Annotated in this window: 53 protein-coding genes (1 of these 53 only partly in view); 19 read left to right on the forward strand and 34 right to left on the reverse strand. The window is 71.6% G+C overall.

Annotation, left to right across the window (positions count from 1 at the left end):
* On the reverse strand, window positions 1–1,231 hold a 1,231-nt coding region (gene eccD, locus ACI6PP_RS05620), incomplete at its 3' end, for a type VII secretion integral membrane protein EccD (RefSeq protein ID WP_421109844.1).
* A gap of 123 nt (window positions 1,232–1,354) precedes the next feature.
* Here eccD and eccCa point away from each other — a divergent pair.
* Complete coding sequence (gene eccCa / locus ACI6PP_RS05625) at window positions 1,355–5,302, forward strand: type VII secretion protein EccCa (protein WP_421109845.1); 3,948 nt, start codon at window positions 1,355–1,357, stop codon at window positions 5,300–5,302.
* Window positions 5,303–5,383: 81 nt separating this feature from the next.
* Here eccCa and ACI6PP_RS05630 read toward each other — a convergent pair whose 3' ends face one another.
* Genes ACI6PP_RS05630 through ACI6PP_RS05640 form a run of 3 tightly spaced genes read right to left on the reverse strand, consistent with a single transcriptional unit; the run spans window position 5,384 to window position 6,474 of the window.
* Window positions 5,384–5,749 carry a hypothetical protein gene (locus tag ACI6PP_RS05630; RefSeq protein WP_421109846.1) on the reverse strand — a complete coding sequence of 122 codons (366 nt, stop codon included), beginning with the start codon at window positions 5,747–5,749 and terminating at the stop codon, window positions 5,384–5,386.
* Window positions 5,750–5,782: 33 nt separating this feature from the next.
* Window positions 5,783–6,088, reverse strand: coding sequence for a hypothetical protein (locus tag ACI6PP_RS05635; protein WP_421109847.1), 306 nt, complete (start codon window positions 6,086–6,088; stop codon window positions 5,783–5,785).
* Between the two features lie 35 nt (window positions 6,089–6,123).
* Window positions 6,124–6,474, reverse strand: coding sequence for a hypothetical protein (locus ACI6PP_RS05640; RefSeq protein ID WP_421109848.1), 351 nt, complete (start codon window positions 6,472–6,474; stop codon window positions 6,124–6,126).
* Between the two features lie 145 nt (window positions 6,475–6,619).
* On the opposite strand from ACI6PP_RS05640, the gene ACI6PP_RS05645 reads away from it, so the two are divergent.
* The 5 genes from ACI6PP_RS05645 to ACI6PP_RS05665 all read left to right on the forward strand — a co-directional run bounded on the left by ACI6PP_RS05645 (window position 6,620) and on the right by ACI6PP_RS05665 (window position 10,599).
* The gene (locus ACI6PP_RS05645; protein WP_421109849.1) at window positions 6,620–7,393 is read left to right on the forward strand and encodes a hypothetical protein; all 774 of its coding nucleotides are present in this window, start codon (window positions 6,620–6,622) and stop codon (window positions 7,391–7,393) included.
* A 1-nt stretch (window position 7,394) separates the two neighbouring features.
* Window positions 7,395–8,192: a hypothetical protein gene (locus tag ACI6PP_RS05650; protein WP_421109850.1), complete on the forward strand. Its 798-nt coding sequence runs from the start codon at window positions 7,395–7,397 to the stop codon at window positions 8,190–8,192.
* An 18-nt stretch (window positions 8,193–8,210) separates the two neighbouring features.
* The gene (locus tag ACI6PP_RS05655) at window positions 8,211–9,515 is read left to right on the forward strand and encodes a hypothetical protein (RefSeq protein ID WP_421109851.1); all 1,305 of its coding nucleotides are present in this window, start codon (window positions 8,211–8,213) and stop codon (window positions 9,513–9,515) included.
* A 141-nt stretch (window positions 9,516–9,656) separates the two neighbouring features.
* Complete coding sequence (locus ACI6PP_RS05660) at window positions 9,657–10,172, forward strand: hypothetical protein (RefSeq protein ID WP_421109852.1); 516 nt, start codon at window positions 9,657–9,659, stop codon at window positions 10,170–10,172.
* 19 nt (window positions 10,173–10,191) lie between these two features.
* Window positions 10,192–10,599, forward strand: a complete 408-nt coding sequence (locus ACI6PP_RS05665; protein WP_421109853.1) for a hypothetical protein — start codon at window positions 10,192–10,194, stop codon at window positions 10,597–10,599.
* A gap of 7 nt (window positions 10,600–10,606) precedes the next feature.
* Here the strand turns inward: ACI6PP_RS05665 and ACI6PP_RS05670 are convergent, their stop codons facing one another.
* The 13 genes from ACI6PP_RS05670 to ACI6PP_RS05730 form a co-directional block, all read right to left on the reverse strand.
* Window positions 10,607–11,179, reverse strand: a complete 573-nt coding sequence (locus ACI6PP_RS05670; protein WP_421109854.1) for an acVLRF1 family peptidyl-tRNA hydrolase — start codon at window positions 11,177–11,179, stop codon at window positions 10,607–10,609.
* A 22-nt stretch (window positions 11,180–11,201) separates the two neighbouring features.
* A complete protein-coding gene (locus ACI6PP_RS05675; RefSeq protein ID WP_421109855.1) occupies window positions 11,202–11,579 on the reverse strand; it encodes a metal-sulfur cluster assembly factor in 378 nt (125 codons plus the stop codon).
* On the reverse strand, window positions 11,576–12,025 hold the full coding sequence (sufU, locus tag ACI6PP_RS05680; protein ID WP_421109856.1) for a Fe-S cluster assembly sulfur transfer protein SufU: 450 nt from the start codon (window positions 12,023–12,025) through the stop codon (window positions 11,576–11,578). Before sufU ends, ACI6PP_RS05675 begins: the two co-directional genes overlap by 4 nt.
* Before the next feature lie 5 nt (window positions 12,026–12,030).
* Window positions 12,031–13,299, reverse strand: a complete 1,269-nt coding sequence (locus ACI6PP_RS05685; protein WP_421109857.1) for a cysteine desulfurase — start codon at window positions 13,297–13,299, stop codon at window positions 12,031–12,033.
* A complete protein-coding gene (gene sufC / locus ACI6PP_RS05690) occupies window positions 13,299–14,060 on the reverse strand; it encodes a Fe-S cluster assembly ATPase SufC (RefSeq protein ID WP_421109858.1) in 762 nt (253 codons plus the stop codon). The genes ACI6PP_RS05685 and sufC overlap by 1 nt, the downstream gene beginning before the upstream one ends.
* Window positions 14,061–14,090: 30 nt before the next feature.
* Window positions 14,091–14,411, reverse strand: coding sequence for a non-heme iron oxygenase ferredoxin subunit (locus ACI6PP_RS05695; protein WP_421109859.1), 321 nt, complete (start codon window positions 14,409–14,411; stop codon window positions 14,091–14,093).
* Complete coding sequence (sufD, locus tag ACI6PP_RS05700) at window positions 14,411–15,628, reverse strand: Fe-S cluster assembly protein SufD (protein WP_421109860.1); 1,218 nt, start codon at window positions 15,626–15,628, stop codon at window positions 14,411–14,413. The genes ACI6PP_RS05695 and sufD overlap by 1 nt, the downstream gene beginning before the upstream one ends.
* A complete protein-coding gene (gene sufB, locus ACI6PP_RS05705) occupies window positions 15,625–17,064 on the reverse strand; it encodes a Fe-S cluster assembly protein SufB (protein ID WP_421109861.1) in 1,440 nt (479 codons plus the stop codon). The genes sufD and sufB overlap by 4 nt, the downstream gene beginning before the upstream one ends.
* A complete protein-coding gene (locus ACI6PP_RS05710; RefSeq protein ID WP_421109971.1) occupies window positions 17,061–17,744 on the reverse strand; it encodes a helix-turn-helix transcriptional regulator in 684 nt (227 codons plus the stop codon). Before ACI6PP_RS05710 ends, sufB begins: the two co-directional genes overlap by 4 nt.
* Window positions 17,745–17,826: 82 nt before the next feature.
* Entirely contained in the window at window positions 17,827–18,201 is a 375-nt protein-coding gene (locus ACI6PP_RS05715) for a hypothetical protein (protein ID WP_421109862.1), read from the reverse strand.
* Window positions 18,198–18,470 carry a DUF6406 domain-containing protein gene (locus ACI6PP_RS05720; RefSeq protein WP_421109863.1) on the reverse strand — a complete coding sequence of 91 codons (273 nt, stop codon included), beginning with the start codon at window positions 18,468–18,470 and terminating at the stop codon, window positions 18,198–18,200. The genes ACI6PP_RS05715 and ACI6PP_RS05720 overlap by 4 nt, the downstream gene beginning before the upstream one ends.
* A 9-nt stretch (window positions 18,471–18,479) precedes the next feature.
* A complete protein-coding gene (locus tag ACI6PP_RS05725; protein ID WP_421109864.1) occupies window positions 18,480–20,192 on the reverse strand; it encodes a C2 family cysteine protease in 1,713 nt (570 codons plus the stop codon).
* A 25-nt stretch (window positions 20,193–20,217) separates the two neighbouring features.
* The gene (locus ACI6PP_RS05730; RefSeq protein ID WP_421109865.1) at window positions 20,218–21,045 is read right to left on the reverse strand and encodes a spermidine synthase; all 828 of its coding nucleotides are present in this window, start codon (window positions 21,043–21,045) and stop codon (window positions 20,218–20,220) included.
* Window positions 21,046–21,108: 63 nt separating this feature from the next.
* Here ACI6PP_RS05730 and ACI6PP_RS05735 point away from each other — a divergent pair, with 63 nt between their 5' ends.
* Window positions 21,109–22,179, forward strand: a complete 1,071-nt coding sequence (locus ACI6PP_RS05735) for a DNA polymerase domain-containing protein (RefSeq protein WP_421109866.1) — start codon at window positions 21,109–21,111, stop codon at window positions 22,177–22,179.
* 61 nt (window positions 22,180–22,240) lie between these two features.
* Here the strand turns inward: ACI6PP_RS05735 and ACI6PP_RS05740 are convergent, their stop codons facing one another.
* Window positions 22,241–23,326, reverse strand: a complete 1,086-nt coding sequence (locus ACI6PP_RS05740; RefSeq protein WP_421109868.1) for an ATP-dependent DNA ligase — start codon at window positions 23,324–23,326, stop codon at window positions 22,241–22,243.
* A gap of 42 nt (window positions 23,327–23,368) precedes the next feature.
* Between ACI6PP_RS05740 and ACI6PP_RS05745 the strand changes: the two genes are divergently transcribed.
* The 4 genes from ACI6PP_RS05745 to ACI6PP_RS05760 all read left to right on the forward strand — a co-directional run bounded on the left by ACI6PP_RS05745 (window position 23,369) and on the right by ACI6PP_RS05760 (window position 26,672).
* Window positions 23,369–24,292 carry an ABC transporter ATP-binding protein gene (locus ACI6PP_RS05745; RefSeq protein WP_421109869.1) on the forward strand — a complete coding sequence of 308 codons (924 nt, stop codon included), beginning with the start codon at window positions 23,369–23,371 and terminating at the stop codon, window positions 24,290–24,292.
* Complete coding sequence (locus ACI6PP_RS05750; protein ID WP_421109870.1) at window positions 24,289–25,071, forward strand: ABC transporter permease; 783 nt, start codon at window positions 24,289–24,291, stop codon at window positions 25,069–25,071. Before ACI6PP_RS05745 ends, ACI6PP_RS05750 begins: the two co-directional genes overlap by 4 nt.
* A complete protein-coding gene (locus tag ACI6PP_RS05755) occupies window positions 25,071–26,006 on the forward strand; it encodes a COX15/CtaA family protein (protein ID WP_421109871.1) in 936 nt (311 codons plus the stop codon). The genes ACI6PP_RS05750 and ACI6PP_RS05755 overlap by 1 nt, the downstream gene beginning before the upstream one ends.
* 135 nt (window positions 26,007–26,141) lie before the next feature.
* Window positions 26,142–26,672, forward strand: a complete 531-nt coding sequence (locus tag ACI6PP_RS05760; protein WP_421109873.1) for a hypothetical protein — start codon at window positions 26,142–26,144, stop codon at window positions 26,670–26,672.
* 105 nt (window positions 26,673–26,777) lie between these two features.
* On the opposite strand, the gene ACI6PP_RS05765 is transcribed toward ACI6PP_RS05760, so the two are convergent.
* Entirely contained in the window at window positions 26,778–27,719 is a 942-nt protein-coding gene (locus tag ACI6PP_RS05765) for a heme o synthase (protein WP_421109973.1), read from the reverse strand.
* A gap of 178 nt (window positions 27,720–27,897) precedes the next feature.
* Here ACI6PP_RS05765 and tkt point away from each other — a divergent pair, with 178 nt between their 5' ends.
* From tkt to pgl, 6 genes are read left to right on the forward strand one after another with little or no spacing between them, the layout of a single operon-like run.
* Complete coding sequence (tkt, locus tag ACI6PP_RS05770; protein ID WP_421109974.1) at window positions 27,898–30,099, forward strand: transketolase; 2,202 nt, start codon at window positions 27,898–27,900, stop codon at window positions 30,097–30,099.
* A gap of 28 nt (window positions 30,100–30,127) precedes the next feature.
* Complete coding sequence (gene tal, locus ACI6PP_RS05775; RefSeq protein ID WP_421109875.1) at window positions 30,128–31,234, forward strand: transaldolase; 1,107 nt, start codon at window positions 30,128–30,130, stop codon at window positions 31,232–31,234.
* Complete coding sequence (locus ACI6PP_RS05780) at window positions 31,231–32,871, forward strand: glucose-6-phosphate isomerase (RefSeq protein WP_421109877.1); 1,641 nt, start codon at window positions 31,231–31,233, stop codon at window positions 32,869–32,871. Before tal ends, ACI6PP_RS05780 begins: the two co-directional genes overlap by 4 nt.
* Window positions 32,868–34,397 (forward strand): glucose-6-phosphate dehydrogenase, encoded by a 1,530-nt coding sequence (gene zwf / locus ACI6PP_RS05785; RefSeq protein ID WP_421109879.1) that lies wholly within the window; start codon window positions 32,868–32,870, stop codon window positions 34,395–34,397. Before ACI6PP_RS05780 ends, zwf begins: the two co-directional genes overlap by 4 nt.
* A 34-nt stretch (window positions 34,398–34,431) precedes the next feature.
* Window positions 34,432–35,448, forward strand: a complete 1,017-nt coding sequence (locus tag ACI6PP_RS05790) for a glucose-6-phosphate dehydrogenase assembly protein OpcA (RefSeq protein WP_421109880.1) — start codon at window positions 34,432–34,434, stop codon at window positions 35,446–35,448.
* Window positions 35,445–36,179 carry a 6-phosphogluconolactonase gene (gene pgl / locus ACI6PP_RS05795; protein ID WP_421109882.1) on the forward strand — a complete coding sequence of 245 codons (735 nt, stop codon included), beginning with the start codon at window positions 35,445–35,447 and terminating at the stop codon, window positions 36,177–36,179. Before ACI6PP_RS05790 ends, pgl begins: the two co-directional genes overlap by 4 nt.
* Window positions 36,180–36,315: 136 nt before the next feature.
* Here the strand turns inward: pgl and ACI6PP_RS05800 are convergent, their stop codons facing one another.
* From ACI6PP_RS05800 to uvrA, 11 genes are all read right to left on the reverse strand, one after another.
* Window positions 36,316–36,666, reverse strand: a complete 351-nt coding sequence (locus ACI6PP_RS05800; RefSeq protein ID WP_421109884.1) for an RNA polymerase-binding protein RbpA — start codon at window positions 36,664–36,666, stop codon at window positions 36,316–36,318.
* A 131-nt stretch (window positions 36,667–36,797) separates the two neighbouring features.
* Window positions 36,798–37,034, reverse strand: coding sequence for a preprotein translocase subunit SecG (gene secG, locus ACI6PP_RS05805; protein ID WP_421109976.1), 237 nt, complete (start codon window positions 37,032–37,034; stop codon window positions 36,798–36,800).
* Between the two features lie 35 nt (window positions 37,035–37,069).
* A complete protein-coding gene (tpiA, locus tag ACI6PP_RS05810) occupies window positions 37,070–37,879 on the reverse strand; it encodes a triose-phosphate isomerase (protein WP_421109885.1) in 810 nt (269 codons plus the stop codon).
* Complete coding sequence (locus ACI6PP_RS05815) at window positions 37,876–39,066, reverse strand: phosphoglycerate kinase (protein WP_421109887.1); 1,191 nt, start codon at window positions 39,064–39,066, stop codon at window positions 37,876–37,878. Before ACI6PP_RS05815 ends, tpiA begins: the two co-directional genes overlap by 4 nt.
* 4 nt (window positions 39,067–39,070) lie before the next feature.
* The gene (gene gap, locus ACI6PP_RS05820) at window positions 39,071–40,075 is read right to left on the reverse strand and encodes a type I glyceraldehyde-3-phosphate dehydrogenase (RefSeq protein ID WP_421109888.1); all 1,005 of its coding nucleotides are present in this window, start codon (window positions 40,073–40,075) and stop codon (window positions 39,071–39,073) included.
* Window positions 40,076–40,192: 117 nt separating this feature from the next.
* Window positions 40,193–41,176 carry a DNA-binding protein WhiA gene (whiA, locus tag ACI6PP_RS05825; protein WP_421109889.1) on the reverse strand — a complete coding sequence of 328 codons (984 nt, stop codon included), beginning with the start codon at window positions 41,174–41,176 and terminating at the stop codon, window positions 40,193–40,195.
* Window positions 41,177–41,238: 62 nt separating this feature from the next.
* Window positions 41,239–42,213 (reverse strand): gluconeogenesis factor YvcK family protein, encoded by a 975-nt coding sequence (locus ACI6PP_RS05830; protein WP_421109890.1) that lies wholly within the window; start codon window positions 42,211–42,213, stop codon window positions 41,239–41,241.
* The gene (gene rapZ, locus ACI6PP_RS05835; protein ID WP_421109891.1) at window positions 42,213–43,076 is read right to left on the reverse strand and encodes an RNase adapter RapZ; all 864 of its coding nucleotides are present in this window, start codon (window positions 43,074–43,076) and stop codon (window positions 42,213–42,215) included. Before rapZ ends, ACI6PP_RS05830 begins: the two co-directional genes overlap by 1 nt.
* A complete protein-coding gene (uvrC, locus tag ACI6PP_RS05840) occupies window positions 43,073–45,094 on the reverse strand; it encodes an excinuclease ABC subunit UvrC (RefSeq protein WP_421109893.1) in 2,022 nt (673 codons plus the stop codon). The genes rapZ and uvrC overlap by 4 nt, the downstream gene beginning before the upstream one ends.
* Window positions 45,095–45,195: 101 nt before the next feature.
* A complete protein-coding gene (locus ACI6PP_RS05845) occupies window positions 45,196–45,708 on the reverse strand; it encodes a Rieske (2Fe-2S) protein (protein WP_421109895.1) in 513 nt (170 codons plus the stop codon).
* 104 nt (window positions 45,709–45,812) lie between these two features.
* Window positions 45,813–48,818: an excinuclease ABC subunit UvrA gene (uvrA, locus tag ACI6PP_RS05850; RefSeq protein ID WP_421109897.1), complete on the reverse strand. Its 3,006-nt coding sequence runs from the start codon at window positions 48,816–48,818 to the stop codon at window positions 45,813–45,815.
* Window positions 48,819–49,034: 216 nt separating this feature from the next.
* Here uvrA and ACI6PP_RS05855 point away from each other — a divergent pair, with 216 nt between their 5' ends.
* Window positions 49,035–49,688, forward strand: a complete 654-nt coding sequence (locus ACI6PP_RS05855; RefSeq protein ID WP_421109899.1) for an MBL fold metallo-hydrolase — start codon at window positions 49,035–49,037, stop codon at window positions 49,686–49,688.
* A 92-nt stretch (window positions 49,689–49,780) separates the two neighbouring features.
* Here the strand turns inward: ACI6PP_RS05855 and ACI6PP_RS05860 are convergent, their stop codons facing one another.
* From ACI6PP_RS05860 to ACI6PP_RS05875, 4 genes are all read right to left on the reverse strand, one after another.
* The gene (locus tag ACI6PP_RS05860) at window positions 49,781–51,727 is read right to left on the reverse strand and encodes a hypothetical protein (protein ID WP_421109901.1); all 1,947 of its coding nucleotides are present in this window, start codon (window positions 51,725–51,727) and stop codon (window positions 49,781–49,783) included.
* A 201-nt stretch (window positions 51,728–51,928) separates the two neighbouring features.
* The gene (locus ACI6PP_RS05865; RefSeq protein WP_421109903.1) at window positions 51,929–54,037 is read right to left on the reverse strand and encodes a hypothetical protein; all 2,109 of its coding nucleotides are present in this window, start codon (window positions 54,035–54,037) and stop codon (window positions 51,929–51,931) included.
* On the reverse strand, window positions 54,034–54,750 hold the full coding sequence (locus tag ACI6PP_RS05870) for a hypothetical protein (protein WP_421109904.1): 717 nt from the start codon (window positions 54,748–54,750) through the stop codon (window positions 54,034–54,036). The genes ACI6PP_RS05865 and ACI6PP_RS05870 overlap by 4 nt, the downstream gene beginning before the upstream one ends.
* 169 nt (window positions 54,751–54,919) lie before the next feature.
* Complete coding sequence (locus ACI6PP_RS05875; RefSeq protein ID WP_421109906.1) at window positions 54,920–56,269, reverse strand: hypothetical protein; 1,350 nt, start codon at window positions 56,267–56,269, stop codon at window positions 54,920–54,922.
* 210 nt (window positions 56,270–56,479) lie between these two features.
* Between ACI6PP_RS05875 and ACI6PP_RS05880 the strand changes: the two genes are divergently transcribed.
* Window positions 56,480–56,988: the 5' portion of an IclR family transcriptional regulator gene (locus ACI6PP_RS05880; RefSeq protein WP_421109907.1), read on the forward strand. The gene runs 304 nt beyond the window's last position; the window shows 509 of its 813 coding nt (coding positions 1–509); it begins with the start codon at window positions 56,480–56,482; the stop codon falls past the right edge of the window.

The raw sequence follows: 56,988 nt of genomic DNA on the forward strand, positions 1-56,988 counted from the left end.
TGTCGGACATGCCCAGGGTGCTGGTGCCCACGGCGAGCGCCAGGACGCCCACCGCGGCGGGCACGAGCCAGGGACGCAGCTCGGGCAGGTCCGCCGCCACGCGCACGACCTGCAGGCCGAGCACGGCCAGCGCGGCGACGCGCAGCGGGAGCATGTGCTGGACGCGCGAGTACACGCGCGAGCGCAGCAGCAGCGCGACGCCCACGCTGAGCGCGAGGTAGCGGTCCCAGGGGTTCTGCGTCGAGAAGGTGAGCGGGACGCAGGCCGCGGCGGTCACGAGGCTGATGCCGACGAGGGTGCCGACCAGCACCGCGTTGCTGTCGCGGTAGCGCCGCGACAGCGCCGCGTGCGTCATCTGGCCCGAGTGCCGCACCCGGTAGTCCGCGCTCGCCAGGCCGCCGACCGACAACGACAGCCGCGGCACCACGCCCGTGGCCAGCAGCGCCGCGACGGGGACCACCCGGTAGACCTGCTCGACGTCGACGCTGGACAGCTCGATGACGCCCACCGCCACGGCCGTGACGAGCAGCACGACGCCGGCGGCCAGGTGGCCCATCGCCGCGGGCGTGAGGAGGCGGGCGGCTCCGGCGGTGAGCACGACCGCGACCCCGGCGACGAGGATCGTGACGCGTGGGTCGAGGCCCAGCACGTCCCCCACGGCGTCGCCCGCGAGGTAGGCCCAGCCCATCGCGACGGCGGCGGCCAGCTGCGAGGTCCAGGGCCGGGCGAACGCGGCGCCCCACGCGGTCAGGCCGAGCAGGCCCGCGAGGCCGACGACCACCGTGACGACCAGCGACGCGTCGTCGAGGTCGAGCAACGAGCGGTCGAGGAGCACGGCCAGGCCGAGGACCAGCAGGGTCAGCGCCGACGACGCGACGGCGAACGTGACCGTGGAGGCGGAGGTCCACCCGCCCCCGGCGGCGTCGGCGTCGTCCTCGACGACGTCGCGGACGTCCTCGACCAGCGCCGGCCGCACGTCGGCCGAACGGCCCCGCAGCTCGAGCACGTCGCCGTCGACGACGCCGGCGTCGGCGAGCGTCTGGCCCAGCCCGAGGCTCTGCCCGCCCAGGCGTGCGAGCGTCCAGCTCTGGCGGTCGCCACCGGTCTCGTCGACCGCGCAGAAACGGAGCACCTGCGCCATGACGTCGGCCACCGGCAGGGCGCTCGGGAGCGCGAGGTCGACCTTGCGCTCGGACGCGACGACGGTGACGCGGCTGTAGGTCGTGAGCACGGATCCCCCTCGCTCAGCACGGCGGACGCCCCGAGTCGGGGCGTCCGGATGACCACAGGTCGCGCCGAGCATATCGTTGGCCGCGCGCACGGGTGCGCCGACGACGAACACGGGGGTCCTTCGATGACGACGACGCTGGTCCGACGACCTCCGCGCACGCAGCCGCCGCCGCTCGAGGTCACCGACCTGTCCATCGTCGACCCGCCGGCGCGCTCGGAGAAGAGCGGCGGCATCGCCGGGCTCGGCATGATCATGATGCCGGTGATGGCCGGCGTCGGGTCGCTGACCGTCGCGATCACCAACCGCCGCAGCCCCATCCTGGTGATCGCCGCCGTGATGTTCATGGTGGGCGCGCTGGCCGTCGGCATCCTCATGGTGGTGAGCCAGCGCTCGGGCGCCAAGCGCGCCGAGCGCGAGGGCCGCGAGCGCTACCTCGACTACGTCGAGCAGCTGCGGCACGCGGTCCGCGCCCAGATCGCGGCGCAGCGGGCCGAGCAGGCGTGGCGCCACCCGCACCCGCGCGAGCTGATCGACCTCGCCCGCGACCCCGCACGACGCTGGGAGCGGCGGGCCCAGCACGGCGACTTCCTGGCGCTGCGCCTCGGCACCGGCACGGTGCCACTGGTCTCGGGGCTGCGCCTGGACGCCGACACCGGTCCGCTCAACACCTTCGACCCCGTCTGCCTGGAGTCGGCCAAGGAGCTGCAGTCGCGGTACGCCAGCCTCAGCGACCAGCCCATCACCCTCGACCTCAAGCCCGTCAGCCACCTGAGCCTGGCCGGCGACCCGCGTCTGGGACGCGCGGTCGCCTCGTCGCTCGTGGCCCAGCTGGCGACGCTCCACAGCCCGCTGGACCTCAAGATCGCGCTCGTGCGCCCCGACGCCGCCGCCGCGGACTGGGACTGGGTCAAGTGGCTGCCGCACGTGCAGCACACGAGCGCGCTCGACGGCGACCTCACCGCACGTCTGGTCGCCGGGTCCGTCGCCGGCATGCAGGAGCTGCTCGCCGAGGAGCTCGAGGCGCGCCTGGACCGCCGGCAGCGCTCCCGCGGCTCCGACCCCGCCCCGCAGCAGCACCTCGTGGTGGTGGTCGACGCCGACGGCCTCGTCGGACCCCACCAGCTGGAGGCGCCCGACGCGTCCACGTCGCTGGCCTCGCTCGGCATCCACGTCGTCACCATCGCGCCGACGCCCCGCGAGGAGCCCGAGTCCCTCGACGACCGCCTGATGCTGCGGCCCGACGGCTCGGCCGTGCTGGCCTCGCGGCCCGATCCGTTCACCCTCGACCAGGTCGACCCCGGCGTCGCGGTCGTCGTCTCCCGCCAGCTGGCGCCCCTGCGGCTCACCGCCGAGGACGACGACGGCGAGGGTCTCGAGCAGACCGTCGGCCTGCCCGAGGTCCTCGGCGTCCCCGACGCCGCCCGCCTGCCGCTCGGCACCACCTGGCGCGCCCGTCCGCTGCGCGAGCTGCTCCGCGTCCCGATCGGCGTGGGCACCGACGGCCGCGTCGTCTCGCTCGACCTCAAGGAGTCCGCGCACGGCGGCATGGGCCCGCACGGCCTCGTCGTCGGGGCCACCGGCTCGGGCAAGTCCGAGATGCTGCGCACCCTCGTCAGCTCGCTGCTCATCGGTCACGGTCCCGACCGGCTGGCGCTCATGCTGGTGGACTTCAAGGGCGGTGCGACGTTCGCGGCGATGGAGGGCATCCCGCACATGGCCGGGATGATCACCAACCTCCAGGACGACCTCACCCTCGTCGACCGCATGCGCGACGCGCTGTACGGCGAGATGCAGCGTCGCCAGGAGGTGCTGAAGAAGGCGGGCAACCTGCCCAACGTCACCACCTACCAGGACCGCATCGACGCCGGCGAGGACCTCGAGCCGCTCCCCCACCTGCTCGTCATCGTCGACGAGTTCTCCGAGCTGCTCACCGCCAAGCCCGACTTCGCCGAGCTGTTCGTGGCCATCGGCCGGATCGGCCGCTCCATCGGCGTGCACCTGCTGCTGGCCAGCCAGAAGCTCGAGACCGGCAAGATCCGCGGCCTGGAGTCGCACCTGTCGTACCGGATCGGCCTGCGCACGTTCTCCGAGGGCGAGAGCCGTGACGCCATCGGCGTGCCCGACGCCTACCACCTGCCGCCCGAGCCGGGCGCGGGCTACCTGAAGGTCGACACCACCGTCTTCGAGCGGTTCAAGGCCGCACTCGTCTCGGCGCCGTACACCGCGCCGAGCGACGGCCCCCGCACCACCGTGCCGGTCGTCCCCTACGTGGCCGGCAACGGCCTCGGCCGGTGGATCGCCCAGCAGAGCGCCGCCGCCGGCACCGACGCCGAGCCCAGCGGCGACGCGGGCGGGACGTCGGTGCTCGACCTGATCTGCGACCAGCTGCGCTCCACGGGAGCCGCGGCGGTGCGTCCGGTCTGGCTGGAGCCGCTGCCGCGCTCGCTGCCCCTCGGCGAGCTCCTCGAGCTGCTGCCCGAGCCCACCCCGACCGCGGTGCACGCGCCGCTCGGCCTGGTCGACGACGCCGGCAAGCAGGCGCAGTTCCCGCTGTCGTGGGACTTCACCGGCGGCGGGTCGAACCTGGTGGTCGCCGGCTCGCCCGCCAGCGGAAAGAGCGTGCTGCTGGCCACGATGATGGGCGGGCTGTCGCTGCGGCACGCACCGGGCGACGTCGTCTTCTACTGCATCGACTACGGCGGCGGGCTGCTGCAGGGCCTGGCCGACCTCCCCCACGTCGCGTCTGTCGTCACGCGCGTCGACCCCGAGCGCATCCAGCGCACCATCAACGACGTCGTCGGGATCCTCAACGGCCGCGAGGACCTCTTCCGCGAGCACGGCCTGACCTCGATGCGTCAGCTCCGCCAGGCCCGCGCGGACGGCACGGTGCCGCGCGACGTCCCGGCCGACGTGTTCCTCGTGGTCGACGGCTGGGGCACCTTCCGCGACGAGCACGACCACCTCGAGAACACCATCTCCGACGTCGCCGCGCGCGGGCAGAACTACGGCGTGCACGTCGTGCTGTCGGTGACGCAGGGCATGCAGATCCGGATGCGGATGCAGGCCGCGTTCGGCGGACGGGTGGAGCTGCGGCTCACCGACGCCTTCGACTCCGAGTTCGACCGCAAGCTGATGGAGCAGGTGCCCAAGGACGTCCCGGGTCGCGGCCTGACCGACGTCGCGGGAGACCACCTGTTCCAGACCGCGCTGCCCTCGCTCGAGGCGCAGCCCGAGGGCGCGGACGCCTCGGCCGGCGTCCCGGCCCTGGTCGCGGCCGTCACCGAGCGCTGGGGCGACCAGCGCGTCGCGCGCGTGCGCACCCTGCCCGAGCTGGTGCGGGTCGGCGACCTGCCGGTGCCCGAGCCCGGTGACGACCTCGTCGCGGTGGGCCTGTCCGAGCTCAACCTCGGGCCGGCGGCGGTCAACCTGTTCGGTTCCTCCCCGCACCTACTGGTGCTGGGCGACGGCGAGACCGGCAAGACCAACCTGCTCAAGCTGCTCGCCCGCGGCCTGATGAAGTCCCGGACCCCCCAGGAGATCGGGTTCCTCCTCGTCGACACCCGACGCAGCCTGCTCGACGTGGTGCCCGAGGAGTACCTGCTCGGCTACGCCACCACCGCCGAGGAGGCGGCCCAGGGTGCCGGCGAGATCGCCGCCGCGGTCCGCGAGCGCATCCCCGGCCGCGACGTCACGGCCGAGCAGCTGCGCAACCGCTCGTGGTGGAAGGGCCTGGACGTCGTGGTCCTCGTCGACGACCTGGACCTCGTCGTCACCAGCGCCGGCAACCCGCTGGCACCGTTCACCGACCTGGTCCCCCAGGGACGCGACCTCGGCTTCCACCTGGTGATGTCGCGGCGCGTCGGCGGCATGTCGCGTGCGCTCTACGAGCCGCTGGTCCAGCGGCTGGCCGACGTCGGCACACCGGGCTTCATGTTCTCCGGCGACCGCTCCGAGGGCCGCATCCTCAACAACGTCGCGCCCACGCGGCTGTCCCACGGGCGGGCGTTCTACGTGCCGCGGGGCGGCGGGGCCAGCCAGGTCCAGGTGGCCCTGGACGACCGCGACGCCTGACGCCCGCCACCTGGACGCACGACGAGCCGGGGCCGCCCACCTGCTGGTGGGCGGCCCCGGCTCGTCGTGCGTCGTCGGCCGCTACTGCGCGGTGATCGGCCGGGTGAGCATCGGGGGCGGCGTCATCTCCGTGCGGGCGTAGGGCCCGGCGGTGACGTCGACCTCGGCCTGACCGTCGGACTCGACGCCGGTGACCGCCGTCTGCTGCACCTGGGTGCCGGCGTTGCGCACCGAGGTGGGCAGGTTGTTCGCCGACGTCTGCCAGGTGCTGGTGTAGGTCTCGATCGCCGTGGTCAGCCCGGCGTGGTGCACCGCGCCGCCACCGCTCTCGAGGGCGTTCAGGAAGGCGGTCTTGGCCGAGGTGGCCTGGGACTCCAGGTCACCCAACGATCCGCCGGCCTGGTGGAGCGCGTCGGGGTTCATGCCCCAGTCGTCCTGCCCTGCCATGGTCTACACCTCCTCCTCGCGTCGTCGGGTCGCTCAGGCGTTGTTGCCCAGGTGGGCGGCCATCTTGCGGCCACCGGCGCGCATGGTCTCGGTGGCGTTGCCGAGGCCGACGCGCTGGCTGTCGGTGGAGGCGATGTGCTCGTCGAGGTACTCCTCGAACTTCGCGCGGATCGCGGCGACCTGCTCGGTGCCGACGCCGTCGCCGAGGTTGGCCACCATCGTGTTGAACTGCGCGCGGGCCTCCTCCTTGAAGCCCTCGGCCTGACCGCGGTAGGTCTGGATGTCGGCGCCGCCCTGGTCCATCGCGCCGCCGTTGGCGCGGAGGTTTGCCTGTGCCATGGTCGTTCTCCTTCTGTCCGGTGCGTCTGGGTCTGTCAGGCGTGGATGGTCTTGGTGACGAGCGAGTTGGTGGTCTCGTTCGTGCTGACCGCCGTGTTCTGGTCGGCGTCGGCCTGCTCGTCGGCCTGGAAGGCCGCCTTCTCACCGAGGACGGCCTGCAGGGCCAGCTCACCGAGTCGCTTGCCGACCTCGGTGGCGCCCATCGCGTTGGAGGTGGCGGCCCGGGTGAAGGCGGCGCCGCCGCGTCCGGTGAACTGCGAGCGCATCGAGTCCATCCGGCCGGCGTGGTTCTTGGTGGCCTGGAAGTGCTGGTCGCTGGCGTCGCCCTGGCCCTTGGCAGCCTTGGACTGGACGCCGACCTGGTCCAGGTTCACGATGTCGTTCATCGGTGTCTCCGTTTCGTCGGGAGCTCCGGGGCCCCTCGGGTGGGTACGACACGACTGTAGGACTCGAGGGGGTCACGGTGTCGGCGGACGGCGGTCGGCGCGTTCTGCCACCGCTCCCGGCCCGGCAACTGGCACCATCGGGCCCATGACGTCCCACGACCCGTCCGCCACGGCCGAGCCCTCCGACACCCCCCGGTACCGCGAGCTGCTGGTGCTCGACGACGCCGAGGTCGAGGTGCTCGACGGACCCGGGGCGCGACGGATCGCCCCGCTGCCCAGCCGCGGGGAGGACCCCGAGGTCTGGCAGGCCCGCACCCAGGTCGCCGCCCAGCGCGTCGTCGACCAGGGATGGGCCGAGAGGACCGACGACGCCCTCGCCCCGGTCGGGCACGCGGCCGCCGTCCTCGCCGCCCGGTTCTCCTGGACGACCGTCCTGGTCGTCGAGCAGCACACCGGCGGGTACCGCGACTACCTGGTGGCCTACCTGCGCGCCGACCGCAAGGCGCTGCTGGAGTCGGTGTCGCAGGCCGGAGCGCACCGGTTCCTCGCCACGACCGCCGAGGTCGCGCTGGAGGAGGTGGCCCGGTTCCTGATGCCCGTCGACGGCGGGCAGGACGGCACCGGCACCGACGTCGACTCGCCTCGCGAGACGTGGACGCCGCAGGAGTGGGAGCGCCAGGGGGCCGCGCCCACGGTCGGCGCCGTCATGGTCTCGGCCCTGGTCGCGACGAGGAACCACCTCGCCACCGGCGACGACTCCACCGTCGACCAGCGGCGGACGTCGGTCTTCGTGCTGCCCGACCGCACGGTCGTCGCCACGGGGACGCCTGACGGCGACCTGTCCGTCGGCACCACCACCCGGGCCTCGCTCGTGGCGGAGATCGCGTCGATGACCCACCTCGCGGACGAGGAGGCCTGACGTGGCACCGATGCTGGACGCCCGGCTGGTCGAGCTGCTCGCCGAGGGTGCCGACCGCGTCGTCTTCGGGCTGCTCACCGACGAGGAGGCGCACACCGTCGACCACGGCCTGCCGCTGGACTTCGTCGTCTCGCCGTTCCTGGACGCGCACCCCGGTGTCGACCCGGGGTTCGTCCGCGAGGTGGGAGGGCGCAGCCTGCTCGCGCGCGGCCTGGTGAACCCCCGCGAGGGCGCCGACGGCCAGGTCGAGTCCGAGCTGACGCCCGAGCTGGAGATCCTCGTCCGCAGCAGGCGCGAGGGCGTCGGCCTGCTGCGTGCCCGCGAGCCCGAACCGCCGTACGGCGCCGCACGCACGTTCGTCCTGCGCGCCGCCCACGGCGGCTTCGAGGAGGACGTCAACACCCTCGGGCTGCACTACGTCTCGGCGTGCACCTACGCGACCGGCGCGCGCCGGCTCGCCGAGTGGTGCGTCGACGGGTCGGCCACGACCGTCGCCCGCGGGGCTCGCGACCGCGTCGCCCCCGACCGCTGGGCGGCATGGGTGCACGACGAGCTCGGGCCCTCGGCCCGCACCACCTGCATCGACGTGCTGGCGCCTCCCGAGCCGGGGCTCCCGCCGTCCCACGAGGTCGTCCTCGTCGCGCAGGCGGGGGCCCTCGCGGTCGCCGCCCGCGACGCCGACGGCTCCGCGCTCCACGTGGCCCAGGTCGACCAGGCCGCCCTGGGGTCGCTGCTGCTGGAGCGCGTGGGGGCGGCGCTCGGACCCGCGGTCGTGACCCCCGCGGCGCCTAGTCTCTGACGCAGGAGGCCCACCCGCATGTCGCTTTTCGCCAAGTACGAAGCCGATCCCGCCACCGTCCGCGCCGCGGGCGACGAGGCGGTCGCCCAGGACGCCTCGTTCCGGTCGGCCGGCGACCTCGCCGTCCAGCGCGCCCAGCGGGCCGCGAGCGAGACGTCCGGCCTGCTGCCCGCCGAGACGTCGGAGGTGGCGAACCCCGTGCAGGCCGAGGCCTACTCGCTCGGTGCCGCCGCGCTCCTCGTCGGCGGGTGCCTGCGCACGTTCGCCGACTCGATCGACACCTACAACCAGGGCGTGGCCGGCCTCAACACCCGCTGGGACGAGGCCGTCGCGTCCGACTTCGGGGTGGCCTCCGACGCCGGCGCCGAGCCCGACATGACCGACGCCGAGCGCCAGACCGCGCACTCGGGCGCGGTCAGCGCGGCCCGCGAGGCGCTCCGTACCGAGCTGACCGGCCTGGAGAAGGACCTCAAGACCGAGCTCGACGAGTCCGGCGACGACGCCGCGTCCAACCTCGGCAAGGGCCCGAACGCGGAGACCCTGTCGTACTACGGCATGGCCGGCGCCCTGCCCGTCAGCGCGCTGGGCGCCCACCTGAGCCTCAGCACCGCCGAGCTGCAGAAGCTCGTCGACTTCGGCAAGCAGGCCATCAAGATGGGGACGGTGGGCAAGCGGGCCCGCGAGATCTTCCACATGATCGCCCAGACCGACCTCAAGGAGGCGGCCAAGCTGATCGACGAGGACTGGAACCGGCTCCTCCAGCGGTCCACCTGGACCGGGGCGAACCCGTTGAAGACCTGGATCCAGGACCACTCCGACTTCATGACCCGCTCGGCCGCCGCGATGGACGACGCGGCCGACGCGCGACTCATGCGGCTGTCGAACATGATCTACGACGGCTCCAAGCTGTCGAAGATCAGCGGCCCGCTGGCGATCGTGGGCGGTGGGCTGCAGATCTACGACACCATCGCCAACTGGGACGAGATGAGCGTCAAGGACCGCACCCTCAACCTCGCGGGCGGCGGCACGAGCGTCGTCGCCGGTCTCGGCACCGCCGCGATGATGGCCGGCTTCGCCATCCCGGTCGCGGGCCAGGTGGCGCTCGTCGGCGTCGGGCTGGTGAGCGCGGGCATCGCGATCTACCAGAACTGGGACACCATCACCGACGTCGCCGGCGACCTCGCCAACGGCGTCAAGGACTTCGTCACCGACCCGGGCCAGGCGCTCAGCGACGCCGGCGACGCCATCGAGGACGGCCTGGACAAGGTCGGGGACGGCCTCAAGGGCGCTGCCGAGGGCGTCGGCGACTTCTTCGGCTTCTGAGCCGCCGGTAGCATCGACGCACCCGACCCCGGAGGTCCGACCATCAGGCGCCGACTCCCCGCCGAGCTGGGCCGACGGCTCGCGACGCACCGTCCCGTCCCCTGGTGGGTCCAGGTCGGGCTGCCCCTGGTCCCGGCGCTGGTGGTCGCGCTCCCGGTCGCCGCGCTCGGGGCCGAGTGGTGGTACGTCCCGCTGCTGGTGCTCCTCGGAACCTGGCTCCTGGCGGCGGCCGTCCTCAGCGAGATCCTGCTGCTGCGCCACCACGTGCACGAGCACGGCATCGTGAGCCAGTCGGTCTGGCCCTACCCGCGGCGGGTCGTCCCCTTCTACTCCGTCGACCCCGCGTCGCTGCGCATGGCGGGCTACCACCGCGCGGACGGCACCTGGAAGGACAGCCGCAACCCGCGGTTCCGCGAGGTACCGGGCGTGCCCACGCTGCGGATGGTCGGGCTGCGGCCGGACCGTGCCACCGCCCTCGCGCGTGGCACGGCCACCTGGAACAGCGCGCCGTACGTCGAGCGGATCCTCGGCACGACGCGTCACGGGCAGCAGGAGGTCGAGCCCGTCGAGTGGGTGCTGGCCTGGCGCGACGGCGGCGACGACGTCGGGTGGCTGCGCGGTCTGGTGGTCGAGAGCAAGCGGGTCGGCCACATGTGAGGTCGGCTACCGTGCACCCATGAGCTCTCGGCCCACGGCCCACGCCCGCCGCAGCGTGCTGGTGACGTCGCTCCTGGTGACCCTCGGCGCGGTGGTCCTCTTCGGCGCGCTCGTCGCCGCCTCGCTCGGCGGGGTCAGCGGTCCGGCCATCGACGTGACCTCGCTCGTCGGCGTCGTCGTCCTCCTCGTCGCGCACCTGTGGGCCTCGCGCTCACGCTGGCTCGCCTCGATCGCCCTCGTCGTGCTGCCGGCGCTCGCCCTGTTCGCCGCCCCGGCCGTCGCCTCGCGCGACGGCGAGACGCCCGTCGCGGTCGGCGCGCTCGTCGTCGGGGCCGTCCTCACGCTGGCCTCGACCTCGGTCGCGGTGTGGGTCGGCAACCGGTGGGGGCCGTCGGGCCCGATGGGGGACATCAACCTCGGGGTCTGAGCGAGCCTCAGGCGAGGTCGTTGAGGGTGATCTCGACCGACCGCGCCGACGCCACGGCGTCGACCAGCACCCGGTGGCGGGGGTCGGGGACGTCGAGGTGGCGGGGCAGCACGTCGACGGACGTGCGCATCTCGTCGACCACCTGACGCACCAGGGCGCGGTCTCCCCCGCCGACGACGGCGAGGCCGTCGGCGCCGGCGAACAGCCGGTCGGCGTGACCGGCACAGGCCTGCACCAGCTCGTCGGCCTGGTTGGCCCGGCGACGGGCGTACCGCTGCTGGCTCCAGCCGCCGGCCTTGGTCTGCCCCTGGACGTAGCGGGTGCCGGACTTGTGGGCCGTCAGCGCGCCGTCGTCGACGAGCCCGACCGCGTAGCCGCCTCGGCGCACGAGCAGGAGGCCGAACCGGCTGGGGACCGGCGCCTCGTCGAGGCGGGCCTCGGCGCCGTCGGCGGCGGTCAGCGTCACCGACGTGCCGCGCTCCGTGCGCGCCACCTCGCCGTGGCGGGCCGCGAACCGCTCGACCCAGCCGGGCAGACGCACGACGGGCACCAGCACGGTGCGCGTGCCGGTGCCCGTCATGGGTGTCGTGGAGGCCGGGACCTCAGACGTTGAAGCCGAGGGCGCGGAGCATCTCGCGACCGTCGTCGGTGATCTTGTCCGGGCCCCACGGCGGCATCCAGACCCAGTTGATCCGGAAGTCGTTCACGACGCCCTCGAGGCTCTGGCGCGTCTGGTCCTCGATGACGTCGGTCAGCGGGCAGGCCGCGGACGTGAGCGTCATGTCGATGACGGCGTTGTTGTCGGCGTCGACGTGCGCGCCGTAGACCAGGCCGAGGTCGACGACGTTGATGCCGAGCTCGGGGTCGACGACGTCCTTCATCGCCTCGGTGACGTCCTCGACCGTCGGCGCACCCGGCTTGGGGGTGAGGTCGACGTCGGGCAGGTCGGTCGCGGTGGCGGTGGTCGTCTCGTCACTCATGCGTTCTCCTTGGTCTCGGCGGCCTGTGCGGTCGCGTCCTTCCAGGCCATCCACGGCAGCAGCGCGCACTTCACGCGTGCCGGGAACTTGGCGACGCCCGCGAAGGCGATGCCGTCCTCGAGCGTCTCCTCGTCGGGCTCCACGGTGCCACGGCCCTGCATCAGCCGCTGGAACTCCGCCTGCGTGGCGAGGGCGTCCTCGACGGGCCGCCCGACCACGAGGTCGTTCAGCACCGACGCGGACGCCTGGCTGATCGAGCAGCCCAGCGCGTCGTACGACACGTCGGACACGGTGCCGCCGTCGAGGTGCACGCGGAGCGTGATCTCGTCGCCGCAGGTGGGGTTGACGTGGTGGACCTCGGCCTCGAAGGGCTCGCGCAGGCCTGCCCCGTGGGGGCTCTTGTAGTGGTCCAGGATGATCTCCTGGTACAGCGCTTCCAGATCCATCGTGCTCACACCTTGAAGAAACGTCGGGTGCGCTCGATCCCATCCACCAGGGCGTCGATCTCCGCCTCGGTGGTGTACAGGTAGAACGACGCGCGGGTGGTGGACTGGACGCCGAACCGCAGGTGGGCCGGCTTGGCGCAGTGGTGGCCGGCGCGCACGGCGATGCCGAGCGAGTCGAGCACCTGGCTGACGTCGTGCGGGTGCACGCCGTCGACGGTGAAGCTGATCGCTCCCCCGCGCTCGACGGCCTCGGACGGCCCGACGACCCTGAGGCCCTCGACCGTCTGCAGGCCCTTCAGCGCGTAGGCGGTGATCGCCTGCTCGTGCGCGGCGACGTTCTCCATGCCGAGCGCGGTGAGGTAGTCCGCGGCCGCGCCCAGGCCGACGGCCTGCGCGATCGGCGGCGTGCCGGCCTCGAACCGCGACGGCGGCGCGGCGAACGTCGAGCGGTCCATCGTGACGGTCTCGATCATCTCGCCGCCACCGAGGAACGGCGGCAGCTGCGCCAGCAGGTCGTAGCGGCCCCAGAGCACGCCGATGCCGGTGGGCCCGACCATCTTGTGGCCGGTGAAGGCGACGAGGTCGGCGCCCAGCGCGGCGACGTCGACGGGGATCTGCGGCACGGCCTGCGACCCGTCGACGACGACGAGCGCGCCGACGGCGTGCGCGCGCTCGATGATCGGCGCCAGCGGGTTGATGGTGCCGAGCATGTTGGACACCCAGGTCACCGAGACGACCTTGGTGCGCTCGTTGACCAGCTCGTCGAGGTTGCTCAGGTCGAGCCGGCCCTCGTCGGTGACGCCGAACCAGCGCAGCGTCGCGCCGTTGCGGTCGCGCAGCAGCTGCCACGGCACGATGTTGGAGTGGTGCTCCATCTCGGTGATGACGATCTCGTCGCCGGCACCGATCGCGTGCTCACCCGTGGCGTCGCCGAGCACGCGGGCCACCAGGTTGAGCGCCTCGGAGGCGTTCTTGGTGAAGACCACCTCGTCGCGCGACGGGGCGCCGATGAAGGCCGCCACCTTGTCGCGGCCGGTCTCGAACGCCTCGGACGCCTCGGCGCCCAGCTGGTGCATCGCGCGGGCCACGTTGGCGTTGTGCAGCAGGTAGTGGTCGGCGATCGCGTCGACCACCTGCTGCGGCTTGTGCGACGTGTTGGCGCTGTCGAGGTACACCAGCGCCTTGTCGTCGGCCATGCGGCGGGCCAGGACCGGGAAGTCCTCCCGGACCTTGGCCACGTCGTAGCCGGTCTCCTGCCCCGCCACCAGCGTCATCAGACAGCCGCCGCCTTGGTGTACTTGTCGTAGCCGTTGGCCTCGAGCTCCTCGGCCAGCTCGGCGCCGCCCTGGTCGGCGACGCGGCCCGCGACGAAGACGTGGACGAAGTCGGGCTTGATGTAGCGCAGGATGCGCGTGTAGTGCGTGATCAGCAGGACGCCGCGGTCACCCTGCGCCGAGAAGCGGTTGACGCCCTCGGACACGATGCGCAGCGCGTCGATGTCGAGGCCGGAGTCGGTCTCGTCGAGCACCGCGAACTTGGGGTTGAGCAGCTCGAGCTGGACGATCTCGTGGCGCTTCTTCTCGCCGCCGGAGAACCCGTCGTTGACGCTGCGCTGCGCGAACTCCTTGTCCAGGTCCAGGCCCTCGAGCGCGACGTTGACGTCCTTGACCCAGGTGCGGAGCTTGGGGGCCTCGCCGTCGACGGCCGTCTTGGCCGCGCGCAGGAAGTTGGCCACCGAGACGCCCGGGATCTCGACCGGGTACTGCATCGCCAGGAACATGCCGGCGCGGGCGCGCTCGTCGACGCTCATGTCGAGCACGTCGACGCCGTCGAGGTGCACCGAGCCACCGGTCACGTTGTACTTCGGGTGGCCGGCGATGGAGTACGCCAGCGTCGACTTGCCCGAGCCGTTGGGGCCCATGATCGCGTGGGTCTCACCGGACTTCACGGTGAGGTCGACGCCCTTGAGGATCTCCTTGGGGCCGTCGTCGGTCCGGACCTCGACGTGCAGGTCCTTGATCTCCAGCGTGGACATGTAGCTCCTTCTTCTTCTTCGTCTCGTGAGTCAGAGCGAGGCGCCGGCGGGGTCCACCAGGACCGCGTCGCCGTCGACCTTGCAGGGATAGGTGGCGACCGGGGCGGTCGCGGGCAGGTTGAGCGCCTCGCCGGTGCGGACGTCGAAGCGCGAGCCGTGCAGGTAGCACTCGATCTCGCAGCCCTCGACGTCACCGTCGGACAGCGGCACCTCCGCGTGCGAGCACTCGTCGGCGACGGCGTAGACGTCGTCACCCGAGCGCACCAGCGCGATGTCGATGCCGTCGACCTCGATGCCGAGGGCCTTGCCCTCGGTCACCTCGGCCAGCGTGGCGGCCTGGACGAACGCCATCAGGGCGTCGTCCCTGCGTCGACCGGCGGCAGCGCGAGGTTGATGTTCTTGGCCAGCTCGGCCTCGACGGCCTGCAGCAGGCGCTCCTCGAGCTCGTGGACGCCGATCTTGCGGATCACGTCGTTGAAGAAGCCGTTGACGACGAGGCGACGCGCCTCGTCCTCGGGGATGCCGCGGCTCTGCAGGTAGAACAGGTGCTGGTCGTCGAAGCGGCCGGTGGTGCTGGCGTGGCCGGCACCGGCGATCTCGCCGGTCTCGATCTCCAGGTTCGGCACCGAGTCGGCGCGGGCGCCGTCGGTGAGCACGAGGTTGTCGTTGCTCTCGTACGTCTCGATGCCCTCGGCCGCCTTGCGGATGAGGACGTCGCCGATCCAGACCGTGCGGGCGTCCTGGCCCTGCAGCGCACCCTTGTACTCGACGTTGCTGACCGACTTGGGCCGGTTGTGGTCGACGAACAGGCGGTGCTCGAGGTGCTGGCCCGCGTCGGCGAAGTACAGCCCGAGCATCTGGGCGTCGCCGCCGCTGCTCTCGTACTCGACCGACACGTTGAGGCGCACCAGGTCGCCGCCGAACGAGACGGCGCCGTGCTTGTAGGTGGCGTCGCGACCGACCAGCGCGTGGTGGTGCGCGACGTGCACCGCGTCGTCGTCCCAGTCCTGGATCGACAGCAGCGTGAGGTTGGCGCCGTCGCCGACCTTGACCTCGACGTTGGCGGCCAGCGTGGCGCTGCCGACGTGGTCGAGCAGGATGGTGGCCTTCGCGAACGGCTTCACGTCGATGAACACGTGGCCGAAGCTCGCGCCCTCGACGCCCTCGCCGCGGACGTTGACCACCACGGGCTCGGCGACCTCGGCCTCGGCGGGCACCGTGATGACGGTGGCCTCGCCGAAGGAGGTCCAGGCCTGGGCGCTGATCCGGTCGCCGGGGGCGTAGACCGAGCCCAGGCGGGCGTCGTCGCGCCCGACCTGCTCGACCTGCACCGGGTCGGCCGCCTGGACGGACGCGACGATCTTGCCGTCGGCCGCGAACGAGCCGTCGTGCAGGCCGCGGAGGCGCTTGAGCGGGGTGAACCGCCAGACCTCCTCCAGGCCCTTGGGCACGTCGTGGTCGGCGAGGTCGAACGAGCCGACCGGGTGGAGGTGGGACGAGATCTGCCCGCCCACCTCCAGCGCGGCCTCGACGTTGTCGACGTGCACTTCCTCGGGGGTCGTCGTCACCCGACGGCTCCTTCCATCTGCAGCTCGATGAGGCGGTTGAGCTCGAGGGCGTACTCCATCGGCAGCTCGCGCGCGATGGGCTCGACGAAGCCGCGGACGATCATGGCCATGGCCTCGTCCTCGTCCATGCCTCGGCTCATCAGGTAGAACAGCTGGTCGTCGCTGACCTTGGAGACCGTGGCCTCGTGGCCCAGCGACACGTCGTCCTCGCGGACGTCGACGTACGGGTAGGTGTCCGAGCGGCTGATCGTGTCGACCAGCAGCGCGTCGCACTTGACCGTGGAGGCCGAGTGCTCGGCGCCCTCGAGCACCTGCAGCAGGCCGCGGTAGGAGGTGCGGCCACCGCCGCGCGCGACCGACTTGGAGATGATCGAGCTCGACGTGTGCGGCGCGCAGTGCACCATCTTGGCGCCGGAGTCCTGGTGCTGGCCCTCGCCGGCGAACGCCAGCGACAGGGTCTCGCCGCGCGAGTGCTCGCCCATCAGGTAGATGGCCGGGTACTTCATCGTGACCTTGGAGCCGATGTTGCCGTCGACCCACTCCATCACGGCGCCCTCCTCGCAGGTGGCGCGCTTGGTGACGAGGTTGTAGACGTTGTTCGACCAGTTCTGGATCGTCGTGTAGCGGCAGCGGCCGCCCTTCTTCACGATGATCTCGACGACGGCCGAGTGCAGCGAGTCGGTCTTGTAGATCGGCGCGGTGCAGCCCTCGACGTAGTGGACCGACGCGTCCTCGTCGACGATGATCAGCGTCCGCTCGAACTGGCCCATGTTCTCGGTGTTGATCCGGAAGTAGGCCTGCAGCGGGATGTCGACGTGGACGCCCTTGGGCACGTAGATGAACGAGCCGCCGGACCAGACCGCCGTGTTGAGCGCGGAGAACTTGTTGTCGCCGATCGGGATGACGGTGGCGAAGTACTCGCGGAAGAGCTCGGGGTGCTCCTTGAGCGCCGTGTCGGTGTCGAGGAAGATGACGCCCTGCTCCTCGAGGTCCTCACGGATCTGGTGGTAGACGACCTCGGACTCGTACTGGGCCGCGACGCCGGAGACGAGGCGCTGCTTCTCGGCCTCGGGGATGCCCAGGCGGTCGTAGGTGTTCTTGATCTCCTCGGGGAGCTCCTCCCACGAGGTGGCCTGCTTCTCGGTGGAGCGCACGAAGTACTTGATGTTGTCGAAGTCGATCGTGTCGAGCTCGGCGCCCCAGGTGGGCATCGGCTTGCGACCGAAGAGCTTGTGGCCCTTCATGCGCATGTCGAGCATCCACTGCGGCTCGCTCTTGCGACCCGAGATGTCGGCGACGACCTCCTCGGAGAGACCGCGCTTGGCGCTGGCGCCGGCGACGTCGGTGTCGGACCAGCCGAAGTCGTATCGGTCCAGGCCCTCCAGCTCGGGGTTGGCCTGCTCGATCGCGTTGGGCTCGTTCGAGGTGGTGGTCATGAGGTCCTCTCCGGTGCAGTGGTGCTGAGGTTCGCAGGGACGTTCGTGGTGCAGACCCCGTCGCCGTGGGCGAGCGTGGCCAGTCGTTGGACGTGGCTGCCCAGCAGGCGCGAGAAGACCTCGGTCTCGGCCTCGCACAGCTGGGGGAACTCCGCGGCGACGTGCGCCACGGGGCAGTGGTGCTGGCACACCTGCTCGCCGCTGGGGGCGGTGCGGGTGGACGCGGCGTAGCCGTCGGCGGTGAGCGCCTGCGCCAGCACGGCGGTGCGCTCGGCCTCCGGGACGGCCTCGACCAGCGGGCGGTAGCGCGTCTCGAGGTCCGCGACACGGCGGCGGGCGAACGCCATGACGGCATCCTCGCCGGCGGTCTCGGACAGGAAGCGCAGCGCGTCGACGGCGAGGTCGTCGTAGGCCTGGTCGAACTGCTCGCGACCGGTGTCGGTGAGCAGGAAGACCTTGGCCGGACGGCCGCGCCCACGGGTGCCGGTGACGCGCTGGTCGCGGCTGGTGAGCACGCCCTCGTCGCTCATCTGGTCGAGGTGACGACGGACGGCCGCGGCCGTCAGCGTGAGTCGCTCGGCGAGCTGCGCCGCGGTGGACGGACCGTGCTCCAGGATGCTGGCCGCCACGCGCTCGCGCGTGGGTGCGTCGTCCAGGGACGACACCTCCGGCACGCGCATGTTTTTCACAACGCCAGTGTGCCGTTATTGATTCCGACGGACAACGAAGGTGAGGCTTACCGTCCCGGCCCCGCCGGGACGCTCACCCGTCGGCGGCGGTGACCCACGCAGCGTCGTCGCAGACGCCCGTCAGCTCGTACGACGTGCCACCCAGGGTGAACGAGTCGCCGAGGCCGACGCGGACCGGGTCGGGGCTCGGGTCACCGCCGGCTCCGGGCGCCCATCGGACGTACGCACCGTCCTCGCCGCCGTCGGTGGTCAGGTAGCTCACCCGGAGCTTGGTGCCGTCGTCGAGGCTGCCGTCGACGCCCTGCTGCACCCGCTGCCCGGAGGCGTCGCCCACGCAGCCGTCGGCACCTCCCCCGCCGGAGTCGCCGCCGGGCTGGTCGCCGCCCCCGCAGCCGGCCAGCAGCACCGTGGCGAGGACGGCGGCCGTGGCGGCCGTCGCACGCCTCATGCGTCCACCGGGTCGAGACGGACGCGCGTGCGGCCGGGCGTCGACATGTCGAGGTCGCCGACGGTCCAGCGGGCGTCGAGAGCGCGGACGCCGTCGCCCACCCCCACCCGGAAGCGCTCGTCGACGCCGTCGACCAGCACGCTGATGGTGACGAGGCCCTCGTCGCGGGCGGTGGTGGCGATGCCCAGGCGGCAGCGGTGGCCGTCGAGCTCGACGCGGGTGGGCACGCCCTGCCGCAGGTGCAGGCTCGCGGACGGATCGGAGGTCATGGCACCTTCCTACCGGTTGAGGGCGGCCGCGCCGCTGAAGTGGTCCTCGAACTCCTCGGGGCTCACGACGAGCTCGGGCTCCTCCTCGCCCCACGGGTTCACCAGGATCAGGTTGCCGTCGGAGTCGTACCCGCGCAGGTGGTAGGCGTGCAGGCCGTGGAAGCCCTCGCGGTCCCAGTCGTCGTCCTCGGTGGTGACGACGACGGGCCGGCCCTCCTCGTGGGCCTCCTGGACGTCCGAGGCGTCTGCCCCGAGGTCGTCGGCGTCGTGGCCCGTCATCAGCTGGGCGTCGGAGTCGGCCCAGCCGCCCTCGATGCCGCCGTACCCGTCCTCGCCGTCGCTGCCGTGCTGCGACGCCAGCGCGAACGCCTTCTCGTAGTAGCCGTTCCACAACGGGGTGTCGGAGTTCTCGCTGCCGTACTTGGGCTGGCCGTCCTCGTCGAGGGGCAGGTCGCGCGTGACGGTGACGCGGTGCGGGTTGCCGTCGTCGTCGTACATGGTGACCGCGATGGTGCCGTTGTCGTTCTCCTGGACGTGGTCGGTGACCCAGCTGTCGTCGCCCTCGGCGAGCGCACCGGTCTTGGCGAGCATCCAGCAGTCGCCGAGCGCGCCCTGGTCGACGCCGTCCGCGTCGGTCTGCGGGTTGCCGTCGGAGTCCTCGAACAGGTGCCGGTCCGCGGGCGGCGGACCCCACTCGGGGCTCTCGGCCGAGGGGTTCTCGTCCGACGCCTGGTCACCGTCGACGCCGCTGACGTCGGGGTTGATGCCCGGCCACAGACGGCTGAGGCGGTCGAGCAGCGCCTGGTCGGCTCCCGTCAGCACGACGGTGTTCAGGTCGATGTTGTCCCAGTGCTCGAGGCCGTGGTGGTTCCACAGGAACCCGCCCTCGTCGGTGTTCATCTCGTGCCAGCGCCGCAGCTCGTCGTCGGAGAACTGGGCCAGGACGAACTCGATGCCCGCGCCGTCGGGCCCCAGGCCCCGCATCGCCTCCAGCACGCGCTGCAGGTCGTCGCGGTTGCCGTTGACGCCGTAGTCGTCCTCGTCCAGGAGCCGGCGGAGCGCCTCCGACGCGTCCTCGACGGCGGCGGGGTCGACGTCCTCGGGGACGACGCCGTTGCGCTGCATCGCGGCGATCATGGCCGCGATGTCGACGTCCCCGGCGTCGAGGCCGGCCAGACCGAGCTCGGGCAGCATCAGGGCGCCCGCCTCGGCGAGCTCGCGCATCGTGGCCTCGTCGGGGCCGGCGTCGAGCATCGCGGCCTGGTCGTCGCCCTCGTCGTCGAGCGTGTCGGCCAGCACGGCCTCCTCGCGCTGCAGCTGGGCCACCAGCGCGGCCCGGGCCCCGGCCACGTCGTGCGTGTCGTCCACGCCCTCGGCCGGCTCCTCGACGCCGAAGCGCGAGCCCGCGGCGGCCTCGTAGCGGGCGTTGAGGTCGTCGACCCCGGTGTTGTAGCGGGTCACCGAGGACGCCCACAGGCGCATGACGCCGCCGGCGAGGACGCTGGCGTGCTGCAGCTCGGTGCAGGAGCCGACGGCGGCGGGCGGTGGGGCCAGCAGCGTGGCCAGCAGGCCGTCGGTCTGCAGCGCGGCGGCGCGACCGCCGGCGCGCACGTCGACGCCGAGGCCCTGGAACGTCGTGCTCGTGCTGACCAGCCCGGCGGCGTCCAGCTCCAGCATCATCGGGACGGCGGGGTGGTGCGCGAACAGGCCTGCGGTGCTCATCGTCAGACGGTAGGACGGCAGGGGGTCACCGGAAGAAGGTCGCGCCCCCGGGCGGCTCGGGCGAGCGGGAGGAGTCGGCGTCGGTGAACGGACGGCCGCCGCCGAGCGCGTCGGCCACCTCGGTCCCGGCGAGCACCCGGTAGGGGAACGCCGACGACGCCGCGACGCGCCGCAGCGCCGCCTCGGGCAGCGGGCCGTCGCTCGCCGCGACGAGCAGGTTGCCGAACCTGCGGCCCTTCATCGTCGCCGGCTCGGCGCTGACGAGCACGTGCGGCAGGTGCTCGGACACCCCCGCCACGACGCGTCGGACGTACGGGAAGGGCAGCCGGTCGGTGACGTTGAGGAGCAGCACCCCGCCCGGCGCGAGCACCTCGGCGGCCTGCGTGAGCGCCTCGCGGGTGGTGAGGTCGGCCGGGACGCGGGCGCCGTCGAACGCGTCGACGACCACCGCGTCGGCGTATTCGGAGCGCATCTGCGCCAGCCCGGTGCGGCCGTCCTGCGGGCGCACCTTGATGCCCGAGCGTGCGGGCAGCGGCAGGTGCTCGCGGACGTGCTGCGTCAGCGCCTCGTAGGGCTCCAGCACCACCTGCGGCGAGCGCGGACGAGTGGCGGCGACGTAGCGGGCGAGCGTCAGGCCCGCTCCCCCGACGTGCACCACCCGCATCGTCTGCGTCGGCGGCGCGGACGCGTCCAGGACGTCACCCATCCGTCGGACGTAGTCGAACTCCAGCCGCGTCGGGTCGCCGAGGTCGACGTGCGACTGCTCGGCACCGTCGACCAGCAGCGTCCACGCGTCGGCCCGTCCCGGCTCCGGAACGAGCTCGATCCGCGGGTCGCTCCCCTGGTCCGGCACGGCCCGACGGTACCGCCGCGCCGCCTCCTGCCCTGCGGGGCCTCACGGGCCTAGGCTGCCGCCATGGCATCCCCCGCGGTGGAGATCGAGGCAGGGCACCAGAGCCTGCGCGTGTCGAACCCCGACCGGGTGATCTTCCCGGCCACCGAGACCGTCGCCGAGGTCACCAAGCTGATGGTGGTCGAGTACTACCTCGCCGTCGGCGACGGCATCATGCGGGCGCTGCGCGAGCGACCCACCACGCTCGAGCGCTGGCCCAAGGGCGTGCTGCCCGACATCGTCATGTCCACGCGGATGGACCACGGCGGCGACGCGTTCTACCAGAAGCGCATCCCGCGCGGCGCCCCTCCGTACGTCGAGACGGCTCGCATCGCGTTCCCGTCCGGACGCCACGCCGACGAGGTGTGCCCCACCGAGGTCGCCGTGCCCGCGTGGGCCGCGCAGATGGGCACCGTGACGTTCCACCCGTGGCCGGTGCGCCGGGCCGACGTCGACCACCCCGACGAGCTGCGCATCGACCTCGACCCCCAGCCCGGCACCGACTTCTCCGACGCCGTGCGCGTGGCCGGCGTCGCCCGCGAGCTGCTGTCCGACCTCGGCATGGTCGGGTTCCCCAAGACGAGCGGCAACCGCGGCGTCCACATGTACGTCCGCATCGAGCCGCGCTGGACGTTCACCGACGTGCGCCACGCCGCCATCGCGTTCGGACGCGAGCTGGAGCGCCGCACGCACGGCGTCACCACCAAGTGGTGGAAGGAGGAGCGCGGCGAGACGATCTTCGTCGACTACAACCAGAACGCCCGCGACCGCACCATCGCGTCGGCCTACAGCCTGCGCGCCAAGCCCGGTGCCCCCGTCTCCACGCCCGTCACCTGGGAGGAGCTCGAGACGATCACCGACCCCCGCGACTTCAACCTGCACACCGTGCCCGCCCGCTTCGCCGAGCTCGGCGACCTGCACGCCGCCATCGACGACGAGCACTACTCCCTCGAGCCGCTGCTCGAGATGTACGAGCGCGACGAGGCCGCCGGCGAGTCCGACATGCCCTACCCGCCGGACTACCCCAAGATGCCCGGCGAGCCGATGCGCGTCCAGCCGTCCAAGGCGCGCGCCAACAAGCCCGACCCCGACTGATCCCCGCGCTTGTCGGTGCCTGGTGATGTCGGGGCATCACCACGCACCGACAACTCCACGGTCAGGCGCCGAGGACCTCGTCCAGGTCGTAGCCGACGACCTCCTCGAGCTGGGTGTAGTCGCACGACTCGGGGTCGCGGTCGGGGCGCCAGCACTTGAACTGCGCGGTGTGGCGGAACCGGGTGCCCTCCATGTGCTCGTAGCCCACCTCGGCGACGCGGACGGGCGCGAGCGGCGTGAACGACAGGTCCTTGCCGGCGCTCCAGCGGCTCTGCGCGCCGGGCATCCGGTTGCCGCCGGTGTCCTCCTGGGCCCACTGCGCCCACGGGTGCTCCTCCACGGGCACCTCCAGGGGGCTGAGCTCGTCGAGCAGCTCGGCGCGGCGCGTGGCGGTGAACGACGCCGCGACGCCCACGTGCTGCAGCTGCCCGGACGCGTCGTGCAGGCCGAGCAGCATCGAGCCGAGCAGCGGACGCTCCGGCGTCGACGTCTTGTGCAGGCGGTACCCGGCGACGACGACGTCGGCGGTGCGGGCGTGCTTGATCTTGCTCATCGTGCGAGCGTTCGGCGCGTAGGGCGCCGCGAGCGGCTTGGCCACCACGCCGTCGAGCCCGGCACCCTCGAACTGCTCGAACCATCGGCGCGCGACGTCGGCGTCGTGGCTCAGCGGCGTGAGGTGCACCGGCGGGTGGGCCGACGACAGCGCCTGCTCCAGCCGGGCCCGGCGCTCCGCGAACGGCACGTCGAGCAGCGACACGTCCCCCTCGGCCAGCAGGTCGAACGCGACGAACGACGCCGGCGTCTGCTCGCTCAGCATCGTCACGCGCGAGACCGCCGGGTGGATGCGCTCCTGCAGCCGCTCGAACTCCAGCCGTCCGTCCATCGCGACGACGATCTCGCCGTCGAGCACGCACCGCTCGGGCACGTTGGCGACGATCGCCTCGACCACCTCGGGGAAGTACCGGGTGAGCGGACGGGTGTTGCGGCTGGCGAGCTCGACCTCGTCGCCGTCGCGGAACACGATGCAGCGGAACCCGTCCCACTTGGGCTCGTAGGCCAGGCCGCCGTCGACGGAGTCGGCCGCGGGCACGCCCTTCACCGAGCGCGCGAGCATGGGCTTGACGGGCGGCATCACCGGCAGCTGCATGCGCCGACGGTACCTTCGCCGCACCCCATCTACGATGGACCGGTGGTCACCCCCGCCGTCGAGATCTCCGGCCTCGTCATGCGCTACGGCGGCACGGCCGCCGTCGACGGGTTGTCCCTGGAGGTCCGCCCCGGCACGGTGACCGCGGTGCTCGGCCCCAACGGCGCCGGCAAGACCACCACGGTCGAGACCTGCGAGGGCTACCGCCGCCCGCACGACGGCGTCGTCCGCGTCCTCGGCCTCGACCCGTTCCGCGACGGGCGGCAGCTGCGTCCGCGGGTCGGCGTGATGCTGCAGGACGGCGGGTCCTGGTCCGGCGCCCACGCGCACGAGATGCTGCGGCACGTCGCGTCGCTGCACGCCCACCCGGTCGACCCCGGTGCCCTGATCGAGCGCCTCGGACTCGGGTCGTGCGGCAGGACGCCGTACCGACGCCTCTCCGGCGGACAGCGCCAGCGGCTCGGCCTCGCGATGGCGATCGTCGGACGCCCCGAGCTGGTCTTCCTCGACGAGCCCACCGCCGGCCTGGACCCGCAGGCCCGCCGCGCCACGTGGGACCTCGTCGACGAGCTGCGCGAGTCCGGCGTCACCGTCGTGCTCACCACGCACTACATGGACGAGGCCGAGCGCCTCGCCGACCACGTGCACGTCCTCGACCACGGACGCCTGATCGCGTCCGGCTCCCCCGCGCAGCTCACCAGCGAGGGCGCCGAGAACACCATCCGATTCTCCGCCCGCTCCGGCCTCGACGTCGGCAGCCTGATGTCGGCGCTGCCCGTCGGCACCAAGGTGGTCGAGTCGGTGCCCGGCGCGTACGTCGTCACCGGCGACGTCGACCCCGGCCTGCTCGCCACCCTGACGGCCTGGTGCGCGTCGCACGGCGTCATGGCCGACCACCTCGCGGTCGAGCGCCGCACCCTCGAGGACGTCTTCCTCGAGCTCACCGGACGGGAGCTGCGCGGATGACCACCCCGCTCGACCTGCGGCCCGCCCCCGGCGCCGCGCCGCTCGGCACGATGATCCTGCGCCAGGCGGTGATGGAGACCCGGCTGCTGCTCCGCAACGGCGAGCAGGTGCTGCTGGCGCTCGTCATCCCGCTGCTGGTGCTCGTCGCGGGCACCGAGTCCGACCGCGTCGTGGACCTCGGCTCGGGCCGTCCGATCGACGTCATCACGCCCGGGGTGCTCGCTCTCGCAGTCATGTCGACGTCGTTCACCTCGCTCGCGATCGCGACGGGGTTCGAGCGCCGCTCCAACGTGCTCAAGCGCCTCGGCGCGTCGCCGCTCCCCCGCGTCGGGCTCCTCGCGGGCAAGATCGGCGCGGTCGTCGCGGTGCAGGTCGTCCAGCTGACGGTGCTCTGCGTGGCCGCGCTGCTGCTCGGCTGGGACCCGCAGGGCGGCGCCGGCGCGTTCGGCGGGGCGCTGCTGCTCGTCGTGCTCGGCACCGCCGCCTTCGGCGCGCTCGGCCTGCTGATGGCCGGCACCCTGCGCGCCGAGGCCACGCTCGCCCTGGCCAACCTCGTGTACGTGCTCCTGCTCGTCGGCGGCGCGGTGCTCGTGCCCGTCGACCGCTACCCGTCCTTCGTCCAGCCCCTCACCACGCTGCTGCCCTCGGGCGCGCTCGGCGAGGGCCTGCGCGCCTGCTTCGACGGACGCGGCCCCGGTGCCGCGGCCGTCGTCGTCCTCCTCGTCTGGGCCGGCGTCGCGTCGGCCGGCGTCGCCCGCACCTTCCGTTGGGACTCCTGATGTCCGCGCTCGCCGACGCCGTCGCGTCGCCCACCCGCCGCACCGTCGTCCGCTGGGCGTGGGCGTCGGTGATCGCCAACACCGTGATCATCCTGACCGGCGGCGCCGTGCGCCTCACCGCGTCGGGCCTCGGCTGCCCCACCTGGCCGCGCTGCACCGACGAGGCCTTCACGCCCCACGCGGCGCTCGGGATGCACGGCGTCATCGAGTTCGGCAACCGGATGCTCACCTACGTGCTGGTCGCCATCGCCATCGGGACCTGGGTGGCGGTGCTGCGCAGCACGTCCAAGGGCGACCGGTCGCGGCTGGTCGCGACGCTCCTGCTGCTCGGCATCCCGGCCCAGGGCCTGCTCGGCGGCGTCACCGTGCTCACCGACCTGAACCCGTGGATCGTCGCGCTGCACCTGATGCTGTCGATGGCGCTCGTCATGGGCTCCACGCTGCTGCTGTCGCGCGTGGCCGGCTGGCGCGCCGACGCCGTCCCCGTCGGGGCCCGCCGCCTCGTCGCCGTCACCTGGGCGATGCTCTGGGTGGTGCTCTACCTCGGCACCGTCGTCACCGGCAGCGGACCGCACGCCGGCGACGTCGACGCGCCGCGCAACGGCCTCGACCCCGCCACCTGGAGCCACGTGCACGCGTTCAGCGTCTACGTCCTGGTGGGCCTGACGGTGCTCGCGGCGTGGTCCCTGCGCCGGGCCGGTGCGGCCGCCGCGTCCCGTGCCGCCGTCGTGCTGCTGGGCGTCGAGCTGGCCCAGGGGCTGATCGGGTTCGTGCAGTACTTCACCGACCTGCCGATCGTGCTCGTGTGGTTCCACCTGCTCGGCGCCTCGCTGCTCGCGGCCTTCGCCACGCGCCTGCTACTCCTCACCGGCACCCCGCACCCCGATGCCCCCGCCGTCCCCCGGCTCGACGCCGCCACCACCTCCACCCGCTGACCGTTCCGCCCGAGTTGTCGGTGGCTCAGGGGCCTGTAGGCCTCTCAGGCACCGACAACTTCGGGGGTTCGGGCCCGCGCACGCCCTTCGAGCCGCGACGATGACGTCGGCACACCGGCGACCTCGGAGGACGACGTGCACCCCAGCTCGGAGCAGGACGGGTCGACGGACGCGCCGACGTCGGACGCCTTCTCGTCTGACGCCTGGTCGTCCGACCCGTTCGGGTCGAGCACCTCGCCGACGTCCTCCACGACCTTCGACCACCACAGCGTCATCCGGCCGATGGGGTGGCACCGGCCGCGCCGCAGCGCGCCTCTGCCGCGCACCCCGGCGGGCTGGGTGGCGTGGGCCGTCGGCGTCGGTGTCTCGCTCCTCGTGGCCGGAGCGATCTACGCGTCGAACGGCGGCACCGACGGCGGAGCGCCCGACGTCGGACCCGTCGCCCCCGGCCTGGTCCGGACGGAGGCGGCTGCGGCGTGCGGTGTCGCGACGTCCGCCGTCTCCGACCCGTCCAGCTGGGAGCACGGCGACGCCGAGTCGTTCATGGGCGACAGCGAGATGGTCTTCTACGACGTCCCCGTGGACGACGGGTCGGCCACCGCGACGGTCATGCTCGAGAACTACGGCGACGGCTGGCAGAGCGCCGGCGGCGACTGCGCCCGCTGAGCCCGTCGACGTCCGCCTTCTTCAACGCATCAGCGTCTGATGCGTTGGACGACTCGGACCTCGACCCCCACTCGGTGCCTCCGACCGGGCCGGAGGCAGGCCGCGTCAGCGCAGGAGGGCGTCGACAGCGGCGGCGACGAAGAGCAGCGACAGGTACGCGTTGGACCAGTGGAACAGGCGCATGGGCTTGAGCACCGACAGCTCGCTGCTGACGGCGGCGCGGCGCTTGAGCAGGTGCGCCTCGACGAGGAACACGGCACCGAGGACGACGGCCGCGACCGGGTAGACGTAGCCGGTGGGGGCCAGCGGCCACAGCAGCAGCGACGTCGCGACCATCACCCAGGAGTAGGCGATGATCTTGCTCGCCACGACGGTGGCCGGCGCGATCGACGGCAGCATCGGCACGTCGGCGGCGGCGTAGTCCTCGCGGTAGCGGATCGCCAGCGACCAGAAGTGCGGCGGCGTCCAGAAGAAGACCACCATGAAGAGCACGACGGGCGCCCAGGCGAGCGAGTCGGTGACGGCCGTCCAGCCGATCAGGGCCGGGAAGCAGCCGGCCGCGCCGCCCCAGACGATGTTCTGCGACGTGCGCCGCTTGAGCAGCATCGTGTAGCCGACGACGTAGAAGACGTTGGCCGCGAGCGCGAGACCGGCGGAGAGCCAGTTGACCAGGAAGCCGAGCCACAGGGTAGAGACGACGCCCAGCACCAGGCCGAAGACCAGCGCCGAGCGGCCGGTGACCGCGTGCCGCGGCAGCGGACGACGTCGGGTGCGGCGCATCTGCTGGTCGATGTCGGCGTCGAACACGCAGTTCAGCGCGTTGGCCGAGCCGGCCGACAGGGTCCCGCCGACGATCGTCGCGACGACGAGCCACAGCGGCGGCACGCCCTGGGCGGCGATGAACATAACCGGCACCGTCGTGAGCAGCAGCAGCTCGATGATGCGGGGCTTGGTCAGCATCACGTAGGCGGACACGACGTCGGCGACCCGAGGACGGGAGGTCCCGCCGGTGGTCCCCCGACCGGAACGGGCGGTGCTGCGGTCCAACGAGGTCACTCCACGAGTCTAGGTGGTGCCGGACGGGCTCCGCACGCGGCCCTGAGGCCGCCGGGTCCTTTCACGAGTAGGGTCGAGACGCGTGGGTCGACTGGCGTCGGGACGTCGGCCGAGGCAGACTGGTACCGAGATATTGTCAATACGACCAATAGGAGACGCCGAAGTGACCATCGATGCGAACCAGGAGCGCCCCGCGCTCGAGTGGACCGACCTCGACCGGCGTGCGGTCGACACCGTCCGCACCCTCGCGATGGACGCCGTGGAGAAGGTCGGCAACGGCCACCCCGGCACCGCGGTGAGCCTCGCTCCCGTGGCGTACCTGATCTACAACAAGCTGATGAAGCACGACCCGGCCGACTCGCACTGGCTGGCGCGCGACCGCTTCGTCCTCTCCTGCGGTCACTCGAGCCTCACGCAGTACATCCAGCTCTACCTGACCGGGTACGGCCTCGAGCTCGACGACCTCAAGTCGCTGCGCACCTGGGGCAGCCTGACGCCGGGTCACCCCGAGTACGCCCACACCGACGGCGTCGAGGTCACCACCGGCCCGCTCGGCCAGGGCGTCGGCAACGCGGTCGGCATGGCCATGGCCGCGCGCCGCCTGCACGGCCTGCTGGACGCCGACAAGCCGCTCGGCTCGAGCATCTTCGACCACCACGTCTACGCGATCGCGTCCGACGGCGACCTCGAGGAGGGCGTCTCGGCCGAGGCGTCCTCGCTCGCGGGCACCCAGCAGCTCGGCAACCTCACGCTGCTCTACGACGACAACAAGATCTCGATCGAGGACGACACCTCGGTGGCGTTCAACGAGGACGTCGCCGCGCGCTACGCCGCCTACGGCTGGCACGTCCAGACGATCGACTGGACCAACGACGGCACGGGCTACGAGGAGGACGTGCAGGCGCTGTACGACGCCTACGTCGCCGCCGAGAAGGTCACCGACAAGCCCAGCTTCATCCAGCTGCGCACGATCATCGCGTGGCCCACCCCCGACGCCCAGGGCACCGGCGGCTCGCACGGCTCGGCGCTCGGCGCCGACGAGATTGCCTCCACCAAGAAGATCCTCGGCGTCGACCCCGACAAGACGTTCGACGTCGCCGACGACGTCATCGCCCACACCCGCAAGGCCCTCGAGCGCGGCGCCGAGGCGCACAGCGCCTGGACCGCCGAGAAGGACGCCTGGGCCTCGTCGAACCCCGAGGGCGCGGCCCTGATGGACCGCCTGCTCGCCCGCAAGCTGCCCGACGGCTGGGCCGACGCGCTGCCGACGTTCGACGCCGACCCCAAGGGCGTCGCCACCCGCGCCGCCTCGGGCGAGGTGCTCAGCGCGATCGCACCGCTGCTGCCCGAGCTGTGGGGCGGCTCGGCCGACCTCGCTGGCTCGAACAACACCACCCCCAAGGGCCAGCCGTCGTTCCTGCCGCCGGAGCACTCGTCCAAGAAGTTCGAGGGCGACTGGTTCGGCCGCGTGCTGCACTTCGGCATCCGCGAGCACGCGATGGGCGCCGTGATGAACGGCATCGCACTGCACAGCCCCACCCGCGTCTACGGCGGCACCTTCCTGGTGTTCTCCGACTACATGCGCCCCTCGGTCCGCCTCGCGGCCCTGATGGAGATCCCGGTCACCTACGTGTGGACGCACGACTCCATCGGCCTCGGTGAGGACGGCCCCACGCACCAGCCGATCGAGCACCTCGCCGCGCTGCGCGCGATCCCCGGCCTCGACGTCGTGCGCCCCGCCGACGGCAACGAGACCGTCGCGGCCTGGAAGACCATCCTCGAGACGACGAACCGCCCGGCCGGCCTGGCGCTCAGCCGCCAGAACCTGCCCACGTTCCCCCGGGGCGAGCAGGGTTTCGCGTCCGCCGACGGCGTGGGCCGCGGCGGCTACGTCCTGATCGACGCCGACGGCGAGCCCGACGTCGTCCTCGTGGGCACCGGCTCGGAGGTCCAGCTCGCCGTCCAGGCGCGCGAGACCCTCGCCGCCGAGGGCATCAAGGCGCGCGTCGTCTCGATGCCGTGTCGCGAGTGGTTCGACGCCCAGGACGCCGAGTACCGCGACTCGGTGATCCCGCCGAGCCTGCGCGCCCGCGTCTCGGTCGAGGCGGGCATCGCCCAGGGCTGGCGCGAGGTGGTCGGCGACGCCGGCCGCATCGTCGCGATCGAGCACTTCGGTGCCTCGGCCGACTACGCCAAGCTCTACGACGCCTTCGGCATCACGTCGGACGCCGTGGCCCAGGCCGCGCGCGACTCGATCGCCGAGGCCGCCCGCATCGGCGGCACCGGCGTCTCGGTCCACGCACGTCCGTCCGGCCCCGTCGGCCCCGGTGACAACCCGGACTCCGCCGGCAGCGGCACGCCCGGACACTGACCACTCCCACCTCCCAGGAGGAACAGCTATGAACGACCGTCTCCGCGCCCTGTCCAACCAGGGTGTCTCCATCTGGCTCGACGACCTCTCCCGCGAGCGGATCGCCTCGGGCAACCTCGACGACCTCGTGCAGCGCCACGAGGTCGTGGGGGTCACCACGAACCCGACGATCTTCGCCTCGGCGCTCTCCAACGGCGAGCGCTACAACGAGCAGGTCGCCCAGCTCGCCGCCGCCGGTGCCGACGTCGACACCGCGATCTTCGAGATCACCACCACCGACGTCCGCGACGCCGCGCACGTGCTGCGCCCGGTCTTCGACCGCACCGACGGCGCCGACGGCCGCGTCTCGATCGAGGTCGAGCCGGGCATGGCCCGCAAGACCGACGAGACCATCGCCGAGGCCCAGCGCCTGTGGGACAAGGTCGGCGAGCAGAACGTGCTGATCAAGATCCCCGCCACCGAGGAGGGCCTGCCGGCCATCGCCGCGACGATCGCCCGCGGCATCAGCGTCAACGTCACGCTGATCTTCTCGCTCGACCGCTACAAGGGCGTCATGGACGCCTACCTGTACGGGCTCGAGCAGGCCGACGCCGAGGGCCGCGACCTGTCCAAGATCCACTCGGTCGCGTCGTTCTTCGTCAGCCGCGTGGACGGCGAGATCGACAAGCGGCTCGACGCCCTCGGCACCGACGAGGCGACCGCGCTCAAGGGTCGCGCCGCCGTCGCCAACGCCCGCCTGGCCTACGAGCTGTACGAGAAGACCTTCGCCTCCGAGCGCTTCGCGGCGCTCGAGGCCAAGGGCGCCAACCGCCAGCGCCCGCTGTGGGCGTCGACGGGCGTCAAGAACCCCGACTACAAGGACACGATGTACGTGTCCGACCTCGTCGTGGCCAACACCGTCAACACGATGCCCGAGAAGACGCTCGAGGCCGTCGCCGACCACGGCGAGGTCACCGGCGACACCGTCACCGGCACCTACGACGAGGCCCGCGCCACGCTCGACGCGATCGAGCACCTCGGCATCAAGTACGACGACGTCGTCGCCGTGCTCGAGGACGAGGGCCTGGACAAGTTCGACGTCTCCTGGGGCGAGCTGCAGGAGACGGTGAAGGCCGAGCTGGAGAAGGCCAAGTGACCGACCGCACGAGCACCGAGGGCGAGGCCTTCGGGTTGCGCGTCGAGGTCCACGACGAGTCCGCGTTCGCGGCGGCGCTCGACGAGCTGGTCGGCGAGCGCTTCGCCAGCCGGCTCGTCGCGCGCGACGCCACCCTGTGGGGACCGGACGCCGAGGACGAGGCGTCCAAGCGCCTGTCGTGGGTCGATCTGCACGAGTCGTCGCGCCCGCTGGTCTCCGAGGTCGAGGACCTCCGCCGCGACCTCACCGGCCGCGGCATCGACCACGTCGTCCTGTGCGGCATGGGCGGCTCCTCGCTCGCACCCGAGGTGATCTGCAAGGCCGCCGGCGTCGAGCTCACGGTGCTCGACTCCTCCGACCCCGACTACGTCCGCGCGGCGATCGCCGACCGGCTCGAGAGCACCGTCGTGGTGGTCTCCAGCAAGTCCGGCGGCACCGTCGAGACCGACAGCCAGCGCCGCGCGTACGAGCAGGCGTTCACCGACGCCGGCCTCGACCCGGTCGACCACGTCGTGGTCGTGACCGACCCGGGCTCGCCGCTGGAGGAGACCGCCGAGAAGGCCGGCTACCGCGTCTTCAGCGCCGACCCCGAGGTGGGTGGACGCTACTCGGCGCTCACCGCGTTCGGCCTCGTGCCGAGCGGGCTGGCCGGTGCCGACATCGGGGCCCTGCTCGACCAGGCCGCCTCGATCGCGCCGGCGCTCGCGTCCGACGACGCCGAGAACCCGGGCCTGCGGCTCGGCGCGGCGCTCGGCGTGGCCAACCGTGCGGGCGTCGACAAGCTCGTCCTCGCCGAGGTCGACTCCGGCCTTCCGGGCCTGGGCGACTGGATCGAGCAGCTCGTCGCGGAGTCCACCGGCAAGCAGGGCCGCGGCATCCTGCCGGTCGTCGTGGAGTCCACCACCGCGACGAACTTCGACCCCAGCAGCGCCGACGAGGTCCTCGTGACCTTCGGGCCGGGCGACGTCTTCGTCGAGGTGCCGGCCGCGTCCGGCTACAGCGCCACCGTCGACGCGAAGCTCGGCGCAGCCATGCTGCTGTGGGAGCACGCCACCGTCGTCGCGGGCCGCCTGATCGGGATCAACCCGTTCGACCAGCCCGACGTCGAGAGCGCCAAGCAGGCCGCCCGCGACATGCTCGGCGGCGACGCCGCGTCGCCCACCGCCGCGTTCACCGACGCCGGCGTCACGGTGTACGACACCGGCGAGTGGCTGCCCGAGGAGGTCTCCACGACCGCCGAGGCCGTCGGCGCGCTGCTCGACCACCTCGACCCCGAGCACGGCTACGTCGCGGTGCAGGTCTACACCGACCGCGCGCGCGACGCGTCGTTCGCGAAGGTCCGCAAGACCCTCGCCGCCAAGACGGGGCGTCCGGTCACGTTCGGCTGGGGTCCGCGGTTCCTGCACTCCACCGGCCAGTACCACAAGGGCGGCCCCGACACGGGCGTCTACCTGCAGGTCACGGCCGACCCGAGCCAGGACCTCGCCGTCCCCGGTCGCGAGTTCACCTTCGGCACGTTCATCACCGCCCAGGCGGTCGGCGACGGCTCGGTGCTCGCCGACAAGGGCCGTCCGGTGCTGCGCCTGCACCTCGCCGACGCGTCCGGCCTCACCACCGTGGAGGAGCTCCTCTCGTGACCTCGCACGTCAACCCGCTGCGCGATCCCCAGGACCGACGGCTCCCGCGCATCGCGGGGCCGTCGAGCCTGGTGCTGTTCGGCGTGACGGGCGACCTGGCCCGCAAGAAGCTGATCCCGGCGGTGTACGACCTCGCCAACCGCGGGCTCCTGCCGCCGGGCTTCTCGCTCGTGGGGTTCGCCCGGCGTGACTGGGAGGACCAGGACTTCGCCAAGATCGTGCACGACGCCGCCAAGGAGCACGCGCGGACGCCGTTCCGCGAGGAGGTCTGGGACCAGCTCTCCGAGGGCATGCGGTTCGTCTCGGGCTCGTTCGACGACGACGAGGCCTTCGAGCGTCTCGCCGAGACGATCAAGCTGCTCGACGCCGAGCGCGGCACCGGCGGCAACCACGCGTTCTACCTGTCGATCCCGCCGAGCGCCTTCCCCGTGGTCGTGGGCCAGCTCAAGGAGCACGGGCTCGCGCAGGCCGAGGGCGACTCGTGGCGCCGCGTCATCATCGAGAAGCCGTTCGGTCACGACCTGACGAGCGCCCAGGAGCTGAACTCGATCGTCTCGGAGGTCTTCGACCGCGAGTCGGTGTTCCGCATCGACCACTACCTGGGCAAGGAGACCGTCCAGAACATCCTGGCGTTCCGCTTCGCCAACGGGATGTTCGAGCCGGTCTGGAACAGCCACCACATCGACCACGTGCAGATCACCATGGCCGAGGACATCGGCATCGGCGGCCGTGCGGGGTACTACGACGGCATCGGCGCGGCGCGCGACGTCATCCAGAACCACCTGCTGCAGCTGATGGCGCTGGTGGCGATGGAGGAGCCGGTCTCGTTCAACGCCTACAGCCTGCGCATCGAGAAGCAGAAGGTGCTGGCCAAGACCAAGCCCGCCGACGACCTCGACGTCCACACCGCCCGCGGCCAGTACGCCGAGGGCTGGGCCGGCGGCGAGAAGGTGATCGGCTACCACCAGGAGTCCGACATCCCGGCGTCCTCGACCACCGAGACGTTCGCCGCGGTGCGCCTGGAGGTGCAGACGCGGCGCTGGGCCGGCGTCCCGTTCTACCTGCGCACCGGCAAGCGCCTGGGCCGCCGCGTCACCGAGGTGGCCGTGGTGTTCAAGCGGGCGCCGCACCTGCCGTTCAGCAAGACCGCCACCGAGGAGCTCGGCGAGAACGCGCTCGTCATGCGCATCCAGCCCGACGAGGGCGTCACGCTGCGCTTCGGCGCCAAGGTGCCCGGCACTGCGATGGAGATCCGCGACGTCAACATGGACTTCGCCTACGGCGGCGCGTTCGTCGAGTCGAGCCCCGAGGCGTACGAGCGGCTGATCCTCGACGTGCTGCTCGGCGAGCCGCCGCTGTTCCCGCAGCACGAGGAGGTCGAGCTGGCCTGGGAGATCCTCGACCCCGTCATCGAGCACTGGGACGCCTCCAGCACCCCGCCCGAGCAGTACCCGTCGGGCACCTGGGGGCCGGCCAGCGCCGACGAGATGCTCGCCCGCGACGGCCGCGCGTGGCGACGCCCGTGACCGCCCCGATCGCCCTGACCGACGGAGGGACGCGATGAAGACCGACCTGACCGACACCAACGCCAGTGAGGTGGCCGCGGCGCTCGTGCGCGCGCGCCGCGCCGTCGGCAGCCCGGCGATGGGCATGGTGCTCACGCTCGTCGTGGTCACCGACGACGCGCACTCCTACGACGCGATGCGCGCCGCCGCCGCGATCTCGAGCGAGCACCCCGCCCGTGTGCTCGGCGTGATCCGCCGCTCCGGACGCGGGGCCGCGGGCCTCGACGCCCAGGTGCGGATCGGCAACGGCTCCGGCGAGGCCGTGCTGCTGCGGCTGCGCGGCGAGCTGACCCAGCACGCCGAGTCCGTCGTCCTGCCGCTGCTGCTGCCCGACTCCCCCGTGGTCGTCTGGTGGCCCGGCGAGGCGCCCGACGACGCGGCCGCCGACCCGCTCGGCGCCATCGCGCAGCGCCGCCTCACCGACGCCGCGGCGGGACGCTCCAAGTCCCGCTCGCTGCTCACGGCCGCCCGCAGCTACACCGCGGGCGACACGGACCTGGCCTGGACGCGTCTGACCCCGTGGCGGGCCCTGCTCGCCGCGGCGCTCGACCAGACCGACGCCCCCGTCACCGGCGGCTCGATCACCGCCGAGCGCGGCAACCCGAGCGCCACCCTGATGCGGGCGTGGCTCGAGAGCCGCCTCGGCGTCGACATCGCGCTCAAGACGTCCGGCGGCCCCGGCCTCACCGACGTCCGGCTGACCACGGCCCGCGGTGACGTCGCCCTGGTGCGTCCCGACGGCACGAGCGCGACGTTCGTCCTGCCCGGCGAGGCCGACCGCCCCGTGGCGCTGCACCGCCGGTCGCTGCCCGAGCTGCTGGCCGAGGACCTGCGACGCCTCGACGAGGACGACATCTACGCCGCCACCGTGCGTCACCTCGCGGCGCAGGAGAGCGCGCGCACGCGTCCGCGTCCGTCCACGAAGAAGAAGACGGCCGCCGAGAAGCACACCGCCAGCCCCAAGCCCCAGGCCTCGAAGGAACCGGCCGCGTCGAAGGAGAACCGCGCGTGAGCGAGCCCACCACCGTCGTCAGCACCGACAAGGACGCGCTGGCGGCGGAGGTGTCGCGGCGTCTGGTCGACCTCGTCGAGGACGTGCAGGCCGCGGGCGGCATCCCGTCGGTCGTGCTGACGGGCGGCACCATCGCCGACGTCCTGCACCGCCGCGTCGCCCAGGACTCCGCGTCCACGGGCGTCGCGTGGGCCGACGTCGACCTGTGGTGGGGTGACGAGCGCTGGCTGCGCATGGGCGACCCCGAGCGCAACGAGCAGCAGGCCCGTGACGCGTTCCTCGACGCCGTCGGCGCCGACGGCCGCGTGCGCGCGGTGGCCTACGACGACGGCGTCATCACCGTCGAGCAGGCGGCCGACGCCTACGCCGCCGAGCTCGCAGCGGCGTCCGACGACGGCGTCAGCCCGGTGTTCGACGTCGTCATGCTCGGCGTGGGCGACGACGGCCACGTGGCCTCGCTCTTCCCGCACCACCCCGGCCTCGACGTCACGGGCGTCGCGGTGACCGCGGTGTTCGACTCCCCCAAGCCGCCGCCGACGCGCGTCAGCATGACGTTCGAGACCCTGAACAAGGCCAGGCACGTCTGGTTCCTGGTGTCCGGCGAGGGCAAGGCCGCGGCCGTCGCGCGTGCGCTGGCCGGCGACGACGTGGCCGGAACTCCCGCCAACGGCGTCCGCGGCACCGAGTCCACCACCTGGTTCCTCGACCCCGGCTCCGCCTCGCAGCTCTGAGACTCAGGTAGTCGCCGTCACCAGGTTCCTGCGGGGGCTGGCGCCCGGCTGGCAAGGCGCGGACGGCGAAGCTGGGCCGGGTTTGCCCTGCGAGCCGGTCGCGACGCCGCCAGGCGGGATGCCAGGGCCCGCAGGATCAGAAGACGATCTCGCCGGACTTGCGCTTCGAACGGAGCTGGGCGAGGGCCTCGGTGAGGATCTCGGCGGCCTCGTCGTCGGAGCGGCGCTCCTTCACGTAGGCGAGGTGCGTCTTGTACGGCTCGATGCGCTGGGCCGCGGGGAGGTTGGTGTGGTCGTTGCTGGCCGGGAGGCCGCAGCGGGGGCAGTCCCACTCGTCGGGCGAGGTCGCCTCGAGCGCGAAGCTCAGCTCGGTCTCGTGGCCGTGGGCGCAGAAGTAGGTGACGACCTTGCGGGGCGCAGCCTCGCCGCGCTCGGCCTCGCCCATCGGGCCGGAGCCGATACGGCTTCCACGGATGGCACTGGACACGCAGGACTCCTCGACGACGGGGTTGAGGGGACGTCGGCCCCTCGTGGCAGGCACATCATAAGCGGGCACGTGCCCGCGGCGTCCAGGGCTCACCGAGCCGTGGACGCCGGGGCGTGCCGGGGTGGCTCAGGTCAGCTGCTGACCTTGAGCAGGAGCGCGAGCGCGACGATGCAGACGCCCCAGATGACGGCGGTGCCGACGGTGAGGCGGTCGAGGTTGCGCTCGGCCACGGACGAACCGCCGAGGCTGCTCGACACGCCGCCGCCGAACATGTCGGACAGTCCGCCACCGCGACCCTTGTGCATGAGCACCAGGACGATGAGCAGGACGCTCGACAGCACGAGCAGGATCGAGAAAGCGGTGATGATCACGCCGGGTCAGCCTCGGGGTTCGTCGGGTCCGGTCAGTTTCCGGACAGGTCGGGCATGTCGTAGAACCGGCAGATGCCTGCGAACTCCTCCGCCTGGAGGCTCGCACCGCCGACCAGGGCGCCGTCCACGTCGGGCTTCGCCATGATCGAGGCGATGTTGGCCGCCTTGACCGATCCTCCGTACAGGATACGCACAGCGTCGGCCGCCTCCGCGGAGACGGTCTCGGCGATGCGGGCCCGGATCGCGCCGCACACCTCCTGCGCGTCGTCGGGGGTGGCGACCTCGCCGGTGCCGATGGCCCAGACGGGCTCGTAGGCGATGACGAGGCCCGCGACCTTGTCGGCCGCGATGCCCGAGAGGGCGCCGTCGACCTGCGCGAGCGTGTACGAGACCTGGTCGCCGGCCTGACGGACCTCGAGGCCCTCGCCGACGCACACGATCGGGGTCATGCCGGCCTCGAGCGTCTTGGCCGTCTTGGTGTTGACGGTGGCGTCGTCCTCGCCGTGGTACTCGCGGCGCTCGGAGTGACCGACGACGACGTACGAGACGCCGAGCTTGCTCAGCATGGCCGCCGAGATCTCGCCGGTGTAGGCGCCGCCGTCGTGCGTGGAGACGTCCTGCGCGCCGTACTTGAGCTCGAGCTTGTCGCCGTCGACGAGCGTCTGGACGCTGCGCAGGTCGGTGAACGGCGGGACGACGACGACCTCGGCCTTGGCGTGGTCGTGCTTCTTGTCCGACAGGGTCCAGGCGAGCTTCTGCACCAGGACCACCGCCTCCTGGTGGTTCAGGTTGCTCTTCCAGTTGCCCGCCATGAGCGGGGTGCGTGTCGTGGACACGGTCATCCTTCCAGGATCGCGATGCCGGGCAGGGTCTTGCCCTCGAGGAGCTCCAGGCTGGCGCCGCCTCCGGTGGAGATGTGGCCGAACTGGTCGTCGTCGAAGCCGAGGGTGCGCACGGCCGCGGCCGAGTCTCCGCCCCCGACGACGGACAGGCCGTCGACCTCGGTGAGTGCCTGCGCCACGGCCTTGGTGCCGGCGGCGAACGCCTCCATCTCGAACACGCCCATGGGGCCGTTCCAGAACACGGTGCGCGCACCGCGGATGACGTCGGCGAACGCCGCGGCCGAGTCGGGGCCGATGTCCAGGCCCAGCTGGTCGGCGGGGATCGCGTCGGCGGCGACGGTCGTGGCGGGAGCGTCGGCCTTGAACTCCGGCGCGACCACGATGTCGGTGGGCAGGACGATCTTCACGCCCTTGGCCTCGGCGTCGGCGAGGTAGCCGCGGACGGTGTCGAGCTGGTCCTGCTCGAGCAGCGACTTGCCCACCTCGTGCCCCTGCGCGGCGAGGAAGGTGAAGACCATCCCGCCGCCGATGAGCAGCGCGTCGGCCTTGCCGAGCAGGTTGTCGATGACGCCGAGCTTGTCGGAGACCTTGGAGCCGCCGAGCACGACCACGTAGGGACGCTCGGGGTCGTCGGTGAGGCGGCGCAGCACCTCGAGCTCGGTCTGGACGAGCCCACCGACGGCCGCCGGCAGCAGCGTGGCGACGTCGTAGACGCTGGCCTGCTTGCGGTGCACGACGCCGAAGCCGTCGGACACGAACGCGTCGGCCAGCGCGGCCAGCTGCTCGGCGAACGCGCGGCGCTCGCCGTCGTCCTTGCTGGTCTCGCCTGCGTTGAAGCGGACGTTCTCGAGGACGGCGACCTGGCCGTCCTCGAGGGTGTCGACGGTGGCGCGCGCGGAGTCGCCGACGGTGTCGGTGGCGAACGCGACGTCGGTGTCGAGCAGCTCGCCCAGGCGCCGGGCGACCGGCGCGAGGGAGTACTGCGGGTCGGGCTCGCCCTTGGGGCGGCCCAGGTGCGCGGTCACGACGACCCGGGCACCCGCGTCGGCGAGACGGCGGATGGTCGGGACGCTCGCGCGCACCCGTCCGTCGTCGGTGATGGCGCCGTCGGACAGCGGCACGTTCAGGTCGCTGCGGACCAGGACGCGCTTGCCGCGCAGGTCACCCAGGTCGTCGAGGGTCCTCATCGCGTCAGAGCGAAGCGCCGACGAGGGCGACGAGGTCCGATAGGCGGTTGGAGTAGCCCCACTCGTTGTCGTACCAGCCGACGACCTTGACCTGGTCGCCGATGACCTTGGTCAGGCCCGAGTCGAAGATGCACGACGCCGGGTCGGTGACGATGTCCGAGGAGACGATGGGGTCCTCGGTGTAGACGAGGTAGCCCTTCATGGCGCCCTCGGCGGCAGCCTTCACCGCGGCGTTGACCTCCTCGACGCTGGTCTCGCGCGAGGCGGTGAAGGTGAGGTCGGTGGCCGAGCCGGTGGGCACGGGCACGCGCAGCGCGTAGCCGTCGAGCTTGCCCTTGAGCTCGGGGAGCACCAGGCCGATCGCCTTGGCGGCACCGGTCGACGTCGGGACGACGTTGAGCGCGGCGGCGCGGGCGCGACGCAGGTCCTTGTGGGGGGCGTCCTGCAGGTTCTGGTCGGCGGTGTAGGCGTGGATCGTGGTCATCAGGCCACGGACGATGCCGACCGAGTCGTTGAGCGCCTTGGCCATGGGGGCCAGGCAGTTCGTGGTGCACGACGCGTTCGAGATGATGTGGTGCGAGGCGGGGTCGTAGTCGCCGTCGTTGACACCCATGACGACGGTGAAGTCGTCGTTGCTGGCGGGCGCGGAGATGATGACCTTCTTGGCGCCGGCGTCGAGGTGGGCCTTGGCCTTGGTGCCGTCGGTGAAGAAGCCGGTGGACTCGATGACGACGTCGACACCGAGGTCGCCCCAGCCGAGCTTGGCCGGGTCGCGCTCCTCGAGCGCCTTGATGACCTTGCCACCGACCGTGATGGTGCCCTCGTCGTAGGTGACGTCGGCGGGGAGACGGCCCAGGATCGAGTCGTACTTCAGCAGGGTGGCGAGCGTCTTGTTGTCCGTCAGGTCGTTGACGGCGACGATCTCGATGTCGGCGCCGGAAGCCTGGACGGCCCGGAAGAAGTTGCGGCCGATGCGGCCGAATCCGTTGATGCCTACGCGCACGGTCACGGGGAGAGCTCCTCGGTGGTGGGGGTGGTTGGCGTTACTGGCGTTCCGCCTGAACCTATGCCTTGCGTCACTCTACCGGTTACTGTCAGGTAGACGATAAGTAAGGCCCGAAGTTGCTCACGACTCCGCGAGCAGCTCCTCGGTCAGGCTGGCCTCGGTGTCGGGGATGCCGAGGTCCTTGGCCTTCTTGTCGGCCATCGCGAGCAGCCGGCGGATGCGCCCGGCGATCGCGTCCTTGGTGAGCGGCGGGACGTGCAGCTGCCCGAGCTCCTCGAGGCTGGCCTGCTTGTGGTCGACCCGCAGCTGACCGGCCATCTGAAGGTGGTCGGGCACGTCGGGGCCGAGGATCTCCAGGGCGCGTCCGACGCGGGCACCGGCGGCGACGGCCGCGCGGGCCGAGCGGCGCAGGTTGGCGTCGTCGAAGTTGGCCAGGCGGTTGGCGGTGGCCCGGACCTCGCGGCGCATGCGTCGCTCCTCCCACGCCAGCAGCGACTCGTGCGCGCCGAGGCGGGTCAGCAGGGCGCCGATGGCCTCGCCGTCGCGGATGACGACGCGGTCGACGCCGCGGACCTCGCGGGCCTTGGCCGAGATGCCCAGGCGACGGGCGGCGCCGACCATGGCGAGCGCGGCCTCGGGGCCGGGGCAGGTGATCTCGAGCGCGGACGAGCGGCCGGGCTCGGTGAGCGAGCCGTGGGCCAGGAACGCCCCGCGCCACGCGGCGACGGCGTCGCAGGAGGCGCCGGAGACGACCTGGGGCGGCAGGCCCCGGACGGGGCGGCCGCGGCCGTCGATCAGACCGGTCTGGCGCGCGAGCGCCTCACCGTCCTTGACGACGCGGACCACGTAGCGGGTGCCCTTGCGGATGCCCTGGCCCTGCACGACGTGGACCTCGCTGTCGTGGCCGTAGACCTCGGCGATGTCCTTGCGCAGACGGCGGGCGGCGGCCCCGGTGTCGAGGTCGGCCTCGACCACGATGCGTCCCGAGACGATGTGCAGGCCCCCGGCGAACCGCAGCGCCGACGACACCTCGGCCTTGCGGCAGCAGGACTTGGTGATCTGGGTGCCCGCGAGCTCCGCCTTGACCTGGGCCGTCATTGCCATGCGTCCATCCGCTCCGTCGACTCGCGGCGACGGATCCCCGCTCCCGAACGCCGTCGCACACTCTATGCCTGTTTGAGGATTTGTTCGAAGGCCCCGGCAAGTCTCAGGGGGTCGTGACGGGGGGTGCCGTCGGTGACGGCGAGGTTGGCCACCGTCACCTCGGCGCCGAGGGCCGCGGCGGCCGTGTCGAGCGCCACACGGTCGTCCACGACGCGGTGGTCGGCGAGCACGACGTCGAGCCGCAGGTCGGGTGCGTGCTCGGCCAGCACCTCCAGGTGCTTGGCGGCGCTGAACCCCGACGTCTCCCCCGGCTGCTCGGCCAGGTTGAGCACGACGGCCCGTCGCGCCGACGTCGCGTGCAACGCGTCGGACAGCTCGGGGACGAGCAGGTTGGGCAGCACGCTGGTGAACCACGAGCCCGGGCCGACGGTGACCCAGTCGGCCGTCAGGACGGCCTCGACCGCCTCGGGACAACCCGGAGGGTCGTGCGGGTCGAGGGCGACGGACAGGACGGTGCCGTCGGTGGACGCCACCTCGGACTGGCCGCGGACGCGCGTGGGGGCGGTGTCGCCGGGCAGCAGGATCTCGGCGGTGATGTCGAGGGGCACCGCGCTCATGGGCAGCACCCGGCCGCGCGCGCCGAGGAGCTCGCCGACGAGGTCGAGGCCGTCGACGTGGTCGCCGAGGAGGTCCCAGATGGCCACCATGAGCAGGTTGCCGACGGCGTGGCCGTGCAGCTCGCCCTCGCTGCTGAACCGGTGCTGGAGCACCCGGGCCCAGGTGCTCCCCCACTCGTCGTCGCCGCACAGCGCCGCGAGGGCCTGACGCAGGTCGCCCGGCGGCAGCACGCCGAGCTCGTCGCGGAGCCGGCCCGAGGAGCCGCCGTTGTCGGCGACGGTGACCACGGCGGTGATCTCGGTGCGCAGGTGCCGCAGCGCCGACAGCGTGGCCGACAGGCCGTGGCCGCCGCCGAGGGCGACGACCCGGGTGGCCGGGTGCCGGGTGGGCAGGGACAGCCGCCGCGTGCGGCGTGCCATCACTCGCGTCCGAGGTCGCGGTGGACCACGAGCGTGCGCAGCCCGCGCTTCTCCAGTCGCCCGGCCAGGCCCTCGCTCATGGCGACGCTGCGGTGCTTGCCACCGGTGCAGCCGATGGCGACGGACAGGAAGCGCTTGTTCTCGCGCAGGAACCCGGTGGTGACGGTGGCGAGGAGGTTCTCGTACTGCTCGAGGAACTGCTCGGCGCCGTCCTGGCTGCGGACGAACTCGCGGACGGGGTCGTCGCGGCCCGTCAGCGGGCGCAGCTCGGGCACCCAGAAGGGGTTGGGCAGGAAGCGGACGTCGGCCACCATCTCGGCGTCGACGGGGATGCCGTACTTGAAGCCGAACGAGACGACGTTGACGTGCAGGCGGCCGTCGTCGGCGCTGGCGAACACCGAGGTGACGCGGGCGTTGAGCTGGTTGACGTTGAGGTGGGTGGTGTCGACGACGACGTCGGCGCGGGCCCGCAGGCTGCTGAGCAGGGCGCGCTCGTTGACGAAGGCGTCCATCAGGCGGCCGCCGGCGCGCAGCGGGTGCGGGCGGCGCGCGGCCTCCTGGCGACGGACGAGCACCTCGTCGGCGGCCTCGAGGAACAGCACCTGCGGGCGCACCCAGTCGTTCTTGAGCGACTCCAGCGCCCCGGCCAGCGCCGCGAAGAGCTGGCGCGACCGGGCGTCGACGACGACGGCGACGCGCGAGGTGTCCTCGGCGCGGTCGAGGATCGTCAGCGTCTCGCCGAGCAGCTGCGGCGGGAGGTTGTCGACCACGAAGAAGCCGAGGTCCTCGAGCGCCTTGGCGGCGGTGCTGCGCCCGGCGCCGGTCATGCCGGTGACGAGCACCAGCTCGGTGATGGTGGTCATGCGCCGTCCTCGATGATCTCGCCCGTGGCGGTGTTGAACGCGGGCTCGGGCTCGGCCTCGCCCGGGCCCCTGACGTTGCTGGCACGGAGCGCGTCGACGACCGACTTGGCCGTGGTGGGCCCGAAGCCCGGAACCTCGCTGATCTCGTCGATGCTGGCCTTGCGGAGCTTCTTGAGCGAGCCGAACTCACGCATCAGCGCCTTGCGCTTGACCTGCCCGAGGCCGGGCACGTCGTCGAGGATGCTGTCGACCATCGACTTGGAGCGACGCTTGCGGTGGTGCGTGATGGCGAACCGGTGCGCCTCGTCGCGGACGCGCTGCAGCAGGTAGAGGCCCTCGGACGTGCGCGGCAGGATGACGGGGTCGTCCTCGCCGGGCACCCAGACCTCCTCCAGGCGCTTGGCCAAGCCGCACAGCGCGACGTCGGTGATGCCGACCTCGTCCATGGCGGCCTTCGCGGCCGCGACCTGCGGCGGACCGCCGTCGACGACGACCAGCGCCGGGGCGTACGAGAACTTGCGCGGGCGTCCGGTCTCGGGGTCGATGAGCGCCGGGACGTCCTGCTCGTCGGCGGCCGGCACCACGACGTCGGACGTGACGGCGGGCTCGGGCTCGTCGCTGCGCTCGGCGAGCATCCGGCGGAAGCGACGCGTGATGGTCTCGTGCATGGACGCGACGTCGTCCTGGCCGTCGACGCCCTTGATGACGAAACGGCGGTACTCACTCTTGCGCGGCAGACCGTCCTCGAAGACCACCATCGAGGCGACCACCTCGGTGCCCATGAGGTTGGAGACGTCGTAGCACTCGATGCGCAGCGGAGCGGCGGGCAGGTCGAGTGCCTCCTGGATCTCCTCCAGGGCGCGGCTGCGGGTGGTGAGGTCGCTGGCGCGCTTGGTCTTGTGGACGCTGAGCGCCTGCGACGCGTTGCGCTCGACGGTCTCCATCAGGCTGCGCTTGTCGCCACGCTGCGGGACGCGCAGCGAGACGCGGCCGCCGCGCTTGGACTCCAGCCACTGCTCGAGGGCGTGGTCGTCGTCGGGGACGACGGGGACGAGCACCTCGCGCGGCACGCCGTCGCCCTCCTCGCCGTCGTAGAGCTTGATCACGGCGCGCTCGACGAGGTCGCCGGTGCCGGCGTCGTCGACCTTGTCGGCCACCCAGCCGCGCTGGCCGCGGATGCGACCGCCGCGGACCGAGAAGATCTGCACCGCGACCTCGAGGGGGTCCTCGGTGAGGGCGATGACGTCGGCGTCCGTGCCGTCGCCGAGCACCACGGCGTTCTTCTCGAGCGCGCGGTTGAGGGCGCCGACGTCGTCGCGCAGGCGGGCGGCTCGCTCGTAGTCCTGCGCGTCGGACGCGGCGCGCATCTCGCGCTCGACCCGCTTGACGTAGGGGGTGGTGTTGCCGGCGACGAAGCCGCAGAAGTCGTCGACGATCTGCCGGTGCTCCTCGGCGCTGACCTTGCCCACGCAAGGGGCCGCGCATTTGCCGATGTAGCCCAGCAGGCAGGGCCGGCCGATCTGCTCGGCGCGCTTGAACACGCCGTTGGAGCACGAGCGCATGGGGAACACGCGCAGCAGGAGGTCCATCGTCTCGCGGATCGCCCAGGCGTGGCCGTACGGGCCGAAGTAGCGGGTGCCCTTGCGCTTGGCGCCGCGGATCACCATGACGCGCGGGTACTCCTCGCCCGTGGTGACGGCCATCCACGGGTAGGACTTGTCGTCGCGGTACTTGACGTTGAACCGCGGGTCGTACTGCTTGATCCAGGTGTACTCGAGCTGCAGCGCCTCGACCTCGGTGGAGACGACGGTCCAGTCGACGCGCGAGGCGGTCTTGACCATCGACTGCGTGCGGGGGTGCAGGTTGGCGATGTCCTGGAAGTACGAGGACAGCCGTGGGCGCAGCGACTTGGCCTTGCCCACGTAGATCACGTGGCCGTGCGGGTCGCTGAACCGGTACACCCCGGGGCTCTCGGGGATGGTGCCCGGAGCGGGTCTGTAGGTCGCCGGATCTGCCACTCCCCCAGCCTACGAGCCGCCGCCGACAGACGCGGGCCGGCAGCCCCCGTGAGGGGACCACCGGCCCGTGATCGCGGCGCTGGCCGCGTGCGGCTGTGCGATCAGCCCAGCGTGACGACGTCGTTGGCGACGGTGACGGGCTGCTCGGCGAGCGCCTGGCTGGCGGGGCCGGTGATGACCGAGCCGTCCTCGATCGAGAACTCGCTGTTGTGGCACTTGCAGACGATCGCGTTCTCGACGATCTCGCTCACCAGGCAGCCCTGGTGGGTGCAGACGGCGCTGAAGGCCTTGTAGGCGCCCTGCGTGGGCTGGGTGACGACGACCTTCTGCTCCTCGTAGATCTTGCCGCCGGCGACCTGGACCTCGCTGGCCGGGCCGAGCTCGGTGCCCGCGGGCGCGGCCGACGTCTCGCCGCCCCCGGACCCCGAGCCGGAGTCGCTCGACCCGCCGGAGCCGGTGTCGTCGGACCCGCCGCTGCAGGCGGCGAGGACGCCGACACCGCCGGCGGCGGCGACGCCCCGCAGGACGGTGCGGCGCGGGTGGAGGCGACGGACGGCGGTGCTGTCCGTGCTCTCGGGGATGTCGGTGCTGTCGGTGGGCGCGGTGCGCTCCATGGTCGTCTCCTCGCTCGCAGGGGAATCTGGCCGGGTCGGCGACTGCGGGTACGACCGTTCGAACGAACCGGCGGGACCGGGGGTTCCCGGCCCCGTGGCGGCCGTCAGGACCGCAGGGACGCCTTGGACCGGGTGGGCGTCTTCTTGGCGGTCTTCTTCGCGGCGGGCTTGCCGGTGGCCGTCTTCTTGGTGCCCTTGCGGCTGGCGGGCGCGGTGGCGCGTCCGTCGGCGGCCTCGGTGCCGGCGGAGCGCCCCTCGAGCACGGGCCCGAGGTAGGTGCCGGTGTGGCTGGCGGGGTTGGCCGCGACGTCCTCGGGCGTGCCCTGCGCGATCAGCTGACCGCCGCGGCTGCCACCCTCGGGGCCCATGTCGATGAGCCAGTCGGCGGTCTTGATCACGTCGAGGTTGTGCTCGATGACGATGACGGAGTTGCCGGCGTCGACGAGGCGGTCGAGCACGCCGAGCAGCTTGCGGATGTCCTCGAAGTGCAGGCCCGTGGTGGGCTCGTCGAGCACGTAGACCGTGCTGCCGGTGGACCGCTTCTGCAGCTCGGAGGCGAGCTTGACGCGCTGTGCCTCGCCGCCGGACAGCGTGGGCGCGGACTGGCCGAGGCGGACGTAGCCGAGGCCGACGTCGACGAGGGTGCGCAGGTGCCGGGCGATCGCGGGGATGGCCGCGAAGAACTCGACGGCCTCCTCGATGGGCATGTTGAGGACGTCGGCGACGGTCTTGCCCTTGTAGTGCACCTCGAGCGTCTCGCGGTTGTAGCGGGCGCCGTGGCAGACCTCGCACGGGACGTAGACGTCGGGCAGGAAGTTCATCTCGATCTTGATCGTGCCGTCGCCGGAGCACGCCTCGCAGCGTCCGCCCTTGACGTTGAACGAGAAGCGTCCCTGCAGGTACCCGCGCACCTTGGCCTCGGGCGTCTGCGCGAACAGCTTGCGGACGTGGTCCCAGACCCCGGTGTAGGTGGCGGGGTTGGAGCGCGGGGTGCGTCCGATGGGCGACTGGTCGACGTGGATGACCTTGTCGATGTTCTCCGCGCCGGTGATGGTGCGGTGGCGCCCCGGGATGGTGCGGGCGCCGTAGACCCGGCGGGCGAGCGAGGTGTAGAGGATGTCGTTGACGAGGGTGGACTTGCCCGAGCCCGAGACGCCGGTGACGGCGACGAACAGCCCGAGCGGGAACGCGACGTCCACGTTCTGCAGGTTGTGCTCGGTGGCACCGAGCACCTTGAGCTCGCGGCCCTTGGTGGGGGCGCGCCGCTCGGTGGGGACCGGGATCGACAGGCGGCCGGACAGGTAGCGTCCGGTGACCGAGTCGGGATGGTCGTAGAGCTCCTGGACGGGGCCCGAGACGATCACCTGGCCGCCGTGCTCGCCGGCGCCGGGGCCGATGTCGACGGCCCAGTCGGACGCGCGGATGGTGTCCTCGTCGTGCTCGACGACGATCAGCGTGTTGCCGATGTCGCGGAGGCGCTCGAGGGTCTCGATCAGGCGGTGGTTGTCGCGCTGGTGCAGACCGATGGACGGCTCGTCGAGCACGTACAGGACGCCGGCCAGGCCCGCGCCGATCTGCGTCGCCAGGCGGATGCGCTGGGCCTCGCCGCCGGACAGCGAGCCGGCGGCGCGGTCGAGCGTCAGGTAGTCCAGGCCGACGTCGAGCAGGAAGCGCAGGCGCTCGTGGATCTCCTTGAGCACCCGCTCGCCGATCTGGCGCTCGCGGTCGGACATCTCCAGCCCGCGCAGGAACTCGGCGGCGTCACCGATGGACATCGCCGAGACCTCGGCGATGTTCTTGGCGCCCTCGCTGGCCGACGACATGGTGACCGCGAGGATGACGGGCTTGAGGCGGGTGCCCTTGCAGGTGGGGCACGCGACCTCGCGCATGAAGCCCTCGAACCGCTCGCGGCTCGTGTCGGTCTCGGCCTCGGCGTGACGGCGCTCGATGTAGGGGACGACGCCCTCGAAGTTCGTGTAGTACGACCGCTGGCGGCCGTACCGGTTCTTGTAGACCACGTGGACCTGGGTCTCGTGGCCGCGCATCAGCGCGGTCTGCGCGTCGCTGGACAGCTCGGAGAACGGCTGACGGGTGGAGAAGCCGAGCTCGTCGCCGAGCGCGCCGAGGAGGCGTCCGAAGTAGTCGGCGACGTGCGCCGAGGCCCACGGCACGATGGCGCCCTCGTCGAGCGACTTGGACGGGTCGGGCACGAGGAGCTCGGGGTCGACCTCCATGCGCGTGCCGAGGCCCGAGCACTCCGGGCAGGCGCCGAACGGGGCGTTGAAGGAGAACGAGCGGGGCTCGAGCTCGTCGACGGCCAGCGGGTGGTCGTTGGGGCAGGCCAGCTTCTCGGAGAAGCGGCGGATGCGGCCGGGGTCCTTCTCGGGCAGGTCGACGAAGTCGAGCAGCACCAGGCCGTCGGCCAGGCCGAGGGCGGTCTCGACCGAGTCGGTGAGCCGCTTCTTGGAGCTGGCCTTGACCGTCAGGCGGTCGACGACCACCGAGATGTGGTGCTTCTTCTGCTTGGCGAGCTTGGGCGGCTCGTCGGACAGGCTGAACGTCTCGCCGTCGACGAGCACGCGGCTGAAGCCCTGGCTCCGCAGAGCGGGGAACATGTCGGTGTACTCGCCCTTGCGGCCCCGGATGACCGGCGCGAGCACCTGGAACCGGGTGCCCTCCTCCAGCTCGAGGACGCGGTCGACGATGTCCTGCGGCGTCTGGCGGGCGATGGGCTCGCCGCACTGCGGGCAGTGGGGACGGCCGGCGCGCGCGTAGAGCAGGCGCAGGTAGTCGTAGACCTCGGTGATCGTGCCGACCGTCGAGCGCGGGTTGCGCGAGGTGGACTTCTGGTCGATCGAGACCGCGGGAGACAGGCCCTCGATGAAGTCGACGTCGGGCTTGTCCATCTGCCCCAGGAACTGGCGGGCGTACGCGGACAGCGACTCAACGTAGCGGCGCTGGCCCTCGGCGAAGATCGTGTCGAACGCGAGCGAGGACTTGCCGGAGCCGGACAGACCCGTGAACACGATCATCGCGTCGCGCGGGAGGTCGAGGGAGACGTCCTTGAGGTTGTGCTCTCGGGCGCCACGGACGATCAGGCGGTCAGCCACAGGCAGGAGCTCCAGTGCAGTTTGGGCGGTGTGAGGTGACGTCCGGACGCCCGCTCAGGGGCGCTGCCGGACCCCGCGATGCCCGGGATCTGAGGACCTTGCAACTGTAACGAGGGGGTCGGACAAAAGCAGAACGGCACCGTACGATCACCGGGCGGTGGAGAGCCGCGACACAGCCCGCCCGCGCACATCCGTCACACCAGCCACAGGAGCCTCGTGAACTACACCGGATCGGTCCAGGTCGGCGGGACGCCCGACGTCCTCGAGCTCGCCCACCTCATCGTCACCAAGGTCGCCGTGGGCGAGATGAGCAACAACGCCTACCTGTTGCGCTGCCGCCACACCGACGAGCAGCTGCTCATCGACGCGGCCGCCGAGACCGACACGCTCCTGGCCCTGGTCGGCGACACCCCCCTGGCGACGATCGTCACCACCCACCAGCACTGGGACCACGTCCAGTCCCTCGAGGCCGTCGTCTCGGCCACCGGCGCCACCACCGTCGCCGGCCGCGACGACGCCGACGCGCTGCCCGTCGCCGTCGACGTCCGCGTCGACGACGGCGACACTGTCACCGTCGGCCGCTCGACGCTGCGCGTCGTCCACCTCGTCGGCCACACCCCCGGCTCGGTCGCCCTCGTCTACGACGACCCCGACGGCTCCCCCCACGTCTTCACCGGCGACTCCCTCTTCCCCGGCGGCGTCGGCAAGACCGGCTCCCCCGAGGACTTCACCAGCCTGATCGACGACGTCGAGACCAAGCTCTTCGGCACCCTCCCCGACGAGACCTGGGTCTACCCCGGCCACGGCGACGACACCACCCTCGGCGCCGAGCGCCCCCACCTCGCCGAGTGGCGCGAGCGCGGCTGGTGACGCGAGCGGGCGGCAGGCACGCCACATACCGCCCAAAACGTCGCGGCCTCGCACGCCCTCCAATTCAGTGGCCACTCGGGGAGTGGCGCGGACTACATGTCGGACGGAATTGTGCGGGCTCCGCCGAGCGTCATCGCCACTACATGGCGCGCCGCGCCCTCGGCGTCGGTCGTCTCGACGACCTGGGCCCAGTCGCTCACCGACGCCGCTGGTGTCTTCCTTGGCGTCTTCTTCAAGACGAGCAGGAACCCGACGCGGGGTTCGGCTGCCTGATAGGACGCGGCCTGGTTCACGTAGGACGTCTTGTCGGGCACGGCGTCTTTGGTCGAATCCTGCTTGAGCTCGACGTACAGGTTGAAGCCGGGAAACGAGAACCGCATGTCGACGCGACCGCCGGCGACGTGGCGGACTTCGGTGTCCACGCCGTGAAGGTAACCGCTGCCGCGGACGAAGGTGCGCAGGTCGCGGGCAAGGTCTTCCTCGCTGGCGGCCGCGTCGAACAGGTACGGCGCTTCACTGGGGCCGACTGCGGACCGGTCGAAAATGAACGACATAAGGAGCGCGGTGACGAGGTCGACGGCGTCCGCAAGACCGTCTTGGGCGCGGTAGTCGGCCGATCCGTCGAGGTCGTTCCAGATGCGTTCGAGGGCTTGGTTGATTGGCAGTGACGCGTTAGCGAGCTTAGTGCGGTGTCGGCGTCGCGCGGCTGACCAGAGTCGGTCCTCGAGGTCTACGTCGCCTGCGTCAGCCGCGTCGAAGGCGTCCTTATCAGCCGGCAGCTCGGCGCCGGCCGTTGCTTTTGGGTGGTGCACGGGCGCTCCCGCGGCCAAGCGACGGGCGGCTGCGTCGCGGATGTCGATGGCTGCCGGTAGGTCCGCGAGTTCCCCGGCGGTCGCGGTGCCAGCGTCGACGGCGGCTTCCATCTCTGCGACTCGTTGCCGCAGGACGTTCAACAGTCCGACCTCGTTGCCGAAGCCATTTTCGACCAACGGTGCAACCAGCACCTGGACGGCGCGGCCATCTCCCTCGCGTCGCAGGCCGGTGTGGGAACCACTGGTCCGGTACAGGTCCACGAGGTCGTCGATGACCGGAACGGCGTGTAGCCAGGATGGCTGCGCGAAGCTCTGCTGAGCGGCTGCGAGGCGGTCGGCGAGCAGCGTCCAGGAGGCCCGGGTGGCGCCGGCGATCTCGCCGGTCCAGTGCCCGCGCGAGTAGCGCAGGTGCCGCAGTTCACGGACACCTTCGGCCAGGTCGAAGACAACGGTCGGATCGACGGTCTGAGTCTCGATGAGCCCTTGGAGGAGCCGGGCGATGTTGGCGGTGACGTGCGCGTCGGGCCGGTCGTCGTGGGTCAGGGCAGCTGCCAGGGCCGCGAGGGCATCGTCGATGTGACGCAGCGCCGTTTCGTGGTCGCCTGCGCGGAGAGCTTGAAGGAGCGCGACTCGCGCCAGCATGACGCCGGTGTCCGACGACGAGACCGACTCAGCGTCGTCGCCCAGGTCGGCGATGCGGTACGCGACCGGTAGGAGGTCGCCAGCCTCTTGCCACTGCTCGAAGCACGCCTGAACCGCGCGCATGGCCGCGCGGCCGTACGTGGCCGGCCCCATGCCATCGTAGGTGGTGAGAAGCGCGAACAGGTCCCAGCGGGAAGTCCAGCCGCCAAGGCGGAGCTGCGTGGCCACCGCGAGCGCGTCGGCGGCCCGAAGCACCTCCGGTCCCTTCGCGCCGGTGACCGGTGGCGCAGCCTGGGCGAGCACTTCGATGCCAAGACGTTCGCCGGCGGCCTCGAGGAGGTCGCTCGAGGCGAGGAACAGCTGGGTGGCGTCGGCGAACAGCACGGGGCTCGCCGTGGCGACGATGGCGTCGGCCAGCGCTCGCGCCGCGGCGTCGTACTCGGCGGAGCGGCTGGGCGTGGCAGCGGCTGCGAGCTGCGTGGTCGCTGTAGTGACGTCGGGGGTGTTCGCCACCGTCGGAAGGGACGCGGTGAGCGACTCAAGGTCCAAGCCGCCCGCGTCAGGGTGCTTGTGATGGGTCGCCATGTGCGCTCCTCGTGCCCCTCGTGTCCACGTAGGTCCGGTGGTGCGCACCGGCCCGTGGATAGTCAGTCAACCACTCCGTCGCTTTCACCGTGCGGGCCCCGCGCCCGCAGACAACGTGCCTGTTCTCGCTTGCCAGGCCAGGTGTTCGGCGCGCATAACGACCAGCGGCGGCGACCTGCTGTCGCCGCTCGCCGTGTGCGGTTACCAGACGAAGTTCGTGCCGCGTCCCAGTCGGCACCGGTCCTCGCCGAGCAGGGCAACGAGCTCCTCGGTGTGACGGGTCCCGATGAACACCTGAATGTCGGCTGCAGTGGCTTGACGCTGGAGCGCCTCGAGCATCACGTCGAGGTCTTCGATGGGAACTTCCTCGGCTCCCGGCGAGTCTACGAACAACAGTCCCGGATGGCGGCCGACGCCGCTGGCGTGGCCCTGCTTGATGAGGGCGATGGCCGTCGCGAGCTTGAGGCGCAGCTTCTCACCACGTTCGCACGCCGAGTACGCGTTGGTCTGCCCGCCCTGGTGGACAATCATCGTCGCCCCGCCTCCCAGCTCGACCTGGGTCAGATTCGACACGCCGAACTCGCGCGCCAGCTGGGTGATGTCCTCGCCCAGGTCGGACAGCCACTGCCGCTGGTCTTCCTGGACCCAGCTCGTGGCAACCTTCTTCGCCGAGTTGAGGACGACGAGGTCCGCGGCGAGCGCTTCGACCTGGCCCTGGTCCGGGCCAACCTGCGAGTTGTCTGGTGCGAGCGCAGCAGCCGCCCCCTCAGCGCGGGCAAGGTCGAGCTGGGCCTGCTGCCGAGCCGCGGCAGCCCCAGTCGCGGCACGGTTGGCCTCCAGAACCTGTCGCACGACCGTGCGGCGCTCGTCGAGCACGCCCAGGCGTGTCTCCAGCTCAGCAACGCGCCGCTCCGCGTCGTCGCGCGCTGACGCTAGCGCGTTCAGCGCGTCTGCCGGCCCTTCCGCGTCGCCGAAGTCCTCGTCCTCCTCGTCGTAGCTGCTGTCTCCGCCATCCTCCCCGTGCCCTGGGCGAAGCCGGAGGTCGTCCACGAGGTGCTGGCGGTCGGCCTCCGGCACGACGGTCGCGACCACGACGTGTTCGCCGTGGGCGGAGATGTCCAACGTCGAGGTGCACACAGAGCACTGATGCTGCTCACGTTCAGCGTCCTGGCGCTCCTTGGTGACCGGACCGGCGCAACGCGGGCAGACGTGGGGTTGAAGTTGTTGGAAGAAGAAGGACGCGTACGCGTCCTCGGCCTGCTGAACCCGAAGGGCCTGCTCCGCGTTAAACTGGGCGGTCGCCACCGACAAGCCCGACTGGGCGGCGAGCAGGCGGTGGTTGAGGGTGGCGGTCTGGTCGTCCAGATCGGCGAGTTCCTCGACGGCCGCGGTGACCGAGTCGAGGTCATACTCAGTCGAGCGGATCTGTTCGAGGGCCTTCTGTGCCTTCGAGACCGCGTCCTCGGCACGCTCGTGGGCCTCGTGCAACGCGGTGGCGTGCTTCTTCGTGGCATCCTCGAGCCCGGTGAGCTCAGCCTTCGCGACCGTCACCGCGGACGTCGCCTCGTTGCGGGCCGCTGCCCACTTCGCGCCGGCGAACATCGACAGCAGCCGCGCCGGCAACCCCGCGAACTTCTGCTCACCGAGGAGCATGTCGAGGTTGTCGCCGCGGATGAGGAGCGCGCCGGCGTAGGTGGGCCACACGTGCTGGGTGCGGCGCCCCTCTTGGGTGGCGGCGATCGCGGGCAGCCGCAACGCGGCCATCATCGCCGCGCCCATGACGTCCTCGAACGTGTCGTCGCTGTCGAACGTGCCGACGATGGTTTCGCCCGCACCCGAGGTTCTGGTCAGCTGACCGGTGGGCCGGTCGGAGTTGTCGTGGTCGACATCGAAGGTGACCTGGTGCGCGACACTGTCTATGGAGAGGCCGACCTCGACGTGGTCGACCCAAGAGCGCACCTCGTTCTTCAGGTCGCAACGCCCCCGCAGCGCCCACATGAGGATGCGCAGGGTGCTCGACTTCCCGCGCAGGTTCTCGTCGCTCCCGACGCCGTACAGGCCGGTCCTAAGGTCCCAACTGAACGTGAACGGAACCTCTTCGCGGTAGTAGGTGTCGACCGCGACACCTGCACTGGTGACACCGGTCAGGACCTTTGTCCCGCGGAACGCGAGCCTGGTGAACCGCAGGTGCGCGGGCGTCGGCTGTGACGCCGACGTGGACACCTGGTGCTTGGCCAACACCGCCTCGACCTCTGCGAGACGGTCCGGGTCGCGGAGGTCGTCGGCGACGGCCTGACCAAGTCTGCTCACTGCTGCTCCAAGGTCTTGTCGGCGGTGCCGCCGGTGGTCTCAGGGGTTGCACCCGCTGCGGTCGACGTCTGACTCAGTAGCGCTAGTCGTTGGATGACCTGCTCGCTGATGGATCCGATGGTGGTGCCCCAGACCGCGTCGGCGTATTTGTCCTGCAAATACTGCCGTTCCTTCAGCTTGGTGCCACTGTCCGTGCCGGCGACCTGATGGACGAGCTGCGCCTGCTGTGAGTACCAGCTCAACACGTCTGTGGCGGCGAGCTCGTCGGCCTTCTCCCCACCGAGCTCGGTGAGGAAGAACTGGTTCCGCAACGGCTTCGGCGGGACGCCGCGGCGCCGCACCAACCCCAGTCCGTACGCCTGGAGGATGGCGAACGCATCGTCGACCTCCTCGTACGCGCCGTAGAACCACTTCGGCATCGGGTAGTGGTGCCACGCGGGCTCTGGGTCCGTCAGCAGACCCTCCGCCACGGCGAGGTACCCGGCGTCCAGCATGCCCGCCTCGACTGCCGTCACGAGCTCATCAGCCAGATAGTCCGGGTTCCGCAACCAGAAGTCGAGCGCCTGCAGGCGCCGCTCGCTGCGAATGACCTGCGCCGTGCCTGCCGCGTCGCTGCCCCCAACCGGATCTCCGCACACCCGCAGCAACACCAGCAGCCGGATCGCGTGCTGCGTCCGGGTCGCCGCGCTCGGCGACGGTAGCTCTGCGGTCAAGACGTTCCCCTTCCGGCATCTTCGTGCGGTGCTCGTCGGCTCCAAGTCGACCGCTCAGGCTACGGGCAATACCTGCCGCAGGTCACCGATTTCCCCGCGCGGCCTCTTCGAGGCCGCTCAAAGACGTCCAGAACCACCAACACCCAAGTCCTACGCACCAAACTACTGTTCACGAACTCGGCCAGATCGCTACGCCTAGGCGTAGATCGTCGTAAAGGTCGTCCAGCTGCTTCCCCGACTTGGGCGCAAACGTGTCGCGGAGCGCGAGGGTTCGCCACGCAGCATCATGGACCGTCTTCAGGTAGTCGCCGATGAAGTCCCCCTCTTCCAAGGTTGAACTGGTGCCGCCATGAGCGACCGCGCTGCGGACCGAATACGCCCGCTGATAGACACGGCGTCGCTCCTTGCGGACGCTGACGTCCGGATGTAGGAGTGCGTACCGGTCGGCCATCGCGCCGCCTGGTAGGGAGGCCTTTCCGCTTAGAAGCGCGTCGAGCGCGACACCGAGCGCAAGGGCTGCGTCGTCTCGGGCCAAGGTGAAGTACGCCTCCTCGAACCAACGGGCCGACAGACGGACGGTCCGGGACAGGAAGTCAGGCTCAAAGCATGAGAACACCGCGTCCCTCAGCTCCGTCTGCACCAGTAGGTCACCCAGCGGCATCGGCTCCGAGCCGAACCACTCTACTTGAGTCTGGCGTCCGAACAATTCCCCGACAACTAGCGGAGAGGAAGCGAGTTCGACCCGCGCTACGTCCGATAGGCCCCGGTCGATCGCACCTCGGTCAAGCGCAAGGCCCCTCACGCCTGGCCGATTTGTTGGGCCTCGCCGATAGACGCCATGCCCTGCCAAGTCGGGCTCAAGCAGGAGGCAGAGAGCTATCAGCTCATCGAGTAGGCGCTCGGCGTTCTTTGTGGCGAGGGTGCCTTGTCCCTGCGTCCAGCAGGCGAAGACAACCGGATACGGCGCATCGTCTCCGTGGATGCGCGGCTGGACTTGCTCATCAACCCATTCTTGCCAGGTTGACGGAATGGGAGAGGGGCGACCGTTTGAGGCCGACGTGAGCAGCTCGTGGAACTTCTTATCGGCCTTGCCGACGATGAAATTACCGTACGCAATGGGCTCGGCGGTCCATGTCACGTTCGAGACCAACACGACCGTCAGTGACGGACCGACCGTCCTGACTTGGGTCACGGCAGAATCAACAAAAGCTTCGCGGTCACTCTTTGTCTTGGCCACCGCAATTAATGACCCGATGACGGACCAGAACTCTTCTGGATACCAGCGTTCCTTCACGGCCGACTCGGCCAGCAATTTTGAAACGGCCGCTTCGAAGGGCTCCATTCCGCTGGCGTTCAGGGTTAGTGGCCCTTCCGGGCTATTCATGATGGGAGCGCCGGACCGGCGGTAGGGCTCGTAACCCCACCCATAGTCCCAAGCGTCTCCCGTGGGTACTGCCTGCAACCCGTCACACGCTGCTAGCAGCATCTCCTGCACCGATTTCGACTTCGCAGAACCCATCTACATCTCCGATCGCTCCGACAAAGGTTAGCGCGATCGTCGTTCGGCGGTGGCGTCGCGATTATCAGGACGTGCGCCTTTCCACTGCGTATGTGCCCATCGATCAGGCACCGGTCATTCACTCTCCGATGACCGCGCCGGGCACCTAGGCTCGTTGTATGAGCGACCTGGGCCACGATGGATCCGTCGCTCGCGGGCGGGGTGGGTTCGATGACTAGCGCCGAGACTCGCTCCGTCACTGACAAGGTGCTGGCGCTGCTGGCGGCGTTCGACGCGCAGTCCCCCGAGCTGACGCTGAGCGAGCTCGCCCGCCGAGCGGAGGTGTCGCTGTCGACGGCGCACCGGCGGGTGGCGGAGCTGGTGGAGTGGGGGGCGCTGGAGCGGACGTCGGCGGGGCGGTACCGGGTGGGGCTGCGGCTGTGGGAGGTGGCGTCGCTGGCGCCGCGGGGGCAGCGGCTGCGGGAGGTGGCGCTGCCGTTCCTGGAGGACCTCTACGTCGTCACCCGCCAGAACGTGCAGCTGGCGGTGCGCGAGGGCGACGAGCTGGTGTTCGTCGAGCGGCTGGCGGGGCGCGAGGCGGTGCCGGTGATGACGCGGGTCGGCGGGCGGTTCAGCCTGCACGCGACGGGCGTCGGGCTGGTGCTGCTGGCGTTCGCGCCGGCGGAGGTGCAGGAGCGGGTGCTGTCCGGTGACCTCACCCGGTACACCGAGCACACGCT

The organism is Solicola agrisoli, assembly GCF_049059935.1.
GTDB lineage: Bacteria > Actinomycetota > Actinomycetes > Propionibacteriales > Nocardioidaceae > JAURVT01.

Excerpts from the sequence above, each read along its gene's own strand:
- ACI6PP_RS05750 (WP_421109870.1), top strand. The coding sequence starts at position 24,289 with ATGACCACCCCGCTCGACCTGCGGCCCGCCCCCGGCGCCGCGCCGCTC.
- ACI6PP_RS05725 (WP_421109864.1), bottom strand. The coding sequence starts at position 20,192 with ATGAGCACCGCAGGCCTGTTCGCGCACCACCCCGCCGTCCCGATGATG.
- ACI6PP_RS05645 (WP_421109849.1), top strand. The coding sequence starts at position 6,620 with ATGACGTCCCACGACCCGTCCGCCACGGCCGAGCCCTCCGACACCCCC.
- ACI6PP_RS05735 (WP_421109866.1), top strand. The coding sequence starts at position 21,109 with ATGGCATCCCCCGCGGTGGAGATCGAGGCAGGGCACCAGAGCCTGCGC.
- ACI6PP_RS05675 (WP_421109855.1), bottom strand. The coding sequence starts at position 11,579 with ATGAGTGACGAGACGACCACCGCCACCGCGACCGACCTGCCCGACGTC.
- sufU (WP_421109856.1), bottom strand. The coding sequence starts at position 12,025 with ATGGATCTGGAAGCGCTGTACCAGGAGATCATCCTGGACCACTACAAG.
- ACI6PP_RS05830 (WP_421109890.1), bottom strand. The coding sequence starts at position 42,213 with ATGGCACGCCGCACGCGGCGGCTGTCCCTGCCCACCCGGCACCCGGCC.
- ACI6PP_RS05860 (WP_421109901.1), bottom strand. The coding sequence starts at position 51,727 with ATGGCGACCCATCACAAGCACCCTGACGCGGGCGGCTTGGACCTTGAG.
- ACI6PP_RS05655 (WP_421109851.1), top strand. The coding sequence starts at position 8,211 with ATGTCGCTTTTCGCCAAGTACGAAGCCGATCCCGCCACCGTCCGCGCC.
- rapZ (WP_421109891.1), bottom strand. The coding sequence starts at position 43,076 with ATGACCACCATCACCGAGCTGGTGCTCGTCACCGGCATGACCGGCGCC.
- ACI6PP_RS05715 (WP_421109862.1), bottom strand. The coding sequence starts at position 18,201 with ATGAGGCGTGCGACGGCCGCCACGGCCGCCGTCCTCGCCACGGTGCTG.
- ACI6PP_RS05710 (WP_421109971.1), bottom strand. The coding sequence starts at position 17,744 with ATGCGCGTGCCGGAGGTGTCGTCCCTGGACGACGCACCCACGCGCGAG.
- ACI6PP_RS05815 (WP_421109887.1), bottom strand. The coding sequence starts at position 39,066 with ATGAGGACCCTCGACGACCTGGGTGACCTGCGCGGCAAGCGCGTCCTG.
- ACI6PP_RS05845 (WP_421109895.1), bottom strand. The coding sequence starts at position 45,708 with ATGGAGCGCACCGCGCCCACCGACAGCACCGACATCCCCGAGAGCACG.
- ACI6PP_RS05635 (WP_421109847.1), bottom strand. The coding sequence starts at position 6,088 with ATGGCACAGGCAAACCTCCGCGCCAACGGCGGCGCGATGGACCAGGGC.
- ACI6PP_RS05630 (WP_421109846.1), bottom strand. The coding sequence starts at position 5,749 with ATGGCAGGGCAGGACGACTGGGGCATGAACCCCGACGCGCTCCACCAG.
- eccCa (WP_421109845.1), top strand. The coding sequence starts at position 1,355 with ATGACGACGACGCTGGTCCGACGACCTCCGCGCACGCAGCCGCCGCCG.
- ACI6PP_RS05790 (WP_421109880.1), top strand. The coding sequence starts at position 34,432 with ATGAAGACCGACCTGACCGACACCAACGCCAGTGAGGTGGCCGCGGCG.
- ACI6PP_RS05720 (WP_421109863.1), bottom strand. The coding sequence starts at position 18,470 with ATGACCTCCGATCCGTCCGCGAGCCTGCACCTGCGGCAGGGCGTGCCC.
- sufB (WP_421109861.1), bottom strand. The coding sequence starts at position 17,064 with ATGACCACCACCTCGAACGAGCCCAACGCGATCGAGCAGGCCAACCCC.
- ACI6PP_RS05640 (WP_421109848.1), bottom strand. The coding sequence starts at position 6,474 with ATGAACGACATCGTGAACCTGGACCAGGTCGGCGTCCAGTCCAAGGCT.
- sufC (WP_421109858.1), bottom strand. The coding sequence starts at position 14,060 with ATGTCCACGCTGGAGATCAAGGACCTGCACGTCGAGGTCCGGACCGAC.
- whiA (WP_421109889.1), bottom strand. The coding sequence starts at position 41,176 with ATGGCAATGACGGCCCAGGTCAAGGCGGAGCTCGCGGGCACCCAGATC.
- tal (WP_421109875.1), top strand. The coding sequence starts at position 30,128 with ATGAACGACCGTCTCCGCGCCCTGTCCAACCAGGGTGTCTCCATCTGG.
- ACI6PP_RS05740 (WP_421109868.1), bottom strand. The coding sequence starts at position 23,326 with ATGCAGCTGCCGGTGATGCCGCCCGTCAAGCCCATGCTCGCGCGCTCG.
- ACI6PP_RS05875 (WP_421109906.1), bottom strand. The coding sequence starts at position 56,269 with ATGGGTTCTGCGAAGTCGAAATCGGTGCAGGAGATGCTGCTAGCAGCG.
- ACI6PP_RS05685 (WP_421109857.1), bottom strand. The coding sequence starts at position 13,299 with ATGACGCTGGTGGCGGGGCAGGAGACCGGCTACGACGTGGCCAAGGTC.
- ACI6PP_RS05665 (WP_421109853.1), top strand. The coding sequence starts at position 10,192 with ATGAGCTCTCGGCCCACGGCCCACGCCCGCCGCAGCGTGCTGGTGACG.
- tpiA (WP_421109885.1), bottom strand. The coding sequence starts at position 37,879 with ATGACCGTGTCCACGACACGCACCCCGCTCATGGCGGGCAACTGGAAG.
- ACI6PP_RS05755 (WP_421109871.1), top strand. The coding sequence starts at position 25,071 with ATGTCCGCGCTCGCCGACGCCGTCGCGTCGCCCACCCGCCGCACCGTC.
- ACI6PP_RS05695 (WP_421109859.1), bottom strand. The coding sequence starts at position 14,411 with ATGGCGTTCGTCCAGGCCGCCACGCTGGCCGAGGTGACCGAGGGCAAG.
- ACI6PP_RS05670 (WP_421109854.1), bottom strand. The coding sequence starts at position 11,179 with ATGACGGGCACCGGCACGCGCACCGTGCTGGTGCCCGTCGTGCGTCTG.